47 protein-coding genes (2 of these 47 running past the window's edge) are annotated in these 57,671 nt (G+C 42.6%); 33 read left to right on the forward strand and 14 right to left on the reverse strand.

The features are described from left to right. The 3 genes from N483_RS16400 to gorA form a co-directional block, all read right to left on the reverse strand. A protein-coding gene (locus N483_RS16400) for a hypothetical protein (RefSeq protein ID WP_023399848.1) crosses the window boundary here: on the reverse strand, positions 1-931 show its 5' portion. The gene continues 773 nt to the left of window position 1, outside the view; 931 of the gene's 1,704 nt are visible here — the first part of the coding sequence; it begins with the start codon at positions 929-931; the stop codon falls past the left edge of the window. Further along, the gene (locus N483_RS16405) at positions 924-2,126 is read right to left on the reverse strand and encodes a site-specific integrase (RefSeq protein ID WP_023399849.1); all 1,203 of its coding nucleotides are present in this window, start codon (positions 2,124-2,126) and stop codon (positions 924-926) included. The genes N483_RS16400 and N483_RS16405 overlap by 8 nt, the downstream gene beginning before the upstream one ends. A gap of 91 nt (positions 2,127-2,217) precedes the next feature. Further along, positions 2,218-3,573 carry a glutathione-disulfide reductase gene (gorA, locus tag N483_RS16410; RefSeq protein ID WP_023399850.1) on the reverse strand — a complete coding sequence of 452 codons (1,356 nt, stop codon included), beginning with the start codon at positions 3,571-3,573 and terminating at the stop codon, positions 2,218-2,220. A 152-nt stretch (positions 3,574-3,725) separates the two neighbouring features. Here gorA and prlC point away from each other — a divergent pair, with 152 nt between their 5' ends. From prlC to N483_RS16430, 4 genes are all read left to right on the forward strand, one after another. Continuing rightward, the gene (gene prlC / locus N483_RS16415) at positions 3,726-5,771 is read left to right on the forward strand and encodes an oligopeptidase A (RefSeq protein WP_023399851.1); all 2,046 of its coding nucleotides are present in this window, start codon (positions 3,726-3,728) and stop codon (positions 5,769-5,771) included. Between the two features lie 122 nt (positions 5,772-5,893). Further along, positions 5,894-7,048 (forward strand): response regulator, encoded by a 1,155-nt coding sequence (locus N483_RS16420; protein ID WP_023399852.1) that lies wholly within the window; start codon positions 5,894-5,896, stop codon positions 7,046-7,048. 87 nt (positions 7,049-7,135) lie between these two features. Next, positions 7,136-7,903 carry a class I SAM-dependent methyltransferase gene (locus tag N483_RS16425; protein ID WP_023399853.1) on the forward strand — a complete coding sequence of 256 codons (768 nt, stop codon included), beginning with the start codon at positions 7,136-7,138 and terminating at the stop codon, positions 7,901-7,903. A gap of 169 nt (positions 7,904-8,072) precedes the next feature. After that, positions 8,073-9,995: a methyl-accepting chemotaxis protein gene (locus N483_RS16430; protein ID WP_036976428.1), complete on the forward strand. Its 1,923-nt coding sequence runs from the start codon at positions 8,073-8,075 to the stop codon at positions 9,993-9,995. Positions 9,996-10,437: 442 nt separating this feature from the next. On the opposite strand, the gene N483_RS16435 is transcribed toward N483_RS16430, so the two are convergent. Beyond that, entirely contained in the window at positions 10,438-12,570 is a 2,133-nt protein-coding gene (locus N483_RS16435) for a S8 family peptidase (protein WP_023399855.1), read from the reverse strand. A 366-nt stretch (positions 12,571-12,936) separates the two neighbouring features. Between N483_RS16435 and N483_RS16440 the strand changes: the two genes are divergently transcribed. The 8 genes from N483_RS16440 to N483_RS16480 all read left to right on the forward strand — a co-directional run bounded on the left by N483_RS16440 (position 12,937) and on the right by N483_RS16480 (position 21,268). Then, a complete protein-coding gene (locus N483_RS16440; protein ID WP_023399856.1) occupies positions 12,937-14,124 on the forward strand; it encodes an NAD(P)/FAD-dependent oxidoreductase in 1,188 nt (395 codons plus the stop codon). 831 nt (positions 14,125-14,955) lie between these two features. Further along, positions 14,956-16,122: an RNA ligase RtcB family protein gene (locus tag N483_RS16445; protein WP_023399857.1), complete on the forward strand. Its 1,167-nt coding sequence runs from the start codon at positions 14,956-14,958 to the stop codon at positions 16,120-16,122. Next, positions 16,119-16,745, forward strand: coding sequence for a peptide chain release factor H (prfH, locus tag N483_RS16450; protein ID WP_023399858.1), 627 nt, complete (start codon positions 16,119-16,121; stop codon positions 16,743-16,745). Before N483_RS16445 ends, prfH begins: the two co-directional genes overlap by 4 nt. Positions 16,746-16,865: 120 nt before the next feature. Next, positions 16,866-17,423, forward strand: a complete 558-nt coding sequence (locus N483_RS27520; protein ID WP_023399859.1) for a low molecular weight protein tyrosine phosphatase family protein — start codon at positions 16,866-16,868, stop codon at positions 17,421-17,423. Between the two features lie 160 nt (positions 17,424-17,583). Next, the gene (locus N483_RS16460; protein ID WP_023399860.1) at positions 17,584-18,222 is read left to right on the forward strand and encodes an RNA ligase family protein; all 639 of its coding nucleotides are present in this window, start codon (positions 17,584-17,586) and stop codon (positions 18,220-18,222) included. Beyond that, a complete protein-coding gene (locus N483_RS16465; protein WP_023399861.1) occupies positions 18,219-19,481 on the forward strand; it encodes an AAA family ATPase in 1,263 nt (420 codons plus the stop codon). The genes N483_RS16460 and N483_RS16465 overlap by 4 nt, the downstream gene beginning before the upstream one ends. 889 nt (positions 19,482-20,370) lie before the next feature. Next, a complete protein-coding gene (locus tag N483_RS16475; protein ID WP_023399862.1) occupies positions 20,371-20,928 on the forward strand; it encodes a hypothetical protein in 558 nt (185 codons plus the stop codon). Continuing rightward, positions 20,921-21,268 (forward strand): hypothetical protein, encoded by a 348-nt coding sequence (locus N483_RS16480; RefSeq protein ID WP_023399863.1) that lies wholly within the window; start codon positions 20,921-20,923, stop codon positions 21,266-21,268. Before N483_RS16475 ends, N483_RS16480 begins: the two co-directional genes overlap by 8 nt. Positions 21,269-21,801: 533 nt before the next feature. Here N483_RS16480 and N483_RS16485 read toward each other — a convergent pair. Then, on the reverse strand, positions 21,802-23,520 hold the full coding sequence (locus tag N483_RS16485) for an alkaline phosphatase D family protein (protein WP_063383360.1): 1,719 nt from the start codon (positions 23,518-23,520) through the stop codon (positions 21,802-21,804). A gap of 648 nt (positions 23,521-24,168) precedes the next feature. On the opposite strand from N483_RS16485, the gene N483_RS16490 reads away from it, so the two are divergent. The 7 genes from N483_RS16490 (at position 24,169) to N483_RS16520 (ending at position 34,645) form a co-directional block, all read left to right on the forward strand. Continuing rightward, positions 24,169-25,230, forward strand: a complete 1,062-nt coding sequence (locus tag N483_RS16490; RefSeq protein WP_023399866.1) for a hypothetical protein — start codon at positions 24,169-24,171, stop codon at positions 25,228-25,230. A gap of 480 nt (positions 25,231-25,710) precedes the next feature. After that, on the forward strand, positions 25,711-26,739 hold the full coding sequence (locus N483_RS16495) for a cytochrome-c peroxidase (protein ID WP_023399867.1): 1,029 nt from the start codon (positions 25,711-25,713) through the stop codon (positions 26,737-26,739). Next, complete coding sequence (locus N483_RS16500; protein ID WP_023399868.1) at positions 26,736-29,087, forward strand: response regulator; 2,352 nt, start codon at positions 26,736-26,738, stop codon at positions 29,085-29,087. Before N483_RS16495 ends, N483_RS16500 begins: the two co-directional genes overlap by 4 nt. A 223-nt stretch (positions 29,088-29,310) precedes the next feature. Beyond that, positions 29,311-29,865: a hypothetical protein gene (locus N483_RS16505; RefSeq protein ID WP_023399869.1), complete on the forward strand. Its 555-nt coding sequence runs from the start codon at positions 29,311-29,313 to the stop codon at positions 29,863-29,865. Between the two features lie 312 nt (positions 29,866-30,177). After that, entirely contained in the window at positions 30,178-32,598 is a 2,421-nt protein-coding gene (locus N483_RS16510) for an ATP-binding protein (protein ID WP_023399870.1), read from the forward strand. Positions 32,599-32,786: 188 nt separating this feature from the next. Next, complete coding sequence (locus N483_RS16515; RefSeq protein ID WP_023399871.1) at positions 32,787-33,926, forward strand: RNA polymerase sigma factor; 1,140 nt, start codon at positions 32,787-32,789, stop codon at positions 33,924-33,926. Positions 33,927-34,030: 104 nt separating this feature from the next. Beyond that, positions 34,031-34,645: a flavin reductase family protein gene (locus tag N483_RS16520; RefSeq protein ID WP_036976498.1), complete on the forward strand. Its 615-nt coding sequence runs from the start codon at positions 34,031-34,033 to the stop codon at positions 34,643-34,645. Positions 34,646-34,693: 48 nt separating this feature from the next. Here the strand turns inward: N483_RS16520 and N483_RS16525 are convergent, their stop codons facing one another. Further along, a complete protein-coding gene (locus N483_RS16525; protein ID WP_023399873.1) occupies positions 34,694-37,195 on the reverse strand; it encodes a S8 family serine peptidase in 2,502 nt (833 codons plus the stop codon). 716 nt (positions 37,196-37,911) lie between these two features. On the opposite strand from N483_RS16525, the gene N483_RS16530 reads away from it, so the two are divergent. Genes N483_RS16530 through N483_RS16545 form a run of 4 tightly spaced genes read left to right on the forward strand, consistent with a single transcriptional unit; the run spans position 37,912 to position 41,125 of the window. Further along, positions 37,912-39,444: a hypothetical protein gene (locus tag N483_RS16530; RefSeq protein ID WP_023399874.1), complete on the forward strand. Its 1,533-nt coding sequence runs from the start codon at positions 37,912-37,914 to the stop codon at positions 39,442-39,444. Positions 39,445-39,477: 33 nt separating this feature from the next. Next, complete coding sequence (locus N483_RS16535) at positions 39,478-39,876, forward strand: curli assembly protein CsgE (RefSeq protein ID WP_023399875.1); 399 nt, start codon at positions 39,478-39,480, stop codon at positions 39,874-39,876. Next, positions 39,870-40,292 carry a curli assembly protein CsgF gene (locus tag N483_RS16540; RefSeq protein WP_036976433.1) on the forward strand — a complete coding sequence of 141 codons (423 nt, stop codon included), beginning with the start codon at positions 39,870-39,872 and terminating at the stop codon, positions 40,290-40,292. The genes N483_RS16535 and N483_RS16540 overlap by 7 nt, the downstream gene beginning before the upstream one ends. Beyond that, complete coding sequence (locus tag N483_RS16545) at positions 40,292-41,125, forward strand: CsgG/HfaB family protein (RefSeq protein ID WP_023399877.1); 834 nt, start codon at positions 40,292-40,294, stop codon at positions 41,123-41,125. Before N483_RS16540 ends, N483_RS16545 begins: the two co-directional genes overlap by 1 nt. Here N483_RS16545 and N483_RS16550 read toward each other — a convergent pair. From N483_RS16550 to yegQ, 4 genes are all read right to left on the reverse strand, one after another. After that, positions 41,091-41,807, reverse strand: coding sequence for a helix-turn-helix transcriptional regulator (locus tag N483_RS16550; RefSeq protein WP_023399878.1), 717 nt, complete (start codon positions 41,805-41,807; stop codon positions 41,091-41,093). The genes N483_RS16545 and N483_RS16550 overlap by 35 nt on opposite strands. A 228-nt stretch (positions 41,808-42,035) precedes the next feature. Beyond that, the gene (locus N483_RS16555; RefSeq protein WP_023399879.1) at positions 42,036-43,187 is read right to left on the reverse strand and encodes a M23 family metallopeptidase; all 1,152 of its coding nucleotides are present in this window, start codon (positions 43,185-43,187) and stop codon (positions 42,036-42,038) included. 198 nt (positions 43,188-43,385) lie between these two features. Then, complete coding sequence (locus N483_RS16560) at positions 43,386-43,643, reverse strand: YfhL family 4Fe-4S dicluster ferredoxin (protein ID WP_036976504.1); 258 nt, start codon at positions 43,641-43,643, stop codon at positions 43,386-43,388. A gap of 3 nt (positions 43,644-43,646) precedes the next feature. Continuing rightward, positions 43,647-45,005 carry a tRNA 5-hydroxyuridine modification protein YegQ gene (gene yegQ, locus N483_RS16565; protein ID WP_023399881.1) on the reverse strand — a complete coding sequence of 453 codons (1,359 nt, stop codon included), beginning with the start codon at positions 45,003-45,005 and terminating at the stop codon, positions 43,647-43,649. A 216-nt stretch (positions 45,006-45,221) separates the two neighbouring features. Here yegQ and ndk point away from each other — a divergent pair, with 216 nt between their 5' ends. The 10 genes from ndk (at position 45,222) to N483_RS16615 (ending at position 56,172) form a co-directional block, all read left to right on the forward strand. After that, positions 45,222-45,653 carry a nucleoside-diphosphate kinase gene (ndk, locus tag N483_RS16570; protein WP_023399882.1) on the forward strand — a complete coding sequence of 144 codons (432 nt, stop codon included), beginning with the start codon at positions 45,222-45,224 and terminating at the stop codon, positions 45,651-45,653. 190 nt (positions 45,654-45,843) lie between these two features. Beyond that, positions 45,844-46,974: a bifunctional tRNA (adenosine(37)-C2)-methyltransferase TrmG/ribosomal RNA large subunit methyltransferase RlmN gene (locus N483_RS16575; protein ID WP_023399883.1), complete on the forward strand. Its 1,131-nt coding sequence runs from the start codon at positions 45,844-45,846 to the stop codon at positions 46,972-46,974. A 67-nt stretch (positions 46,975-47,041) separates the two neighbouring features. Then, the gene (gene pilW / locus N483_RS16580; protein ID WP_023399884.1) at positions 47,042-48,721 is read left to right on the forward strand and encodes a type IV pilus biogenesis/stability protein PilW; all 1,680 of its coding nucleotides are present in this window, start codon (positions 47,042-47,044) and stop codon (positions 48,719-48,721) included. Beyond that, complete coding sequence (locus N483_RS16585) at positions 48,718-49,716, forward strand: RodZ domain-containing protein (RefSeq protein ID WP_023399885.1); 999 nt, start codon at positions 48,718-48,720, stop codon at positions 49,714-49,716. Before pilW ends, N483_RS16585 begins: the two co-directional genes overlap by 4 nt. A gap of 5 nt (positions 49,717-49,721) precedes the next feature. Then, positions 49,722-50,843: a flavodoxin-dependent (E)-4-hydroxy-3-methylbut-2-enyl-diphosphate synthase gene (gene ispG, locus N483_RS16590; protein WP_023399886.1), complete on the forward strand. Its 1,122-nt coding sequence runs from the start codon at positions 49,722-49,724 to the stop codon at positions 50,841-50,843. Positions 50,844-50,986: 143 nt separating this feature from the next. Continuing rightward, positions 50,987-52,264 carry a histidine--tRNA ligase gene (gene hisS, locus N483_RS16595; protein ID WP_023399887.1) on the forward strand — a complete coding sequence of 426 codons (1,278 nt, stop codon included), beginning with the start codon at positions 50,987-50,989 and terminating at the stop codon, positions 52,262-52,264. Between the two features lie 9 nt (positions 52,265-52,273). Next, positions 52,274-52,888 (forward strand): YfgM family protein, encoded by a 615-nt coding sequence (locus tag N483_RS16600; protein WP_023399888.1) that lies wholly within the window; start codon positions 52,274-52,276, stop codon positions 52,886-52,888. A 9-nt stretch (positions 52,889-52,897) separates the two neighbouring features. Next, positions 52,898-54,073 carry an outer membrane protein assembly factor BamB gene (gene bamB / locus N483_RS16605; RefSeq protein WP_023399889.1) on the forward strand — a complete coding sequence of 392 codons (1,176 nt, stop codon included), beginning with the start codon at positions 52,898-52,900 and terminating at the stop codon, positions 54,071-54,073. 73 nt (positions 54,074-54,146) lie between these two features. Then, positions 54,147-55,619, forward strand: a complete 1,473-nt coding sequence (gene der, locus N483_RS16610) for a ribosome biogenesis GTPase Der (protein WP_023399890.1) — start codon at positions 54,147-54,149, stop codon at positions 55,617-55,619. Positions 55,620-55,782: 163 nt separating this feature from the next. After that, positions 55,783-56,172: a VOC family protein gene (locus N483_RS16615; protein ID WP_023399891.1), complete on the forward strand. Its 390-nt coding sequence runs from the start codon at positions 55,783-55,785 to the stop codon at positions 56,170-56,172. Here the strand turns inward: N483_RS16615 and N483_RS16620 are convergent. The 4 genes from N483_RS16620 to N483_RS16635 form a co-directional block, all read right to left on the reverse strand. Continuing rightward, positions 56,149-56,499 carry a DUF2750 domain-containing protein gene (locus N483_RS16620; protein WP_036976436.1) on the reverse strand — a complete coding sequence of 117 codons (351 nt, stop codon included), beginning with the start codon at positions 56,497-56,499 and terminating at the stop codon, positions 56,149-56,151. The genes N483_RS16615 and N483_RS16620 overlap by 24 nt on opposite strands. Before the next feature lie 19 nt (positions 56,500-56,518). After that, positions 56,519-57,097 (reverse strand): glutathione S-transferase family protein, encoded by a 579-nt coding sequence (locus N483_RS16625; RefSeq protein WP_023399893.1) that lies wholly within the window; start codon positions 57,095-57,097, stop codon positions 56,519-56,521. Between the two features lie 152 nt (positions 57,098-57,249). After that, positions 57,250-57,531, reverse strand: a complete 282-nt coding sequence (locus N483_RS16630) for a peptidylprolyl isomerase (protein WP_023399894.1) — start codon at positions 57,529-57,531, stop codon at positions 57,250-57,252. A gap of 71 nt (positions 57,532-57,602) precedes the next feature. Next, positions 57,603-57,671: the 3' end of a glutathione peroxidase gene (locus N483_RS16635; RefSeq protein WP_023399895.1), read on the reverse strand. The gene runs 465 nt beyond the window's last position; the window shows 69 of its 534 coding nt (coding positions 466-534); its start codon lies beyond the right edge, outside the window; the stop codon is at positions 57,603-57,605.

The following is a 57,671-nucleotide window of genomic DNA, read 5'->3' on the forward strand; positions in this document are numbered from 1 at the left end:
GAGAAGCTTTTCCTCTACTGACTTTGAAAAACAGATGTTCGCTATTCGGTGCGATTAGGTTACTTAGTTCGAGAAGCTTGTGAATAAACCTCAATGCATGTTTAGGCACATGCTGACTGTTGTTTTCACCAATCGAGATGGTCACGTACTTATTAGCTCTGGCTTTTAGTACGCTTTGAGAATATACGATATTCTGGCTCAGATCAGATTGCTTAAATTTCTTCATTTTCAGAATGGTAGTGCTATTTCCCCATGTGTAGTACGACATTAAGAAGTATCCCAGTGTAAAGCACTTGGTTATGGCCCCTGCGACTTGGCAATTGCGCCCTTTAAGCTGGATAGACGCACATTTATCTCTTGGCTGGGCATTTAGGTAGAGAGGGAAATCGGATGTAATCTGTTTAAAAAGTTGATTAAACAGTGGTTGGATAAGCCTCAGAAGAGTTTTTAGTTCTGCGTCTGAATAAGCTTCTGTCGGATTTGACTCTCGGCGAAATAGACCATGAGGTGAGAACCATTTCTCGACGGGGTAGCCTAAGAGCTTTAACAGGCAACGGATTGCACTGTTATGCTTTTGTGCTGTATTGACTTGCATGCTTCCTAGCCTAACTTTTTCAATGAGATGCTGTTCCCAAGCATTCGCAGCCTCCTCTGATTCGGGGTTGAGCATCCGGCTGTCAGTAAAACTTACATATCGAGTTAAATCATGGAAATAACCAAACTTCGTCTTGTCAGAGTATTCTTGGTTTCTTCCCAAGGTATCTACCCACTTGTGAACTAACTTGTCGCGGTTAGCGAGTTTTGACTTTTCAATTTGTTTTTTTGGGGGAACTCCAATGTAGCGAAATCGATTGAAGTCAAATGACTGATATTTAGATATACCAACTTTGAGGCTTACTACCAATTCTGGGTGGTGTGATATTTCATTCATATACTGCCTCTTCTAGTATCTGGTCTAAGAAACTAGTGGCATCCTGAACGCTCTTTTCTCTCTCAAGGTAATCTACGTATTTCCAGATAGTACTTTCGCTGTTGTGCCCCATCCATGCCATCATTTGGAGCACCGCATTCTTTTGCAGCCCATGTTCAAGCAATGATGACAGCCGGTAGGTACAATAGGTTGCTCTGAGATCATGAGTCCTATGCTTAAAAGCCATGGAATGTTTTACTTCTATGCTTTTTTTCAATCGTCGGAAGGATTGCTGTACGTTATTTGCGTTGAATGGAGTACCATTTTTTGTAACGAGTAGAAATGGGCTCTCCTTACCTTTTAGGCGCTTCTTTCGCCTAATAGATGTTGCGTAAGAGTGGAGTAAAACAGCTAACTTTGCTGGGATTTCTACTTTTCGCTCTTTACTATATTTCGTAGTAACGCCATTCGCAGGCCCTATCACAACTTCAGAGTATAAGCCTGTATTTAGCTCATTGAGGGCAAGAGATTGTGGAAAAGTACAAGCTTCATTAATTCTTAGCCCAGAGTGAATTTGCAGCAACTGATGTAATACAAACTCAATGCTAAAGTTTGTTAATTCAGAGGCATAAAGACGAGTATTCTCTTTACTTAATGGGTTTAATGACTGAATGTGGGCGCGTTTGGGAACCTTAATGCGTAGGTCTGTACTTGTTACAAGAAATTGTGGGTTTAGATGTCTCATTGTCCCCTGGTTTTGCACCTTAACTAACTCATACTCAAATGGTTTAGCATGCTCTGTCACATGCAAGAGTCGGTGGGCAATACACCATTCATAAAATTTGATGACATGAAGCATGTACAAAGATGCTGTAGAAAACTGAATTTCACCATTTCGAGCACTGCTGAGTAAATCATCATTTCTAAAGCGGTAAGTCGGGCGTAGGTACTTCATAGCAGGAAAATCATCCCACCTTAATTGTTTTGCTTCCAAAAACTGCCAGTACCTTTTGATTGCTCGTACTGCAGAGTTTAAGTCTTTTGATTTCCGAAGATTTACTAGGTAGTTCATCCATAGGTTAACAGGCATCAAGTATTGGTGGTCGGAACTATAAAAAGTAGGAAAGCCTTTCAGTGAAATAGGAGGAGTTTCTGTTGATACTTTTGGGTATATTCTTGGAACGTTTACTGGTGATGATTCAACTACGTAAACCATAAAAATACCCTCAAAAAAGATAAGTCTTTAATGAGGGTAGTTCAGTTTTCCAGACTATAAAAATCTAAGGTTTAGTTTTCCATAAAAAGATCTACATAGTAACAAACTCTTCCGAGCCTGTTGGGTGGATAGCCACGACCGAGTCAAAGTCTGCTTTGGTTGCGCCCATCTTCATGGCAACGCCAAAGCCTTGGATCATTTCGTCAACGGCAAAGCCGATGCCGTGTAGGCCGATGACCTTTTCTTCTGGTCCTGCGCAAACTAACTTCATGCGACATGGCTGGCGGTGTTGTGTAACCGCTGTATACATAGCTGCAAAGGTGGAGTTATAAACCTTGATGTTATCTTCACCGTACTGAGCGATTGCCTCAGGCTCTGTTAGGCCAATGGTGCCAATCGGTGGGTGGCTGAATACAACGGTAGGTACTAGGTTGTAGTCCATTTTAGCATTTGGTAATTCTGGGTTGAACAGGCGCTCTGCCAGCATTCGGCCAGCTTTAACAGCCACAGGCGTCAACTCAATACCACCTTCCATAATGTCACCCAGCGCATAAATGCCAGACACTGAGGTGTTTTGCCACTCATCGACTTTGACATACCCTTTCTCAGTGGTTTCTACATCAGTCGCGCCAAGGTTAATGAGATCTGTCACAGGCTCTCGGCCAATTGCCCAAATAACTTGATCAACAGTGTGAGACTCGCCGTTTTCAAGTTGCAGCGTGACTGAACCGTCTGCTTCTTTTACTAATGCTTTTGGTGTGGCATTGGTGTGCAATGTTGCGCCTTCTTTATCCATCACCTCGGTGAGGGTTTCAACAATCATGGGGTCAAAATTACGCAGCGGGGCATGTTTTCGGACAAATAAGTGGGTTTCAGTTCCCAAGCTATGCAACACACCAGCCAATTCAACTGCGATGTAACCTGCGCCTATGACGGCAACGCGACGAGGTTGTTCATTGAGTTCAAAGAAGCCATTTGAGTCGATGCCGTGCTCTGCGCCCGGAATATTTGGAATGCTTGGACGACCGCCTACTGCGATACAAATATGATCGGCGGTATACTGTTCACCGTTGACTTCTATGGTTTTGTTGTCGATAAACTTGGCGAAGCCGTTGATCACGGTCACGCCATTGCTGGCAAGGTACTTGTTGTAGCCTTGGTGAATACGGCCGATATATGCTTCACGGCTTTCGACCAATTTAGCCCAATCAAAGTTTTTTAGCTCAACGTCAAAGCCATAATCTGGTGCATACAGTTTAATGGCTTCGGCAACTTGTGCGCCATGCCACATTACTTTTTTAGGGACGCAGCCGACATTCACACAGGTGCCACCCATGTGTTTTGCTTCGACAAGGGCGACCTTTGCGCCACGCATTGCCGCTCGGTTTGCTGATGCAATACCACCGCTACCACCGCCAATAGCAATGTAGTCAAAATGTTGAGCCATAATCTTTCCTCTTCTGAATTCGCTGAACTAGTCTTGATATGACAGCTTATATACGTCATAACTTTCAACTAGATTAGTAAGTTTTACTTGTATTTGCGCTATTAGCCCTTATTTCAAGTTTATTCAGGAAATAAAAAATTAAGAGAGACACTATGAGCAACCCATTAATTGGCCTTGAAGGATTACCGCCATTTTCGAAAATAAAGCCTGAGCACGTTGTACCAGCCCTAAAAGCGGCGATTGAGCATTGTCGTGAAACCATAGATAAGGTGCTTGAACAACCACAATGTACTTGGCAAAACTTTGTTCAGCCTCTTGAAGACGCAGACGATAAGTTGTCTAAAATGTGGTCCCCTGTGTCTCACATGCACTCCGTTGTAAATAATGAAGAACTAAGAAAAGCATACGACGAGTGTTTGCCTCTAATCTCTGAGTACTCGACCTATGTTGGTCAGCACCAAGGTTTATACAAAGCTTATCTCTCGCTACAACAAAGCGATGACTTTGCAGACTTGAGCACTGCGCAGCAAAAAACCATTACCAACGCACTGCGTGATTTTAAATTGTCGGGTATTGCACTCGATGATGCAGGTCAAAAACGTTACGGTGAAATTAGCGCGAAGCTTTCAGAGCTAGGCGCTAAATTTGGTAACAACGTGATGGATGCAACTCAAGCATGGCACCTACATGTTACTGACGAGGCAGAGTTAGGTGGTTTACCTGAGTCGGCACTGGCACTTGCCGCGCACACCGCACAAGCCAAAGAGCTAGAAGGCTGGGTATTCACGTTAGATATTCCATCTTATTTACCAATTATGACCTATGCGGATAACCGCTCGCTGAGAGAGCAAATGTATCGCGCATTTGTGACGCGTGCATCTGATCAAGGCCCTAACGCCAATGAATTTGATAACTCTGAGATCATGAGTGAGGCGCTTGCACTGCGTCATGAACTGGCACAACTTCTCGGCTTTGAGAGCTATGCCAATAAATCACTGGCGACTAAAATGGCTGAAACGCCAGCGCAAGTATTTGAGTTTTTAAATGATCTAGCTAAAAAATCTAAACCTCAAGCACAACAAGAAGTGGATGAGCTAAGAGCATTTGCGCAAAAAGAGCATCAAGTTGAGCAATTAGAAGCGTGGGATTATGGCTACTATGGCGAGAAGTTAAAACAAGCTAAGTACGCAATTTCAGATGAGCTACTGCGCCCATACTTCCCTGCGGACCGTGTTTTAAGTGGTTTATTTGAAACCGTCAATCGTCTATTTGGCATCAAAGTTTCAGAAGTAAACGACTTTGATAGCTACCATGAGGACGTACGCTTCTTTGCCATTCATGATAAATCGGGTGAGCTGCGCGGTCACTTTTATTTAGACCTATATGCGCGCGAGCATAAGCGTGGCGGTGCTTGGATGGATGATTGTATGGGGCGTCGCACATTGACTGACGGTACTTTACAAACTCCTGTTGCTTATTTGGTCTGTAATTTCAACAAAGCGGTAGGTGATAAACCTGCATTATTCACCCACAATGAAGTCACCACTTTGTTCCACGAATTTGGTCATGGTATTCACCACATGCTTACGCAAATTGATGCGCCAGCGGTTGCTGGTATTAACGGTGTTGCGTGGGATGCCGTCGAGTTGCCAAGTCAATTCCTCGAAAACTGGTGTTATGAAGAAGAGGCACTGAGCTTTATTTCTGGGCATTACGAAACTGGCGAGCCGCTACCTAAAGAGCTACTAGATAAGTTACTGGCGGCAAAAAATTATCAGTCAGCCATGCAAATGTTAAGACAAATTGAGTTTTCGCTATTTGATTTCCATATCCATGCTGATTACCAGCAGGGGGAAGCATGTCAAATCCAAGCGAGACTGGATCAAGTAAGAGCGCAAATCGCGATCATTAAAGCGCCTGAGTTTAATCGTTTTCAGCACAGCTTTAGCCACATATTTGCTGGTGGATACAGTGCGGGTTACTACTCCTACAAATGGGCTGAAGTGTTGTCAGCGGATGCTTACTCACGTTTTGAAGAAGAAGGGATCTTTAACTCGCAAACGGGCAGAGAGTTTATGGAAAACATCCTCGAAATGGGAGGCTCTGAAGAGCCAATGGTGTTATTCCAACGTTTTAGAGGCCGAGCACCACAGGTCGACGCACTGTTACGCCACAGTGGTATAGGTCAAGCAGCCTAAGCCTTTGCATTTCAGTTAATCACCACAAAGCGCCTGTTTAGGCGCTTTGTTGTTTTTGCACTCGCAAAATAAGCAGTTCCGTCTATGCTTTGGTAAAGACCTGATCTTGTAGGGAAAGCCATATGACAAATTTAGTGCTTGCCATTGACGATGACAAGCTCATTCACCATGTTATCGAGCAGTCACTGTCGCAACACTGCAAATTGATCCACGCTAAAAATGGCGAGCAAGGCTTAAGGTTAGCAATAAAATATCAACCAGATATTATTCTGCTTGATGTGGAAATGCCGGGAATGTCGGGATTTGAAGTGTGCGAACGCTTAAAAACGGGTGAGCACACCGCGGATATCCCTGTCATGTTCTTATCTTCCAAGTCTGATATCAGTGAGCGCATGCGAGGGTACAATGCAGGGGCTGCTGATTATATTGTGAAACCGTTTGAAGGCTCCGAGCTACTTGCGCGGATCAAAGTCCTTGATGATTACCGCCGACAATCCGTGGCGTTAAAGCAAGACATGCAGCGCGCGCAGATCACCGCAGAAATTGCCATGACTGACTCTGGTGATATGGGGCGTATTATGCGGTATGTCGGCCAGTCATATCATGCTCACGATCTCAATACGTTATCCGAATATTTTTTAGAGTTTTTTACCCCTTTGCATTTAGAGGTAGCGCTGGCGTTTTGGTATCACAATCAAGCGGTGTTTTTCTCGCAAGAGGGGGCTATTCAGCCTATTGAGCAAGAATTATTAGAAACCAATAAAGATGGCAGCCGATTTGTTGATTTTGGCAGGCGTACCATCATCAATTATCCAAAAGTCTCTTTGTTAATTAAAAATATGCCCACTGATGACCCTGCGCTTTATGGCCGATTTAAAGATTTACTGCCACATATTTTAGAGGCGACAAATGCCAAGATTAAAGATATGGAAGTCAGTGAAGTGGCCCTTAATAAAGTAGAGGAGATTGGTCTGGCATTTTCACAGCTCAGCGAGCAGCTCAGTGGGATAGGTGAGGTATACGGCGGCAAAATTACGGAGCTGGAAGCATTTGTAAAAGATGAAGCTGTAAAATCGGCATTGAGCGAAGAGCACCGCAACTCCCTTGAGCATTTATGTGAGCACTTTTTATTTGTGAATGATGAGTTTTCTATTATTCGTTACAAGCTTGGAGAGATCACGCAAGTGCGGCAAGAGTTGATCCAAAGCTTAAATCAAATGGCTAAACCCTGGGGCGAAGATGACGTGCCCGCACAAACTGATATTGAGTTGTTTTAAGTAGATGACAACACAGAGTGTCTCTCGCATTCTTTTTTACTTAATTAAACGATATAATCTGCAGGCTTAAACGACAGGAGCCTGCAGTTGCATATTCACACGCCATTTATCGAAAACCGTCCTTATTTAGATGATCTAACAAAACGCTTTGAGCTAGATGAACATAAAGCACTCGAAGAGGAGTTTCGATTGGTTTATGACGAAGAAGGCCTGGCGTTGTTTAAAAAAGACGAGCCCAAACTAGGTGCTATCCGAGTTGACTTTGTCACCGGGGCCAGTGCCCATAGGCGTAAATTCGGTGGTGGTAAAGGACAGGCGATTGCAAAAGCGGTGGGGCTGAATAAAGGGGTTACACCCAAAGTGCTAGATGCCACAGCTGGCCTTGGCCGAGATGCCTTTGTGTTGGCATCACTGGGCTGCAAAGTGTTGATGCATGAAAGGCACCCTGTGGTTGCTGCGTTGCTATATGACGGTTTACAGCGTGCGTATCAAGACTCGGAGATAGGCACATGGATGCAGGAAAATATGCACATTGCATATGGATCAAGTCATGAATTGCTAGAGCAAGCAATGCAAAATGAAGAAAGTAAGCCGGATGTGGTGTATTTGGACCCGATGTTTCCACATCGCGAAAAGTCAGCACAGGTAAAAAAAGAAATGCGCGTGTTTCAGTCATTGGTTGGGGCTGACAACGATGCTGACGCGCTACTGCCTTTTGCGATGCAGCTAGCGACCAAGCGAGTGGTCGTCAAGCGTCCTGATTATGCGCCGTTTTTAAATACGCATACGCCTAGCATGCAAATTACCACCAAGAAAAACCGCTTTGATGTTTATGTGAATGCGGCAATGAAATAACCTCTTCCAATTAGTTCAAAACTTAAGCATGAAATTTTGTACACAAAAAGCATACTAAAAAAGTATGCTTTTACGTTCGATTGAGTGATTAGTATACAAGTTACATCAAACTGTCATAAAAGGTTAATACTCTGAGCCCGAAATTCACTTTTTGGGGTTTGTAGTACATATGCGTGTTTCATCTTTTACCCGGCTGCTGGCGGTTTTGCTGGCTATTGCCAGTATTATTCTTGCGGCGACCTTATTTTGGGCGAGTCAGGTTTTTAGTAAGCTAGATCAGCAAGATAGCGCATATACTCAGCTTAAAAATACGGTTTTGATTGATTTGGCAGGGACCATCGAGGACTACCTGAGCTCAGGTGACAGCCTGTATTTAAATCAAGCCAGTGAACATATCAGCACGATTAAAAACCAGCACTTGGCAACCATGTCCAGTGATGTGATGACGGATATGGAAGAGCAGCTCGATGCGCTCAATGGCGACATTCAGGGTAAATATCGTGCACTTGGTAAACTATCAGGCAATGAACTGGCGCTATTAGATAATGCGCTGAGACAAATGGCTGGCTCTGCGTCGTCATTGATGAATTATGTTGCACAGGCTCAAGGTCATTCGCTTGGTGAGCAATATTACTCGCTGGCGTCTGACTATTATTTTGAGACCACCAATTTAAGCATTTATACCTATCAGTTGGTTTTACATTACGATAAGGCCACTCAACAAAGCTTGCATCAATCTCTCAATCGATTGCAAAATTTAGCCGCTAAGATAGAGCGTTTAGATGATCTCGGCGTAATGGCTGAAGTAGACGAGGACGAATTATTTTTGGGCGAAGAGCCTGAGGACCTTGGTCAAGAGATCAAATCCGAGCTGACCAGTTGGCCGAATCGATTTAGCCGAGACTTAGAAAACACCTTGCGCCAAGCACAGCAGAGACAGCAGGGAATATCTGCTTTACGAGATGACATCAAACGTCTGTCTACTCTAATGCTTGCGGCTGGTGAGCAGCTAAAACACCGCCAGACAGAACTCAAGTCACAAGTCTTTACCATCTTTGGTGCAGCGATAGGTTTATTGGTGCTTTTAGCGGTAGGTGTTTACTGGGTACAGTTTAGCCAAGTGCTTACGCCACTGCGTAATTTACGAGATGGGTTTGCGTTTTTGATTGAGAGTAATGAGCTTAAGCAGATCAAGTGCAAGCGTGCTAATACCGAAGTGGGTGAAATTGCACAGTACTTTAATCAGTTGATTGAAAGGCAACGTATTGAGGCCCAAGAGCGTGAGCAAATGCTGCAAGTGATCAACGACTTTATGCAAGACATGAACAGCAATTTGGCCAGCATTAGTCAGCAATCAGAACATACTTATGAGCAGGTTGAACACAACCAGTTGCAACTTGATGAAATCAAATCGATAGGTTTTGAGGCCAGCAATATCAACCAGCAAGTTGCTGATAATGCCAGTGACACCTATAACGCGATGACCCAAAGTGTGGGTTTTGCTGAGTCGATGCTTAAAGCCAGTTCAAGTACTCAAGATCGTGTTGACCAAGGTTTGATCAGTCTAAATGAACTCTTAGTTGGGGTTGAAGATGTGGGTAAAGTCATCGAAATGATCCACACCATTGCGGAGCAAACAAACCTACTAGCGCTCAATGCTGCGATTGAGTCGGCACGTGCTGGTGAACATGGTCGAGGGTTTGCTGTGGTCGCCGATGAGGTGAGAAAGCTTGCCAGACAAACACAAGATTCACTGACGGATATCAATGCACAACTGAATATATTAAGTGATAACTCCAGCAAGGTATCTAACCAGATAAGCGCGCTGGCATCAGAGGCGCAGCAACAAACCAATCATGCTCAAGAGTTAAAACGCAATTCTGAAGGGGTCGCTGAGCGTGCACAGGGGGCAAGCCAAGTTGCGGCAGATGCCATGGCATTGACCAATCAACAAACTGAGCTGGTCGATAGCTTTAGCAGTTCAATGGCATCAATGAAGCAGCAAGTAAGTGGCTCAAACCAACAAATAAACCAAATACAACAAAGCCTGGAACAGCAAATGGCACAGATAAGAGCAAGCTTGGGTTTATAGCAAGGTTAGTTTGACTATTAACGTGAGAGTAAGCAAAAAGCCAAACATATGTTTGGCTTTTTTATGCCGAGCTTTGGAATCATAGTGCGGATATAAAAAGACGACGTGAAGCCCGGATTTGTGCTGTTAGTTAAGCACTAAGAATGATTTGTACAGTGTCTCTGGTAGAATAAGTCGGGTAAGTACGAATAAATGTGGTAGAGATAGCTTTGGTTGATAAACAGGATCAATAAAGCTGTATGTAAGTAAATTGGCAATTGTTTGGAACACACAAATGGGACTGGCTATAGCCTGCTTAGTTTGATAACTGAATCGATCTAACTATTAAAGCAAAAAGCCAAACGGATGTTTGGCTTTTTTATGCCTCAGTATTGAGGCATAACGCGGATATATAAAAAGCCGGTGCGAGTCCGGCTTTGTGTTGTTACTTAAGTACTAGGGATTATTTGTACTGTGCGTCTAGTGTTACACCAGAGAAAGTACGGTAAGCGCGAATACCAAAGTGCCAAACACCAGCTGCTGGGTTTGTAATAGTACAAGTTTCTACGTTACCACTTTCGTAAGGACGACACTGATAAGTTGAAGTAGAAGGAGCGCTGCCTGGATTTACATAAAGGTCAGCATCACCTGAACCACCTGAGATTTTAACCGTTAGGCTTGACATGCCAGCAGGAACAGTCACTTGGTGACGACTCCAGTTGCCAGTTGAAGCAGATAGGTTAGTCTCTGTGATACCGCCAGGTTGAGTACCTGAACTTTCAGTATTTGCCACTAAGCTTACACCGTTGTATGCAGCATAACCGCGCATCATCACATGATATGTGCCAGATGGATTGTCAATTGTACATACTTCGTTGTTACCACTTTCGTAAGGACGACAGTCATAAGTGCTTGTTGTAGGCTTAGAACCAGCTCTTACATATAGGTCAGCATCACCTGTGCCACCACTCATTGTGAAAGTCACTTTGCTTGCGCCAGCTGGTGTTTCGAAAGTGAAGAAAGCTTCAGCATTCTTCGCACCACTTAGGCCTGTTTTAGCTTCACCGTCTACAAGTACGTTGTCACCTGGGTTTGTGTTGTCATTGCCAAGCGCTTTATCAACAGCTGCGTTTGCATCAACGATACCTGTACCACAGTTTGTGCACGTTGCAGGGAAGCTACGCGTTGTATCTTTTAGGATAGACTCGATTTCATCTGGTGTAGCAGTAGGCTTAGCTTGTTTGATTAGTGCCGCAATACCTGCAACGTGAGGTGCAGCCATTGAAGTACCTTGTGAGTAGCTGTAGCTATCGCTCACAGGTGTGTTGCTACCAGAGTTATAAGTTGAAAGGATACCTTCTGGGTCGTTTGCGAAACTTTGTGCGCCACCTGGTGCTGCAACATCAATAGAAGTACCGTAGTTAGAGTAGTAAGCACGACCACCGTTACGGCCAACTGATGCAACGTTTACTACGCCAGAACAGTTACCTGGGTTGTAGTTGTTTGCATTGTCGTTGTCGTTACCTGCTGCGATTACAACCACAGTGCCGTTTGCACGAGCTTGGTTGATTGCACTTTGTGTTGTAGAGCTACATGCACCGCTGCCACCTAAACTCATGTTGATAACATCAGCAGGGTTTGCGTTTGCAGGCACGCCAGAAACAGAACCACCTGATGCCCAGATGATACCGTCAGCAATATCAGATGTTAAACCACCACACTTACCAAGTACACGAACAGGAACAACTTTTGAATCGTAAGCAACACCAGCAACGCCTTCGCCGTTGTTAGTCACTGCTGCAACAGTACCTGCAACGTGAGTACCGTGCCAGCTTGAGTTACGTGCGCTGTGTGTGTAACCACATTCGTTTGCAGTAACTGCATCACCCGGGTCACGTGCATCGCTATCACGACCGCCACCATCGTTTGCAACTGACAGGTTAGAGATCATGTCATAACCTTGCAGGATATTTGGGTTTAAGTCAGCGTGTGGACGGTAACCAGTATCTAGTACTGCTACTACTACACCGCTACCTGTTGCTTTATCCCAAGCTGCCGGAGCATTGATACCGCCCGCTGCTTCGAAGTAGTGCCATTGTGAACTGTAGCTAGGATCATTTGGAACAGCGAATGGCTGTAGCATTTGGTCAACTTCGATGTGCTCAACGTTACCAGATGCAATCATGTCCTGCATGAATTTTTGTGTTTCTGCTGCACTTAGCTTTTTGTCTGCACGCATTACGTGGTGGTTAGACAGTGCCATAGGACGAACGTATTGTGCTTTAGCAGCTGCACGCTTGCTGTTGAAGCCTGATACGAAACTGCGAGCGCGAGTGTTCATCATTGCTGGTGATGCATCAGCACTTGATAGTGACATGATGTCATTGTTGTTGTTTTTATATTTGATGATGAACTGAGTACCGAAACCGCTTTGTGATTCTAATTTTTGTGCGATTTGAGCTTGACTTGGCACTGCTGGTCCGAATGACTCAACTTGTGTGTTAACACCTTCTGGCATAGCCATTGCTGCGTTTGCTGAAAGTAATCCCGTCACAGCCATTGAAAGTGCTGCTAATTTAAAATTTCCTGTTGTCATTTTTTTACCCTTGTTTTACTTGTTGTTTTTCTCGGCAACTTCTCCATGCCAAGTGGTTAACAAACGTAAACTTGTTGTGATTTGTGTGAAAGTATTGTTTTGTTATTTACACTATTAATTTGGTTATAAGCGGATGGATAAAAGGCTTCTTTATTACAGTATCATTATGTTTTTATTAAAATTTTTCAAAATATTCTCGGTTAAAGAATAATCTATTTTTCTATGTAAAAAAATGTAAATGATTTATCTCATATTCTAAAAAGTGATAAAAATATGTCTTTTTGGTTGTGTTTTGAACTATAAACTCCCATCTAAGCTTAAAAAAAGTTATAATTGCGACATAAGTTTTTCGTTTCAGAGTATACAATGTTGCAATTTGACGTGGTGATTATTGGTGCGGGCGCCGCAGGATTAATGTGTGCGGCACAATCTGGTTACAGAGGCCGCAAGGTCGCTATTGTTGATATGGGTAAAAAAGTGGGAAGAAAAATTCTCATAAGTGGCGGTGGCCGTTGCAATTTTACCAATGAAAATGCCGCGCCAGAAAACTACCTCTGTGCCAATCCTCACTTTGTAAAATCCAGTTTGAGCCGTTATAGCCAGCATGATTTTATTGAGCTGGTGGACCGTCATGGCTTAAATTATCACCATAAAACATTGGGCCAACTCTTTTGTGATAATAGTGCACAAGATATTGTTGATATTTTGAAGACTGAGTGCGAATGGGCCGGCGTTGAAATCTTTTTGCGCAATGAAGTGCTTAATGTTGAGCGCGATGAACAAGGCTTATATATAGTAACAACATCAGAGCAAACATTTAGTTGTACATCTTTAGTCGTCGCATCGGGTGGATTAACTATGCCTAAGCTTGGTGCAACCCCCATTGGTTACAAAATTGCAGAACAGTTTGGTTTAAAGCTACTGCCAACAACTGCGGCTTTGGTGCCATTTACTTTACATGATCACGACAAAGCGCGTTTTGAAGGCTTGTCCGGGATCAGTGTCGACAGTTTAGTCACCAGTGAAGATGGCACCCAATTTAGAGAAAATATTCTCTTTACTCACCGAGGGTTATCCGGCCCAGCAATATTACAGATATCGTCATTTTGGCAAGCAGGGCAGGCCGTCAGTATCAACTTATTACCAGATACAAACGTGACCGATCTGCTCCATGATTGGCGTCAAAACCAAGGTCAAAAGTCGGTAAAAAACCTACTAGGACAGCTTTTACCTAAGCGTTTTGTTGAAGCGCTGATCAATGAAAACAGCGTGCCAGATAAACCTGCAAACCAACTAACTCACGGTGAGATTGATACCATTGCCGCCACATTAAGCGCTTGGCAAATAAAACCAAACGGTACAGAAGGTTACCGCACCGCTGAGGTGACCTTAGGTGGCGTAGACAGTAATGAATTGAGCTCTAAAACGTTTGAAGCGAAAAAAGCCAAAGGCCTGTACTTTATCGGCGAAGTGACCGAAGTCACCGGCTGGCTCGGCGGCTATAACTTCCAATACGCATGGTCAAGTGGCTGGGCGTGCGGGCAGGTGTGTTAGTTGATTTTAGCTAATTAAAATCAAGGTTTTTCACCTGAGAACTAAGAAAATCTACCTATGATTTCATTTTCATATCAATGAATCTGATTTCTAAACTTGGCGTTTTAAATTCAGCTTGAGCCTTACCCTTGTCATCCTGACGAAGGTCAGAAACCATTTTGCAGTGTTGGCGACGACAACTAAAGAGGAGCTAGCTCCTCTTTGGGCTCTCCCAGCACCCTAACTCTTCACGCTGCTACTTCAAAAAATCACTTGATGAAGGTGCAAAGTATATGTTGCGAAGCAAAGTTACTTTTGCGCAAGGAGAAATGTGAAACTTACACAAATATTAAAAAGTACCGATAAAACTTCCTTGGCGAAGTCGTGGCGTTGTACGCATCCATGCGTGCACATTACTCTTCAACTGCTTATTTTCAGCGGTGATAGAAGGGGAAGCGGTATTGTCTGAGGGTTGTTTTGATCGGAGTATCAATGACTCTGACCCTTTTGATTAGGAGATGTTTTAACTTAGCCCATTTCATCGTGGTTATTTTCGCAGGGGGATAAATTTTATTAAATAGTTATTGCCTTGTGATTATTGTTTGATTACTATGCGGCCTCTTAATCAATTATCAACTAACTGTAAAGGAGTAAAAATCATGAAAAATACATCAATATCCTTTGCAGGTCTTATCCGATAAGTAGCAGAAAGCTATTCAATAAACCCCTTTTTTGAGGTATTAGCTTTTTGATAAAGCTACGCCCGGTTTCTTACCCGTGTAAAAAGATCTGCCAATACGTTTATTCGTTTTAAATCCTTATTTTCAAAGCAAAGATAAAGGAATTGGTATTATGGGCAAATCCGTCCAAAAGATTACTGAAAGCGTTAGCCTAATTGCGTCTGCAGATACGTGGATCGAAGGACTAGCAGTACAACAACTAATTAAGACATCAGAATTAACGGGTATGCAGCGAGTAGCTGGCATGCCTGATCTACACCCTGGAAGAGGTTATCCAATTGGTGCCGCATTTTTTACAACCAACAGAATTTACCCAGCGTTAGTGGGTAATGATATTGGTTGCGGTATGTCGCTTTGGCAAACTTCAGCAAAAGTATCCAAGGTGAACTTAGATAAATTAACTAAGAAGTTTGAGCATGTAGAGCTGCCGCTTGACGACAGCTGGACTGAGAGTGTTGCAGCAAGAAAATCTGAAAATGGTGTTACAACTAATGCTTATGATCATGCATTAGGCACAATCGGTGGTGGCAATCATTTTGCAGAGTTTCAGGCGATTGATGAAGTGTACGATCAAGCGGCCTTGGATGAACTGGGCTTAAACAAAAAGCATCTGCAGCTACTTGTGCACTCAGGTTCGAGAGGTTTAGGCCAATCGATTTTGGTAAATCATGTGACGATACATAACCATGACGGTTTATCTATTGAAAGTGCAGATTTTAATGATTACATGAAAAAGCATGACGAAGCAGTCCGCTGGGCCGAGCTAAATCGAGAATTCATTGCTAAGCGGTTTCTTGAAGCAATTCGGGCTAAAGGTGAGTGCGCTTTGGATGTGAATCACAACTTGGTTTCACCGAAAGAGATAGACGGTCAGCAAGGCTGGTTACACAGAAAAGGTGCAACACCGAGTGACCAAGGTTACGTGGTTATCCCGGGTTCTCGAGGTGACTACAGTTATTTAGTTAAGCCGATTGAGGAGGCTGATAAGAGCGCTACTACTAGCCTTTATTCGTTGGCACACGGCGCAGGTAGAAAATGGAAGCGCGGCGAGTGTCATGGCCGATTAGGACATAAATATAAGCGAGAGGACTTATATCGTACGGCACTTGGCAGCCGTGTGGTATGTGGTAATAAGGAGCTTCTGTATGACGAAGCGCCACAAGCTTATAAAAAGTGCGAAACTGTAATAAGCGATATGGTTGATGCTGGGTTGATCGAGGTCGTGGCTAAATTGCGACCAGTATTAACATTTAAAACCAATGGAGATTGTTCATCATGATATTACTGCAATTATCATCAGGACAAGGTCCGATTGAGTGCTGTAAGGCCATTGGTTTAGCTGTCAATGCTATTGAAAAGGAATGTCGAGCTGAAAACATTGAGTTTGATGTTGTTGATGCAGTTGCTGCCAATGAAAAGGGTTGTTTTAAGTCAGCTCTATTAAAACTGGATTCATCGTTTGAAGAGAAAGCCAAGCAATTGGCCCTTTCTTGGCAAGGGGCTATGTTGTGGGTCTGTCAAAGTAGCTTTCGACCTAAGCATAAGCGTAAAAATTGGTTTTTCAGTGGGCAAATGTTCGAGGTCAATGAAGCAAAACTAGATATAGGCGTGATGTTTCAAACGTGCAGAGCATCGGGAGCTGGTGGTCAGCATGTAAATACAACTGACTCGGCTGTACGTGCTATTCACACTGAAACTGGTATTTCAGTTCGTGTTGAAAGTGAACGTAGCCAGCATGCTAACAAGCGCTTAGCTAAAGTGCTGCTCTTTCAGAAGTTGGAAATGCTAAAACAAGAGCAAATGACTTCTCAAGAAAAAGCGCGCTGGCAGCAGCATTGGGAACTCGAACGAGGTAATCCGGTAAGAACATTTAAAGGAGAAAAGTTTGCCCTAGTTCGCTAGGGCAACACTTAAAGAACTAGACACAAACAAATTATGAAGTCGTTGAAGGCTTTCATATTGATTTTAAACCTCTTCGTATTATCGCGGCTGCTGATCCCGATTAAATGATGAGAGTTTAGTATGGAAAACATTAGAAATAAGGCTTGGAGACAAGCAAAACGCAAAAATAAAGAAACTAAAAAGAAGCAAGCGTGCTACAAAAAATTCGTTTCGGAAAAGAACTGGAAGTTGATGTACCTCCGTTCAGAAAAATTGAAGCGGGCTAAACAACTGGGTATTGATTACCCAAGTAAAACATTGAGGCAAACATTGGATAGTGAATTGCCGCTTGAGGTAAGGAAAGTGACGAACATTTTATTTATATGCAGCCGAAACCAATGGCGCAGTCCAACTGGAGAGCAGGTGTGGAGAAACCATCCTGAAGTATCCGTAAGATCGGCTGGTACGAGTCCTAAAGCACGCAGGACTGTAACAGCCAAAGACATTCAATGGGCTGACGTCATTTTTGTTATGGAAGAAAAACATAAAAGTCGCTTAAAGGCTCAGTTTACTCGACTTTTAGATTACAAGGATATTCATGTGCTCGATATTCCAGACGAATATCAGTATATGGATGAAGAATTAATTGAAATTATGAAGCAATCAGTTGGTGGCTATTTAGGAATAGCAGAACTATAAAACCAACAATTTATTAGAGGGTAGAACGATGTAATTCCATCAAAGCATAGCGTATTAGCAATCTCGCAATATAAAAAGTGTGAGAGGGCTTGCTGTGCCTATTTCAATGACTGCTAAGCAAGTTACTTAGCGTTTTATAAAATAGATATGGATTTATATTATGAGAGTTAAATACCCTCGCACCCCTCACTTACCTTGGTCACCGGGTGCAACAAATGATGATATTCGCCAAGGTGACTTAAGTCATTTTGAAGGCAAGATAGTCGTTGTTACGGAAAAAATGGACGGCGAGAACACCACTTTGTATCCAGATTACATGCATGCCCGCTCTATCGATAGTCGCTTCCATCCATCGAGAGCTTGGGTAAAAGCATTGCAAGCTGAAATCGGATATCAAATCCCAACAGGGTGGCGAATTTGTGGCGAAAACCTCTATGCAAGACACTCAATTGCCTATGACGCGCTGACTAGTTACTTCATGGCTTTTTCAGCATGGAATGACAGAAATGAATGCTTAAGTTGGGAAGATAGTAAACAGCTTTTTAATCAGCTAGGTCTGGTGACACCAAAAGAACTTTTTGTGGGCCTGTGGTGTGAACAGACAATTCGCAATATCACTTTAGATGTTGAGCATCAGGAAGGTTATGTTGTTCGAATGGCTGATAGCTTTCATTTTAATGAATTTGCTCAATGCGTTTCGAAATGGGTGAGAACCAATCACGTGGCAACGGATCAACACTGGATGCATGCTGAAGTGATACCTAATGGGCTGAAAGACGTAAAAAGGAGGTTAAGGTGAAAAAGTTGAGTACATGGTTAGAAAGCTTAGCCTTAGAGCATACCCCTAATTTCGAAGAGTGTAGTTCATTTTTAGCTAGCTACTTTCCGTTATTAGATGAGTTCAAAAATACAGAGCAGGATGAGGAATGGCACGCGGAAGGCAATGTCGCTATTCATACACAGATGGTGTTACAGGAGTTATATGCATTGCTATCTTCAGAGGCAACCCATATTCAAGGGGCCCAAAGGCAAGTACTAATTTTGTCAGCCTTACTTCATGATATTGCTAAACCGCTTACTACTCGTCGGAAAGAAATTTCAGGTGTTGAACGGGTTGTGGCGTCTAAGCATGAAGAAATAGGTGCTAGCTATTTGGCAACGCGTTTAGTTGCATTGCCACTTGCGCACAAGTCCATAATGCAAATTATGGGATTGGTAGGCTTTCATCAAATACCTAAACTTTTGGTGGTAAAAAATCAAGACTACAGCGATTACTTTCGATTATCTTTAAATGCTGATTTGGAACTTTTATATTGGCTCGAATTAGCCGATATGAGAGGCCGAATATGCACTGATTTGGATACGCAAATTGATTTGCTTGAGCAGTTTAGGTTGTTTGCTGAGGACTATGAACTTTGGGGGAGAAAGAAACCATCTAAGCCTCATCTAGACAAAATACAGCTTAAACCTTGTCAATCTGAGCAAGTATTTTTAGATGGTTATGCAATTAAACAGCTTTCACATGGGCAGATTAATACGGTTGAAGAAGCTATTGCGAAAAACTATGAACCATGTCAGAAGTACAGCAACTTATTCGTTATGTGCGGGATTAGCGGCAGCGGTAAATCGACATGGATTGAGATGAACTTAAATGGTTTTGAAGTAATCTCTCTCGATGAAATTCGAAAGGAGCTTAATGGAAAGCGTGAATGTCAAAAGAATCGAGGGCAAGTTTTACAAATGGCCAAAACTCGATTGAAAAAAGCATTGGCAGGAAAACGCAACGTGGTTTGGGACGCAACAAATATTCGCAAAGATTTTAGAAACGTTATTTGTGAATTAGGTGAAAACTACGGCGCGTTAGTCACTATTGTCGCTTTTCAACTGACCGAAAACAGCTTGCGTGCGAATAACCAAAATCGTCGATACGCTGTTAGTGATGATGTTATATCTAGCCAGTTGAGTAGATTTGAATGGCCATGGCCCACTGAAAGTCATCGATTTTTGGTCATTGGAGACAATGGCTTAGAGTTATACAAAAAGGGTACCTTCAACTAATTACCTCCTTCAAAGTCAATATTACTAAATTCAAAGTTACCTAAGGTATCGTTTAGGTAACTTTGCTTCGTTTAGAACAATGTATCTCCTGCTAATTTTTTTAAGGCAAATTTGCCTAGCAGGGCGACAGCTGCTGCTAAGTTTAAACAGGTAGCTTTTCGTTCTTTGCCATTACTGCTATGAATCGTAAATGTCGTGATTCAAATTGAGCATTTCGACCCTAGCATTGTACACCGCTGAAATAACCCGCAATAATATTGTTTTTCACCTTATATTAGGGCTTTCATATCAATCGGTAAGTGAGCTTTTAAAGAATATAAGTCAATTTAATACCTTTTTGGCAAAGTTAAGAGTTATTTTTATCTGGCCTAATAAGGTTTATATATTGGTGTTTAAAAAACATAAAAATGTCAGTGTGTAAATTATTTCATTTTTATGACTTTGTGGTTTTTGTATTTCTGATTGGAATCTTATATTTGTTTAAAAAATAAAAATTAAGAATCTAATGGTTTTTATTTATGTTTCTGTTTTGTATGGGGCTGTTTGTTTTTTTTATTTTGGTTTGTTTTATTGTTTTTTAATTTATCATGTTTTTATTGTTTTGTTTTTTGAAACTGCGTGGGTTCTTTGGTTTGTATATTTTGTCATAAAATGTTCTTTTTTTGATCTTTTTGTATTTACATTGGGTATTTTGTGTGCGATTAATAATTTACCGCATGTGGTGCACTGATATTTTTATTTCTTTATTTGCACTAATTTGCGGTGTGGTTTTGTTAAAATATATAGCGGATATAACGTCAAAATTGTATGCAAAACTGCGTTTAATTAATATCTAAAAAAAGGACCTGATGAAATTTGGATACACCAAATTTCAAGGAATGAAAAGATTATGAAATTAATAAAACATATGATACCAGTGCTTGTATGTGTGCCTTTGTTGGCAAGTGCAAGTGATACAAGAGTGAATGTTTCGATAGAAAACCCTGACAGCTCGATTGCTTCTGTAGAGCAAATGAGTGATGCGCATGCTCGCTTCACTTTCAGAGTGATTAAATCGATGTCGAAAGATGCAAAGTTTGCCAGCTATAGTGAAATTCAAGATGTAGCAGCAGTTGCAATCGAAAAGGCTGAGCAAGATGTCGCACAAAGAGAAGCCAAAGTTTGTATGGATTTGGTGAATTATGATATCAGCGATGTTGCCGCTTCAGTTAAGTACTTTTTCAATGCCTTGAATGGCTTAGACAGTTATGAAGAGCAAAAGCAGCGTGAAGCATTAATCGGTTTGCCTGTTAGCTTGCTGAATGTAGTAAGTGAAGCAAATATAACGCAAGTTACAACAACAACAGCAGAATCGATTTTGAAAAATGGCGGCACGGAATGGCTTCTAGACCAAAAGGGTCTTTGCGTAAATAAACTGATTGAGAAAGGAGTGCAGAACAATGATTAAAAGAACTTTAGCGATAGCAGCATTGTTTTTGGCAAGCGGAGCTACCATTGCCGCTGAGTCGGGTGGATCATCTGGTAGCTATTACGGTGAGCCTGTTGGTTATCATTTCACTTCTTTGTCTCGTACTGAGCAAGGGCGTAACAGCGCTGCAATTTTGAGGGCGGAAGCAAAAAGAGGAAGTTGCTTCAATAAATCTAGTGGTGGCCTAGCGAATGCTGAGGCTGTCCTTTGGATTTACACTATGTGTAGTGGCCGAAATACTAGTGTTGGTGCGCATGCTGCTATTATTCACGGCAGAAACTACAGTCTAGCTGGCAGCCTTGTCAATCGGACTCTCTAGTTTTTTAATAAAATAGTAGCTTAAGCCACGATTCATTCGTGGCTTTTTGGGTTCTAAGTGCCTAATCAATGGGGTCAGAGACGCTAATCAATGGGGTCAGAGACGCTGATTTTAGCAACAACTGCTTATGCACTATGCGAGACTACCAGATCTTGTCTAGACACATTCAATCAAAGCTGACATAGCAAGTTATAGCAATATTTTTTAGTCTTTAGCTCTATATTTCGGGTATTGCTCTGAGCACACCGATTAAATATTTGAGATTGAGTCTCCTCATAAAATAACTTTAAGTGATAAGACATTATCATTTTTATACAAAACAAAGTCTTAAAATTGTCTTCGTTACCATTACAATTTTTGGTTCAAAGTAGCTTTTATTGTATATGGCCTCATCAAGCTACTTTGCCTTCGTTAAAGTTAGAAGGATACTCAGCCCTAGCCTGTTAATATTTATAAATTTGTAGATAGTACAACTCAATAAAGGTATTTTCGGCAATGCGATTGCTCAGCAATACATGTCGAAAACACTCCCATCACACAATCTTTATCTCTTTCTTCTGCAACTCATCATCATTGGGCTTGCCATAGTAGATATTCGCTTTGATGGACAAGTTATTGTTTTCGCTCTCAACATCAACCACGAGGAAGTTGTTTTTCCCGGCCATTTCAAACACATTTTCTACCTCTATATGGGTCGAACGGTACATACTTTTGCTGCCTTCAATAGCGACTGAGGCCATCGCAGGAGGTGGTTTGCGTGAAATTGCACTTGAGGTGATGTTCATTACTTTGGCGTATTTGTAGTTAGTTGACTTCAATTTGAAAGCTGATGAACAGTGTACATCACCACTTAAGAAAGTAATGGGGATCTGATTGGCGTGTGAGGCTTTAAATATCTGCTCTAACAGGTTGTTTCGCTCTGTGATATTGGTTTCGTTACCCCACTCATCAATGGCATCATCCATCGCGCCAAAAATCTTTAATAGCAGATCCATGTTGTTCATAACAGTGTCATTCCAATGCACAACTGGCACGGCGGTGACAATAAACAGGGCTTTTACGCCACTCGCTGCGGTGGTGTTAAGCCATTGTAAAAAGCGCGTCATTTGCTCAGGCCCTAACAAACGTGCACCGTCTGCTTGGTGTTCAACATCATGATGAGAACGTGTATCAAGCATATAAACGCCAATGGGACCCTTTGTAAAGCCATAATCCCACTGTTGCTGTTTGTCTACGATATCGTATTGTCTATTCGATACATTGGTATCTGGGTTATGTAAATGCTGGTAGTCCAAATACGCTCTTTTAGCGGCTTGATAAGCTAATCTAGCGATTTTTGAATTAATGTGATCTTCATCGTCTTGCCAGAAGTTGCTTAATTTATCTATTCTCTGATCCCTTGTCAGCGACCCCCAGCCATCCATAATCTCATGGTCGTCCCACATCATGTATTGCGGATAAGAACAGTAAACGGTTCTGAGCGAATCGAAATTCCAATACACTCGATAATAAATACGATAGAGCTTCGCAAGGTAGTCGATCACGCCTTCGGTATTGAGTTCCTCACCTTCCATATAGGCGTTGTATAAGTCATTTTTATGCTTGCTTAACCAAACCCAGAGATCTTCTATGATTGGTTTTTGTTTTTTAGCCTGCCGACGTGAGCGTTTACCGTGGGTATCGCAATATACTTGGTCGCCTCCGCCAATGACAAAGCGGGTGTTTTTATCTTCTAGTATTTCCCCAAAGTCTGGCCAAAGCCCATCTGATACAGAGCGGTGGCCAAAAGGATCGTGACAGCTATAAAAGCCAAAACTAAAGTTCTGCCAATGTGGGCTTGCTTCATCGGTGCAAAATGCGTGCTCGATGGCCATACCACGCTCTATTTTTCGCGGCAGTTGGTCATATGTATCCCCATAGGCGAACAGGTAATAATAGTAACGGGTATTTGGCGTTAGGTTTTCGATTGTCACACACTCACAGTTATCATATTTTTCATCTGTGTTTAATGTGGCTTTGACAATGCCTGATGCAGAAAAGCAAGCGTCATCTGGATGAGAAGTAAATGCATTCAGCGTGCCTTTGACTTGCTGAATATTTGCTTCATTCACCAGTACTAAGCACCACTGACCAGGTTGAAATGTCCTCACCCAAATTTTGGTGGTGGTGTCTGTTGTGTGCCCAACTATACACATTGACTTGAGTTTGGGCAGGGATGATTCGTATTGATTGGGAGATGGTAGATGAGTCATAGTTATTCCTTTGTTGTTATGCAAAGTAATCTGATACTTTGCAAAAAAACCTACATTACCGAGTGACTTAATTTGATAGCGCTGCTGTATCGTTGATGGCACTGCTTTGAAGTACAGTGTGTTGTTTTTGAGACGGCTCTAGAACGCTACGTATTACTTACATAAAAATTATAGTCACTTTTTCCCATACATGGATGCAAGCAGGTATTCAGACTGTGTCATTGGCAAGCGTTCAGGATTTAAGCTTCTCCCCTGAAAAGCTAAGAGTTAAGTTAATGGCCGGGTAAGCATCTGTAATACATTTTTCACGCCAATTATAGATATAGTCATAAGCCTATTCACAGGAGCCTTGATACACCGTTATCTACTTTGTGAGGCAAATTGAACTTGGCAAAACTTAGTAAGTTAAGCAGAGTATAATTCGCTTTTTTGATAAAAAATGGCCTGTCAGCGTCGTCTTTGGTTGTATATTTGCAACTTTTCAATCAATGATGGCGTGTTGCTGCTTTTCGTTTAATTTTTTGATCGAGAATAGAGTAACCTAAGTTATTAAAGTATTTATAGTTAATTGTGGTTATATGAACTATATGGCATCCAATTGTAGGTATGTTATGATCTTCCAACGCAATAAAAATAGTTTGAGATACGATGTTTAGTAGTAGAGATGACCTGATTTTAGCCACTTTGAGTAATAGCCAAAAACTTCACAGTGAGAGTTTTGAGTATAAATCTCTATTTTTAAATTTAATTACCCCAGACGAAACCAATGCGCGCTTTTTACCATGCGTGTTTATCGAGAATGAGCACGCAAGGTTATTCGTCGAAAGAAGGTTGTCTAAAAACCAGTTGGTCGAAATTTACGAAGCAGATGGTAAGGTGATCATAGGGAAAGACTGCATCATCAACTGTTTAAAATATGGAACGAGTGATTGGCGCAAAGCGAACCAATCTATTGAGTCGATTATAGAGCTTGGCGAAAACATTTCCGTATCTGAAATTATCCAAGTCCCTACCGTTTATCCTCTTGAAGACAACCAGTACCAAATTTTAACAGGGCACAGACGCTTCTTTGCTTTGATTTACACATATGGCCTTGACCATGCCGCGCAGTTCAAAGTGTATGACTCCAAGCCTTTGCTTTATAAAGTTAAGCAATTTCAAGAAAACGCCAGTCGTGAAGATTTGCCACAATACGGTAAGTTGCAAGCTTTCTTGTCTGCAATGTTAGAAATTGAAGGTATTGATCAGGCAAGGTTAAAAATTGGCGAAAAGAAGTTAACCGTCAGAGAGAAAGCGAAAAACTTGGGCGTTTCTATGGGCGCGTTTGACAACTACAATGTACTGACTCGCTACCCTGAAGTAATTCAAGCTTATGAGGATGGCTTAAGCGCTTCATTTGTCAAAGTTAAAAAGATTATTTTGGAGTGTGAGCAAGAATATAAAACACTGCACGATAAAAAAATGTTGGGTGTTGGTGACAAGCGAGAAATTGGTGAGCAAATAGCTGCCCGGTTATTTGGTAAAAAGCCTGCTAGCGCAAAAGTGAAGTCATATAACGTTAAAAAGATTACACAAGTAGATGTGCTGAAAAAGCTGCTCTTTGTGGATGTATCTACGCTCGATACCAACATTGATTGGGGAGCATTGGATTGGGACGATCACGAGCAAGTGAATAAAGCACTTGAAGGCTTGCTGGAAAAGCTCAGCTGATTTAACCCTTTTACTCAAGATGAAAAAGCGGCAGTCATCATCTGCTGCTTTTTTAATTGCAATTGTTTAGTTAGACAACTATTACCTTCCTCTTGTGGTTGTTTATCAAAAATAAAAACATAACATAGTGTGGAACACTTATGTTTTGGGCACCTGAATGCGCCTCACTCTTTGTATTTCAGACCATATAGGGAGAATTTTAAAGCGCTGGGTACTTTAGGTGTTCTTTGATTTTCTATGAGTAAAGTGTATCTGTCGTTAATTAAGCACTATTGGAAGCTTTGCAACTAACTTGTTTGCATTACTTTTTCTGTGTACCCGGTCTCATGCGTGAGTGTAAAAATACGATCTATTCAATGCTCTAGGCCAATCTAAATTCTTCCTTCGCGCTTTACATAAAAATTCCAGTTAAAATGGTGGCGACTGTCTATACTTTGATCAATGGTCTAACTGAATAGGGTGTTTATCAAGGATGCATTTATGAGTAGTAGGTATGTGGTTCTTGTAACTGTGTGTTTACTTGCCATAGTGCTGGTACTTGCCATGCAGTTAAAAGCATCCCAGCAGCAACACCAGTGGCAAAAAGAAGTCGAAATACAGTCAACTGGCGTCACTTATTTAGAGCGCAAAGTTGAGGCGCCGATCCAGCCGCTCCCTGTGGTTGAGCAATACGATATTGCTTGGGCAAGATTGGGCAAGGCGCTGTTTAAAAGCCCGCTATTATCAGCCGATAACACAGTGTCTTGTGCATCTTGTCATGATCTATATAACGGCGGAGATGACGGATTTTCTGTTTCTGTTGGTATAAAGCAGCAATTGGGCGAGCGAAACTCTCCAACAGTATTCAATTCGGTTTTGAATTTCCGCCAATTTTGGGATGGTCGTAGTCCCAACTTAGAAGCGCAAACCCCTGAACCTATTCACAACCCGATAGAGATGGGCAGCAATTGGCAAGACATAATAAAAAAGCTCAAAGCACAGCCGGGTTTTGTCAAAAGTTTCAACGCGGTCTCAAAAGAGGGGGTAACGACCGAAAATATCATCAAAGCCATTGTGGCATTTGAAGCCTCACTCATTTCACAAAATAGCCCTATTGATGCTTTTTTGCTTGGCAATACCAGTGCCTTGTCCACTCAGCAGCAACGCGGTTACGAGAAATTTGTTAGCTATGGTTGTGTGACTTGTCATCAAGGGCGAAATATAGGCGGCAATTTGTATCAAAAAGTTGGCCGCTTGGACAGAGTTCCCAGTCACTTGTTAGATGATGTTGGCCGTTTTGCGCTGACTCAAAACCCACAGGACAAGTTTGTATTTAAAGTTCCTAGTCTGCGCAATGTCGCACTGACTGCACCCTATTTTCACAATGGCTCTGTGGATAATTTATCTGATGCCATCCGGATCATGGCAAAAGGGCAATTGGGTTTGGATCTCAGTGACGAAGATGTGGCAGATATTGAAGCCTTATTACAGGCCTTTACTGGAGAATTGCCGAGGTCATTAGCGGAGTGAAATATTTAATCGAAGGGTGCCTTTTACTGTTAATTTGGTTTTTTGGCTCTCAAGCCATAGATGCTTATTTCCTATCAAAAAACCTGCAACAAGAACTACTGCTCAAAAGACAACTTCAGGGAATGGCGACAGAGTTGTCACTAGAGACTTTATCTGCGATGGACCGAAATGTATACCACTTTGATAGGCATGCCCAAAAGCAGTTGGAGTTTGAACGTTTGATCAATGAGTTGGAATTGAATGCACGTTTAAACCCTGAGATGAATCAATCTTTAGATGAGTTCAAAAACACCATTGATACCTATATGCAGTTGGCGTCTATGCTCAAAACATCTTATCGCTATATTGCCAAATTAGAGTTGTCTAAGACAGAATTTAATCAACAAGCGCAAGTGTTGATCAGTCGCAGTATTGCACTTGTCTCCAATTTACATGTTACCAATTCAATTCCCGTTATTGAGACGGTTAATAACCAATTGGCTTTGTTGGTACCTGAGCTCAAGCAGCTTGAATCACAAGCGCCCAGATTGAGAGTATTGCGCTTGCATATCGAATTTGTTTTGGACAATGCATTGAAGGCGTCGAATCTACTAGTGCCCATCCAAGAAAGTGAGGTGGTGAAAACGATTTTGCACACTGTTCACGATGTCTCAGAGTCAATTGAAGCGGCAAAATGGCTGATGGTGCGTGCTGTTTTTATGCTGATCTGCGCGATATTCTTACTGATTATTATCGCGCTATCTAGGTTGTTAGTGGACCTGAAAAAAGCCAATATACTGGCTAACCAAGCGGCTGAAACTAAATCTCTATTTGTTTCAAATATGTCCCATGAAATAAGAACACCGATGAATGGAATCTTGGGGTTAACGGATATTTTACTCTCTACGGAATTAACTAGCGTTCAGCGTAACTACTTAGAAAAAGTAAGGTTTTCAGCCAATGCCTTGACCACCATTATCAATGATATTCTAGACTTCTCAAAGATCGAATCGAAGAAATTACATATAGAACATATTCCATTTCAGTTTGAAGATCTGCTTGATAATTTGCGTTCTTTGATCACACCTCTAGCCAATACTAAGGACGTTAAGCTGATTTTTGACTTGGCCCCGAATATAAGCAAACAGTATATTGGTGATCCAGTCAGAATTAATCAAATTATGCTGAATTTTGCCTCAAACGCAGTCAAGTTTACAGAACATGGCTCGATTACTTTGAGTGTGAAACAAGAGGAGTATGAAGATGACAAAGTATGGGTGGTAATTTCCATCGCTGATACTGGGATCGGAATTGCCCAAGAGAGTGTCGATCAGTTATTTGAGCGTTTTACTCAAGCAGAGTCATCGACAACGCGAAAGTATGGCGGAACTGGATTAGGACTGACAATTTGTAAATTGCTTACTGAATTGATGAGTGGTGAAATACAGGTTGAAAGTGAGTTGGGCAAAGGGTCAAAGTTTACTGTACGACTGCCTCTGGCGTTAGTCACTGAAAAAGAGGTGGTCAAACCCAAATCAATCTCTGGTTCAATGCTGATCGTGGAAGATGACCCCATTTATTTGGAGATCAGTCAAAATATATCTCGCTCTATCGGATTACAAGTATCGGGTGTGACCAATGGCCGCGATGCACAAACCATACTCGCTAATCAAACGTTTGATATCCTATTGGTTGACTGGGTATTACCAGACTGTCAAGCGAATGAACTCCTCAAAACACTGCAAGCTCAAGGAAATTTACCACAACGCGTAGTCATATATACCGCTCACACGCAAGAGAGTATCGACACCGAATCCGGCTTCCCTATTTTATACAAGCCGTTATTGAAACGAGATTTAATAGACGCTTTAAGCTCAAAGAAACCGCCCCAGTTATCAACTACAGTAGCGCAAGATGGGACTATTAATATACCAGCAGATAATAACACCCCAGCGCAGCAAAGCGAAAATATCTTAGGAGGAATTGATTTACGCGTATTGTTGGTTGAAGACAATGATATCAATCGAATTGTTGCCTTGAAGTTGCTTGATAGGATCCCTGGAATAGATGTGCAAGTGGCTGAAAATGGCAAGATTGCAGTAGATAAAATCAATCAGGCGGATGGCAAGTTTGATATTGTATTTATGGATATTCAAATGCCGGTGATGGACGGCGTTGAAGCCACAAAGTTGATCCGGGAAGAGTTCTCTCCTGAGCAATTGAAAATAGTGGCACTTACAGCGAATGTTATGCAAAGTGAAGTAGACAAATACCTAGAAGTTGGCATGAACGGGCATCTAGGCAAACCTTTTAAAATGGATGAGCTCGAGGCGGTTTTCAAGCAACATATGACAGAGCTTAATTTGTAAAATTAACCAGCCCTCCAATAATCTGTCCGAATCGAGACTCGCCGATTTTGTCTTATATTAGGCTTTGTGAATGAGCTAGGTAGCCAGATTCTAATACCCCTCTATAGTTGGGGGCTGCTACTTTTTGTCATTAATCGATTCGATTTATTAACTAAACGCAATTGCCTGTTAAAACGAGGCGGTTGAATTATCATCACCGCAGAAAATGAATAAGGAGAGCTTAATGCGTGTAGTTTCTTTTTTAAGTGGGTTGCTATTGGTAGGGTGCACAAGTACGCAGTCCCCAGTAAAATTTGATCAGGGTGACTGGCGATATGCAACCGACCCGCACGGTAGCCAAGTGTTACTCGACGAACCTCTGGTACAAAATAACCGCGTTAAAATAGGCTTTGATCGTGTGCCGAGGGTAGATAAGCAAAATAACTCTTGGGTAGAATTAATTTATGATATTCCCAGTGGAAACTTGAATGGCTTAGATAGTATCGAATTGACCTATCAAAGTGATCAACCGCTTGTGATTAAATTATCGCAGCAAGAATATGGCGGTCAGGGAGACAAAAGTTATGCGCACTATCAAGTGGTGTTACCGCGCGCACTCACACCTCAAACTCAGCGAGTAACCTTACAGCAATTTACTCGACCTGACTGGACACCTGTGTGGTCTAAGGATAGAGGGATCATCAAATCTTCGGTTTCTGCGTTATATTTTGTTCCTGACTTAACAGACAAAGCTGGTGGTCGAGCATCCATGACAATTCACCAATTAAACTTGCAATAACGTCAGAGTAAAGACGACTGTCTACAAGCACACTCCCGGGTGTGCTAACGTTCACACGCCAGCGTTTATAAAACTTACCATTACCCCAATCCGTATCGTCGCGCATAATGCGTTTGATCACTGCACTATACAATTTTTAGATGTCATCAATTTCCTCTACTCATAGCAATGCTAAGACGGAGTTGCAGGATTAATTTGAAAAATTAGCGTTTTTGACAATGATTAAGTAAATGCATAAGTGGTTAGATGAAATATGAATTCTAGTCAATTAAAGCGTGCCGAGTTATTGGGTTGGGCACCACAAGAGCGCATATGGGCGTAAAGTATCGTACAACCCCGTGGTTTGTCCCGGCTATTTCGGCAATACTGGTATTGTCAGTATTGCTTTATTTCAGCATGTCAGAACAGTCAAAATTGATCAACAAAGAACTTAATGAGATCAAAGAGCAACGGGCCTGGCAAGCGGGGTTTATCGCTGAGCAAATTGAGCAAAGGTTACAGTATGCATCTGAATCATCGGGGCGCTTAGCAAGGGCTTTGCAATTACGCTTAGAACAAGGTTATCCAACTTTAGGTAAGCAGTTATCGGAACTTATCCAACCGTACCCTGATGGCTCACAGCGGACGCGCAAAAGTGGGTTTGATGGTTTTCACCAAGCTGGTATTTATTTACCACCGGGTAGCGAGCTGTCAGCAAAACAGTCTCAAAGGTTATTAACGGCAAAACAAATTGTTGAGACCTTTGGTCAGGGGGCTTTGTCGAATCAATTTTCTGATACTTGGTTTATGAATCAAACCGGTGGCATTGTTATTTATTGGCCCGAAGTGCCTGATTTCGTTTTCAAAGCGCAAGCTGGGTTTAGCTATAAGGGCACACCGTGGTTAGTGCCAAACGCCCCACCGGGTACCTACTGGACCCCTTTGGTGGAGGACCCAATTCCTAAGCTATTGATGTTGTCTGCTGTAACGCCAGTTTATATCGAAGATAAATGGTATGGCACTGTTGGGCATGACATTACCTTACAGAGCTTGCTGGATAACGCAAAGTTGCTAAAAGGGGAGCAATATAGTGCTTTTATTTTGTTAAACGAAAAAAGTGAAATTGTTGCATCTGATATTGAAAGCTTGATGCAAGCCGGGGACGCGGAAGACTTTAAAACATTTGAGCGCGGCGTGTGGTATGAGGCGTATCAAAAACTTTGGGCGCACAGTGATTCGTATCTAGCCTATAAATCGCGACTGTTCACTATGTCGGTTATTGATTCTCAAGGGTGGGTTTTACTCACCTCAATGCCACTTGAACCCGCCACAGATAAAATTGAACAAGCTTTTACCGCGCTGCAAACAATGGCGTTTATTAGTATTGCAGTTGAGGTCATCATTTTGACTGTGTTGTTTGCGTTTTTCCATCGTCGCAACAAAGCATATGTCAGACATCTTAAAGATATTTCGCAAACCCTTGCACAGGAAAAGCAACGTTATCAGGCGCTGGTAGATAAAATCCCCTCAATCGTTTATCGCTGCAAAAATGACAAATATTGGACAATGTTGTACTTAAACGGTGCGATAGAAGCTGTCACAGGTTACCTCGCTGAAGACTTTATCGACAATAAAGCGCTGGCATTTGCCGATATTATTTATCCAGATGATCAAGGTATGGTGTGGCAGGTGATCCAAGATGAGCTAGAGACCACAGGAAAATTTAAGGTAATTTACAGAGTCATCCATCGCGCCGGAGGTGTACGATGGATGATTGAGCGTGGTGGTTATAGTGATAATCAGCAGAGCATTGAGGGCGTGATCACCGATATTACTGAGCTCAAAGAAGCTGAGCAAAAGTTAAAAATCTCAAACATGACTTTAGATGAAAAGGTGGCATTAAAAACAGCAGAATTGCAAGTTGCCAATCAAGAACTGACCGAGCAAACAACTAAATTGCAGGCCTCTTTATTAGCACTGCAACAAACCCAGAGTGAGCTGGTTGAAGCGGAAAAAATGGCGTCTATGACCAATATGGTGGTGGGCATGGCTCATGAGATCAATACGCCGATTGGCAATATTGCAATTGCAGAGTCGGTTATGAAATCAAAAATAGAGGCTTTGTTGTATGCTATTAATCATGACCAGCTGAAAAAGACCAGCTTGCTTGAAACACTTGATGTGATTCAAATGAGCTTACAGTCAAATAGTGCGAGCGTAGACAAGTTGGTGGCGTTGAGTGAGAAGTTTCAAGGTCTAGGTTATCGGCATGAAACAGATACGCAGCGCAATGTCTTTTCATTATCTCAACTTGGCACACAAGTACTAGAAAAATTTGCAGTGCGCTTTGCAGACAACAAGGTGACCTATACGTTGAATATCGATCCAAATATATCTTTACATGGCTCTGCAGAAGCGATGGATGAGGTACTGAGTAAGTTGATAGACAACTCGATTAAGCATGGCTTTACCGCAGCGCAAACAGGGCATATTGAAATAAGTGCAAATATCATAGATGCGGGGCACATGGTCCAACTTATTTATTGTGATAATGGCTGTGGGATAGAGCAAACAATGGCGAAGAACATTTTTGTTCCTTTTGCAGCACATGCATTGGGCAAGGGCAGTGGTGGCTTAGGGCTTGGCCGTTTATACAATATCATCAAAAATGAATTCAATGGCAAAATTGAATTACAGTCGCAAAGCGGGCACTCTGGCACATGCTTTACTATATTGTGCCCCATTGACCAATAGCATATAAGCGCTGTGACGGGCTGCACAGTGTTATGCCACTTCAACCCTCCATTCATGAATTAATAAAAAATGTCACAGTTTGTTTATCCACCGGGACTTTATCTATAGCAACCATTAAAAAGGAAAACATATGTTAAAGTCGGTAAATCACTATGCGGTTTCACTGTGGCTAGCAAGGAGGTAAGGGAATGAACGTAGATACACAACTGGAAAAATTAGTTGAGGCTGCAAAGTCAGGGGATCAAAAAGCGTTTTCCACACTGATTGATCAGCTCTCGAACGTGGTCAGTAGCATTGCATTGGCGATCACTAAAGATGTGAATCACAGTGAGGACGTCAGCCAAAAAGTATTTATTAAGGTTTGGCAAAAGCTAGGGGAGCTCAAGAATAATGCCAGTATACTGCCTTGGATCAGGCAGCTTACACGCTATACGGCGATAAACCATCTAAGAGATTTGGGGGCAGTAGAGAAACACCAAGTGAGTTCAGCTTGTGCAGAGGTACAATTAAATCAGCTCTTTGATGGCAGTATGCCACTGGACTCATTACTTGTTCAGCAACAACAAAACCATGTCCTCTACCACTTTGTAGATTCGTTGCCCGATGAAAGCCGGGAAGTGGTTTTACTGTACTATCGAGAAGAGCAAAGCACGCATGCTGTCAGCGTATTACTTGGGCTTAATGAAGCGGTTGTAAGAAAGCGCCTTGAGCGGGGACGTCGGCAACTCAAGAGTCAAATTTTGGCAAAATATGGCAAAGTGATTTTGGCAACGGCACCGGTAGGGTTGTCATCCATGGTGATGTCTCTTGCAGTGACAGCCCCACCGGCAGCTGCAATGACGGTAAGTACAATGATGTCAGGCTATCAGACATCGTGGTTTTGGCAGTTTATTAGTCTATTAGGAGGTGCCGTCACTGGGGGAATATTGGCATTACTGGCCAACGACCTAAGTGCAAAACGTGCCCTCAAGCATTTTGATGATATAGCGGTCGTCGCACAATTACATCGCGCGAGAAAAATCACCAACCTGTGGATCATCGCAAGTGTCGCTATCATGATGGTGTGTTACGAATTTAGTTCAGGCTGGCTGTTGCCATCGTTGAGTTTTGTATTTTTGTTGATTGGCGTGACGCGCTTCACGTTATTGATGGCCGTCGCCAATAAGCGTCGTTTATTACAGCAAGCTGAGCTTGATAAAAGCGCTTATCAGCGTCTCGAAAAACAACAAAAATATGGCATGCTTGGTTGGTGTTTAGGCGTAATAGGTGGCTCAGCTGGGTTAATAGGTGGATTTGTGCAAACGGGGCGATTAGCGCAATTACTTTAGTTCGAACGCTTGTGCCTGCGATGAAGACCGCCATAGCCTGTTATTTTCTATGTACAAAAATAGCAGGCTAACATATGCTGCTTTATTTCTTTGAGGCAATTGGGATGATATTAAATTTCAAGGAACTATCACCAAATCGTGTTTACCACACTCTGACTCAAACAGTGGTCCCTAGACCCATTGCTTGGGTACTATCGAAAAACACGCAAGGGGTATTAAATTTAGCGCCTTTTTCTTACTTCACTGCGATCAGCTCTGATCCGGCCATTTTAATGTATGCAGTGGGACAAAAACCAACAGGAGAGTACAAAGACTCTGTGGTAAATGTTGAAGCGACAGAAGAGTTAATTATTCACATTGCCGACAGCGCCTTGGCTCATGAGGTTACTCAATCGGCGGCATCACTGCCAAATGATGAGTCAGAGTTAGATCTACTTGATTTGGCATTGGTTGATTTTCCCGACTCACCTCTGCCCAGACTAGAAAAAGCAAAAGTAGCGTTCGCGTGCAAACTACATAAAGTGGTTGAAATGGGGGAGCTGCCCATGAAGTTAGTGTTTGTAGAAGTAACACAGGCTTATATTGATGATGAAATTGTTCAACTGGATGAAAAAGCGCGCAGCAAAGTTGATGCATTGAAATTAGACCCGTTGGCGAGGTTGGGTGGTGCTGAATTTGCTAGTTTAGGTGAGGTATTTAAGTCTGCACGGCCACAATAGCCGTGCAGATAACGAGCGCTAGGTTACCTAGCGTTCCACTCGCTTATGTTATTGAAAGTTAACAGTCACTTCCGGTGAACAAATGTCACCATCTTGACACAACTGATAGGTATAACTTGTTGCAGCTGCATTGCGAGAGAAGTCACGGAATTTACCTGTGTTATTGACTGTACGGATCAATTGTCCATCACGGTAAATTGAAACTTGCTCGGCAGTTGAGCCACTCCACTTTAGTTCAACCCGGATTGAGCCCAAACGTGTTTTGTTCGCTCGGACGATTTCAAGCTGTGGATTATCTGAGCTTACTATCACAGATTGTGTGCTTGTATGGGTATTTCCTTTACTGTCAGTTACAGTCAAGGCAACGTCATATGTACCAGAGGCAGCGAAAGTATGGATAGGGTTTTGTTGATCACTGACGTTTCCATCGCCAAAGTCCCATGCTCGACTGACAATGTCATCGTTGACATCTGTACTGGTGTCAGTAAAGGTGACGTTTAGTCCTTCACGAACAAAATTGAAACCAGAGACAGGTGGTTGATCAGCGATCTCACCAATACCTGTAAGAGTCACAGACCAGTTATTCAAAGTACCTGTGTCTAAAGTCGCATTGTCCACGACTTTTAATGTCCACTCACCTGTTGCCACTTCTCCATTAAACGCATCTGAAGCAAAGTTACCGACGATGTCATCAGCGCCGCCACCGGTACGATTGTGCAAAGTTGCAACAGTGCCCGCTGGTGATGTGAGCGTTACCAATAGGTCACTAATGTATGTATGGCTGATGTTTAATGCCACGCTAGAGCCAAAAATAGTGATTGGGTCCACGATGTTGATCTTTGACTCTACACCAGCTTGATTGTTATCAGGTATGTCTACACTGGTCGTATTGTCATAGGTGAAATCACGCAACCCTTGAGGTAGTACAGTTAGAGACACCTGTTTTTGTTGACTGAGCTGACCAGAAGTCGCACCAACTGTGAAGCTATAATCGCCCCATGCAGTTTCCGCTGTGGTTGGTACACTAAGCACTGCGGTATCACCAGGCTTTACTGTTGTCTTTGACAGTGTGACACCATTTAAGTCGCCGCTTGCTGTCAATGCGATGTCACCATCCCAGTTTGCAATTGAACTAAACGTCAACTGGTAATCAGCATTTTCCCCAGCTGTTACTTCTTGTGCTACTGGTGTAGCTATCACTCTAAAGCCAGGCTCCGGATCTGCGTCTATCAGTGCTTGGTGTGCGTCAAGTCGTTTACCTGACACTGTTTTACCATCTAATGCGGCGATTGGCTTGCCTGAATCCATTAGGAGATTTTTTAGTTCAAGGGTTGTCAGGCTTGGGTTCACTGCCAGTGCCAATGCAGCCGCACCAGCTACATGAGGTGTTGCCATTGAAGTACCAGAAAAAGACGAATAGCCACCACCGGGTACTGTTGATAACACATTGCTACCAGGTGCACCTAAATCGACAGACGTAAGTCCCCACTGTGAGAACGAAGACATGCTGTCTGTGTGGGTTGTTGATGCGACGGCAAGGACACTATCGTGATCATAGCTTGACGGGTAACCGGGTGAAACATCATTGTCTCTTGCACTGTTACCTGCCGCTGCGACGAATAAAATGCCAGCTTGTTCGCTCGCTGAGATTGAATCGTAAAGCGCTTGGTTGAAGCCACCACCGCCCCAGCTGTTGTTCAGAACACTGACATTATGACCTGCATTTTTTAGCCCTACCATATAGTCAATACACTTAATCGCATCGCCAGTAGAACCACTACCTGAAGAGTTTAAGAACTTACAACCGACGATGGAAACTTCGTGGTTAACACCGACAACACCTAGTGCATTGTTTCCGGTAGCACCAATGGTACCAGACACGTGAGTACCATGGCCTTGGTCATCCATCGGGTCACCGCTATCGGTGATTGCGTTGATACCATATACATCATCGACATAGCCATTACCATCGTTGTCAACACCATCGCCAGCAATTTCACCAGGGTTGAGCCACATGTTTGCTGCCAGATCTGGGTGGTTGTAATCTACACCGGTATCGATAACACCGACAATGACGTCGCGAGAACCGATACTGATGTCCCATGCTTCTGGGGCATTAATATCAGCATCATTAGTGCCGCCAGTTTGTCCGGTATTGTGTAAACCCCAAAGTTCATCAAAGCGGCTGTCGTCAGGAATAGCCAGAGCCGTGACGATATAGTTTGGTTCAACATATGAAACAGCAGGGTGTTTTTCTAGTAGTTTGATAGCTTGCTTGGGCGTCATGCCATCTAAGTCAAACTTGGCTAATCGGCCGTTCAAAACATTCTTATAGTTGTCATCTTTTTCATCGGCATTGCTATCGGAAATACGAGCTTTGACGAGTTGTCGAGCTTGAGCACGCATGGCAACACTGGCATTGTCTTTAAATACTACGAGTACACTGTCATCAATAGTTTGTGTTGTAGATTGAATTTGCACTGCTGCGTGTGAATTAAAGGCAAGCAATGGCGTGAGTGCCAGAGTTAAAGCTGTAAGTTTAGTTTTCATCATTCTTCCAATATTAGTTGTTCTAAGTGGTTAGAAGTTGTGCATGTGAGCACGACTACTTTTTTGTGACTTCTTCTAAGAACTGATGACGACATCATTTTGGGCAACGTCTTAAAACCTAATATAGAGAATTAGTGGACATCAAATTGAAATTAGTTCAATAGTTAAATTTCATGTTTTTTTGTGGCTTTTATGTATGCTTTTTAGCTATGACTCATGCTTTTTTGGTATTTGCAGTCACTTAGGGCACAGTTTTTTTGTCCTTTTTTCGCTCATACTTTTTTGGTATTGGGAGAGGGAGTTACTTACATAAAATTGATAATTTAATATAAGTTTATGATTATATTAGAGTAATTTATTCAATAAAATTTCTCATTTATCTTCATCAAATAGCAAATTAGAGTGAATACGTGACTTGCTTTCCAGTCTACTCAGTTTCAACAGAATAAATACTGAATTAGATCAAAAAGTGACAAACCAATAATTAAAGAACTTCTAAATAAGAACAGGACGCATCATGATTTATTCTCAAGTTGTTATGAACTGGAATAGATCAACTTTAATTAGCAGTACTTTGTATAGCGAATGCACTTTATTTTAGTTTGAGTTTTTTTGTCCCGGCAACGACGAATTTTCGCGCAGTTAATTTCAATAAATGTGAAGCATATCAGGTACTAAAACCAAAATTAAAACTCTAAAACACTAAGGAGAAAAGTGTGAAGTTTTCTAAATCATTAATTAGCTGCGCGTTGGCCGTTGCATTTACTCAATCAGTTGCAGCTCAAACGGTACAAGAGACAGGCAAAACACAATCTATTTCTAACTTGAGTCAAATAGAAAGAGGCCTGACATCAGGAAATTCGTTAACGCTCACACAAAACTCATCATTGGGCGGTAATTCACAGGTGAGTTTCCAAGAGGGGACAAGTAACCAGGCGAACGTAACTACAACTGGTAACTTCAATGAAACCACGACGAACCAAACGGGCACAAGCCACGCAATACTTGTAACAACAACGGGTGATAGCAATATTCAAAGCTATACCCAAGACGGTGACTCTCACGGCGTTGAAACAACGTTGACAGGTAACAGCAACCAACTTGCGGTGGCACAAACAGGTGAAGGTTACTTTGGTATCAACAATGAAGTTATCAATGTCATCAATGGTGATGAAAACGATGTACGCGTGTCGCAAAGCACTGGCGGTCATTGGATGTATAACAAAAACATGCAAGGCAACCAGAATACTGTCACAAGTACTCAATCAGGCAGTTGGCATGAAGTGCATTTGAATAATGTAACGGGTGACCAAAACGCCTTTACAATTGATCAAAATGGCGTATTCAATAAGGTAGAAATTGAAACACTCGTTGGTGATGATAATGATATTGAAGTGTCGCAAATAGGCGAGGATCACCGCATAGAAATTGGTCAAGTAACTGGCAATGACAATGACATTGAATTTGAACAAAGTGAAGGTAATGACAACACCATCAATGTTGCTGGCATTGTAGGTAGCGACAATGACTTACAGGTAGATCAAGAAGGCAACAAAATTAAGTTTGAAAGTGGCCTGTTCCAAGGAAGTGACAATGATGTCACTGTGACTCAACGAGGCGATGACTCCTCTGTCGGTGTAGATATTCAAGGTGATAACAACACTGTTACGAGTGCACAGCAAGCGCTTAATCAAGATGCGGGTCTGAACACGCTTTATGTCGGTCTAGCGGGCGACAATAACGAGATCACAACCATGCAAATTGGTGAGCAAAATGATGCCCACATTGCGCTCTTTAATGGTGATGACAACGACGTAGACCTTGTTCAAAACGGTAGTCAAAATGAGTTTTTACTACAATCCTCAGAGCCTGATCCAAGTATTGAAGCTAACAACAATGATGTAACTGTTGTACAAAATGACATTGGTAATAGCACTGCAATTACCATGGGATACGCGGTAGCAAGCTCAAACAACCAAATTGATATTGCACAAGCTGGTGAGCTCAACGTGATCGATTTATTGCTTGAAGGTGGCAATAACTCAATTGACTTAGCGCAAGATGGCAGCAATAACTTTGTTGCGGGTATTGAATCTGGCGGCTTTGTGGTAGCTGGCAATGACAATATTGTGTCTATCAGCCAAACAGGTAATGGTAACTTGGTTGAAGGTGGTGTTACTGGTAATGCGCAAACTTTGCGTATTACACAAATTGGTGACAATAACGTCGCGACAGTGACACAACAGTAATAATACAAGAGGGGGCTTTGCCCCCTGACTATTATGAAACACTTATTATGCATGTTGATACTGTTTGGCCTGTGTAGCACCTCAATTGCACAAACATCCAAACAGACTGAAGAAGTTGAATTAGGCGGCTTGGTTATGGACCAAAGTATTAGTCGCTTTGGTTATCAATTTTATTATGACTTCTCACAACTTTGGCGAGAACTGCCTAATACTTCTGGTGTAAATATCACGATAAAAGAAACTGTATTACCTCGTGCTGGTACTCGATTAGATGTGCGCATGAATCGTCGTTTAGTTTACAGTACGGCAATGGGACGTCGCGGGGGCCCTATGGATGAGCGAGTTGAAGCTGCGCTATTTGCGGTTATGGATGCCATGGCCAGTGATCGCTATCAACAAGGTTCTCCTGATTTAGCGGAAAGTGGATGGTAGTAATGAAAACAACAATATTGGTCTATTTATCTTTTTTCACTCTGAGTGCATCAGCAACGGAGATTGTTTACAAACCCATTAACCCTTCATTTGGTGGTAATCCACTAAATGCAAATATGCTACTCAATAAAGCCAATGCACAAAATAAACATCGTGCGCCAATTATCGAAAAGTCTTACGGAGAGCGATTTCAAGAATCGTTAGAGCGGACATACCTCAACCGTATGGTGCGAGAGATTTCTGACATGGCATTTGGCGACGATGTAGAAGACAGCATTTTTAATGAAGACTCAACATTTACAAGTGGCGACTATGAAATACAAGTAATCACGAGTACACCTGATTCAATAACGGTGCAGATCAAACATATCGATAATGGAGATACCACTATCATTGAAGTGCCGAGGTTTGGCTAATGTATAAAGTAGTTGCAGTATGTTGTTTAGTGTTCCTCGCTGGGTGTAGCAGTATTGGGGCTGTGTTACCGCCGGATCAAAGCTTGCCTGAAGCATTAGAGCAAAGCCATGAGTTTCAGTCGCTTAAAGCACTCCCCGAGCCGCGAGGTAGGATCCCTGTCGCAGTGTATTCATTTCGAGATCAAACTGGTCAATACAAACCAAAGGATAATGTCAGTTCATTCTCAACGGCAGTAACTCAAGGGGCCAACTCTATTCTGATGCAAGCATTACATGAAACAGAGTGGTTTATTCCGGTAGAGCGTGAAGGGTTGCAGAATTTACTAACGGAGCGAAAAATTACTCGTGCAGCAATGACAGATGAGCAAAAAAAATCAGCGCAGCTACCCCCTTTAACGATGGCAAAAATCATTTTTGAAGGCGGGATCATTAGCTATGACTCAAATGTAAAAACGGGCGGCTTAGGCATGGAGTATTTTGGTATTGGTGCTTCGGAGTTATACCGTGAAGACGTGATCTCAATTTATTTACGAGCTGTGGATGTGCGGACCGGTCAGGTATTATTGTCGGTTGCGACAACGAAAAAGGTGCTCTCAATGGAGGTGCGCGCTGGTTTTTTCCGCTATGTGAGTTACAAGCGACTGGCTGAAGCTGAAGCGGGTTTTAGTGAAAATGAGCCTATGCATATTTGTGTGACACAAGCTATTGAAAAGGCGTTAACTATGCTGGTGGAGCAGGGAATAGATAGGGGAGTTTGGGCAGCAAAAGAGCAAGCTATTGCTGCCTTACCAAGGGTAGTTAATGACGCTGTATTGAGACCGGAGCAGAGTTAAGAGGAATATGTTTTTGTGCCCAGTTTGCCAACTCTATACGATTGCGAGAGTTGGTTTTTTTAAAGGCGCTGTAAATATGGGTTTTGACGGTGTGGCTACTGATATTGAGCGAATCTGCTATATCGTCATTTTTCGCACCGCTGGCCAATAATTTAATGACTGATTTTTCCCGAGCAGTCAGCAACTCGAGTTCAGAGTCTTGAATATCCAGAGATTGTGGACGAGGGATATTGGGTATTTGTTGGATCAGTTCGTTAAAGGCCTGAGAGATAGAGGTGCGGCAAAACCACAATTCGCCATTAAGCACGCGTTGGATCCCTTTGAAAATATTTTCTGCTGACGTGTTTTGGTAAATAACGCCTTTAATTCGTGCAAGAAGCGCAGTTTGCTCATTAACTAAGCTCGGCTGAGCGTTAAATAACAATACATTTTGTTGTGCCGCCAAGGCACTGACTTCTGCACTAAGTAAATCTTGGCATTCTCGGTGGCTAATATCTACCAAGTATAAATGATGTTGTGCCCGTAGCGGTGTGTCAGGCAGGCGAGTATCTATTTTAATTTGATTACTGGTTGCTTCCAGTATTTTCACGAAACGGATAAATTCAAAGTCTTGAGTATCCGTTTTGTTGTGGGTTAAAACAAATAGACTAACTTCCTTGTTGCTAGTTTGAATCGCTTTCATGTTTTTAGACGACCTTTTATTGTTCCTATTACTTTAAATATACATATTTTTCACAATAAGTTTAGCTTTAATTTTCAATTTGCTGTGGCTGTATCATTATTTAGTTATAAAGTATGATTAAATGCTCTGAAGGAATTGGAAGGCATGTCAATTCAATTGGGCGGTTTACAATAAATGTTAGGCCGTTTGAGAATGCGGCCTAACAAGACAACTTAAAGTTTGTTTATCCTAGTGATAGAGTCTTGACCAAGCACATGTTTTATAACCGTTTTTCTCGAAGTAAAAACGGTAACAATTACCGTCATAGTTATAATTACCTACATCGATACGGTAGCCACTGATATAGGCGTTGTGTAAGGAGATAAAACGACCATTGTATAGGAGTGAAAAGTGGACATGTGGTCCGCTCGATTGTCCCCCTTGGCAAAGAGCCATATTGCGATTGTTTGCATATCTACCTAACCAATCACCCGCTGAAATATAGTCTCCAGTACTATATTGTAAGTTGTCCATATGGTAATACTGAGTCGAGTATCCGCTTGAGTGGGTGACTCTGATATTACATGCTGAATAACGTGTCACTTTTCCGCCATGGGCCGCCTGTACCCAAGGAGTGTTTGATCCCCAGCCACCAGAACCATTATTAAAATCAAGAGAAGAGTACGGGTAACCAGAGCCGGTATTGGAATGGGCACCGCCACTGTACCAAGCATAACCTGAAGGCCAAGGTAAGTTCATTGAAAAGTTTACTTTAGGCGCAACAGATTTAGCTTCAAACCGAACTTGTTGAGGTGATAATAAATGTGTTGCAAAGGCGGTGCTGTAAAGCTGTGCTAAGGGAGCCAGAGCATTTGCGTCTCCCAATAGGCTTGATAGTGCCGCTGTCGCAGAGTTGCTGGTTACAGATTTATGCTTAGTTGCATACATTTCAAATGCGTAAAAACGTTGACTCAGTTTCAGTGCTACGTCTTCAAGTTGCGCTTCAAACCCGGTTTTATCGGACCAATTAGCGAAAGGTTTTGTTATAGCGGCCTTATTTGGTTGGCTAAGTACCTGACTGGCTTGCTCCATCAGCGCGAGAAGTAGTTTAGGGTTGATACTGGTGTACCCAGCCCAATGCAATAGGGCCTCTTGATGGTCGATGAGGTGTGGTGCGGTGCTGTATAACAGAGATTGCCAATCTTCATTGAGTAGTTCATCAGTAAAGATAAATTGTGACTCATCCACTTGGATCAGAGGGTTGATGGCCAATTGTTGGATCTGAGACTTTTCAAATTGAAAATCGGGAATATCTAGGTGCTGACCTTGTGCCTTAGTTTCTGAAGCTGTGAGTAAGAGTACCCCAAAGGTCGTGCCCAAGGTGATTATGTGTCGTTTCATGTTGTATCCTCTTGATTGTTTTTTGTACTGCTTTAACTTGTATATCGAGAAGTAATAAAATTGTAAAATAAGAGCTTTGACACTAAATCAGGTGGGCTGTAAAAAAATGAGTACAAATTGAACGAATAATCAATGAGGCTGCAATAATTGCGATGTAAAGACAAACACCTTCTAGATTGAAGGTGCTCGCCTCGTAATTTAAGTGTCTAGTTGCCCTGTCAAGCGTAAGTACTTTTCAGCTAGTGTGTCGAGGCTTTCTCGGTGATTAGGGTCTGGCTTTATGCAATCGATAGGGCAGACACTGACACAGGTAGGTTGGTCATAGTGACCAACACATTCAGTGCACTTATGGGGATCAATTTCATATATTTTATTGCCCATATAAATGGCCTGATTTGGACATTCAGGGTCGCACATATCACAATTGATGCATTTATTTGTGATGAGTAACGCCATCATTTAAGCCTTTTTAAATGGGTTTCTGGTATCTTCCTGAGTGCCCAGATTTCGCATCAAAATTGCATGGTCTAAATTAATGTTTTCTGGCAGCGGGATTTGCACGATATGCCCAGAGCCTTTGGCGTCATTGATGGTTTCGCCTTTTTTATTCTCCATGTGTTCAAGATTAAAGGCAATATTCCCCTGCGGTGTCATCAGCTCCAAGCTGTGGCCTGTGCAAAATTTATTTTTTACATCTATTTCGACCAATCCATTTTGATTGCGTCCGAGCACTTCGCCAACAAATTGTTGTTTGTCTGACACCGAGTGGCCGTATTCATAATTTTGATAGTCTTGATGGGCATGGCGTTTTAAAAAGCCTTCCGTATAACCTCGGTGTGCGAGGTTTTCTAAAGTCCGCATCAAATTAGGATCAAAAGGTTTTCCAGCCACCGCATCATCAATGGCTTTGCGATAAACTTGAGCCGTGCGTGCAACATAATAAAAAGACTTTGTTCGACCTTCTATTTTTAGGCTGTGGACGCCCATTTTCGTCAACTGATCAACGTACTGCACGGCACGCAAGTCTTTTGAGTTCATAATGTAGGTGCCGTGTTCGTCTTCGAAAGCTGGCATAAATTCACCGGGCCTGCCTTGCTCTTCTAACATAAAGACTTGCTCAGTTGGCTGTCCCTCGCCGAGCGTCGGGATCACATCTTGAGGGTTTACTTTGTGGACAACATCGCCAAGTTCGGATTCTTGACCTGGTTTAACGTCATAACTCCAACGGCAAGCATTTGTGCAGGTGCCCTGATTAGGGTCGCGTTTATTGATGTATCCAGAAAGTAAGCAGCGTCCAGAATATGCCATGCATAGTGCGCCATGGACAAACACTTCAAGCTCAGTATTTGGGCAAAGCGAGCGGATCTCAGCGATTTCTTCCAGTGATAACTCCCGTGACAAAATAACACGCTCAATCCCTTGACTTGCCCAAAAATTCACGGAGGCATAATTGACTGCATTGGCTTGTACAGATAAATGAATGGGCATGTCAGGCCACTTATCTCTCACCAGCATGATCAAGCCAGGATCGGACATGATCAGTGCATCTGGTTTCATTGCGATAACAGGTTCTATATCCCTTAAGTATGTTTTAACCTTGCTATTGTGAGGAGCGATATTGGAAACCACATAAAGTTTTTTGTTTTGCTGGCGGGCTTCATTTATACCTATCTCTAGGTTTGCCAAGTCAAATTCATTATTGCGAACACGCAAACTATATCTGGGTTGTCCCGCATACACGGCATCGGCGCCATACGCAAAAGCGTAACGCATATTCTTTAAACTGCCTGCGGGTGAAAGTAGCTCTGGTACAAACATATCTAAACCTCATACATTGAACTGGGTACAAACCAGCTGCTGGGGATATTAAAAAGCGGCGCAGTATAAGTGAGTTTTGCACGGTAGATTTTGACGTAGATCAGGTTTATCTCAGGGCTATAAACACGGTATTTCAACAAGGGTGTGGGCTTTTACGCATAAAGCGCGTATAATTCGCGCCCGTAAATATCAACAATTATTATTGGAGCTAAAAAGATGGCTTTAGAGCGTACTTTTTCAATCGTTAAGCCTGATGCGGTAGCTAAAAACCACATCGGTGCAATCTACAACCGTTTTGAGTCTGCTGGTCTTAAGATCGTTGCTTCTAAAATGGTTCACCTTTCTCAAGAGAAAGCTGAAGGTTTCTACGCAGAGCACAAAGAGCGTCCTTTCTTTGGTGCACTAGTTGAGTTCATGACTTCTGGTCCAGTAATGGTTCAGGTTCTTGAAGGTGAAGACGCTGTTCGTAAAAACCGTGAAATCATGGGTGCTACTAACCCTGCTGAAGCACTAGCTGGTACTTTACGTGCTGACTACGCTGATAGCATCGACGAGAACGCAGTACACGGTTCAGATGCAACTGAGTCTGCAGCTCGCGAAATCGCTTACTTCTTCAGCGACGAAGAAATCTGCCCACGTACTCGTTAATTTCGAGTTGAGCAGATGAAAAAGGGCTCTCGGGCCCTTTTTTAATCCCTTTAATAAACGTTGATCGTTTTGAAAAGCAATTGGGGTGTTTTTGAAAGCGATTACATCATTGCGATGTTTGATTGATTTTTGTACAATTGCGCGCTTTTATTTATGTTGTTCAATCCGTCACCTGAACTGAGGTTGTTTCATGGCCACGACTGAGAAAAAAATTAACCTATTAGATTTAAACCGCGAGGGGATGCGCGAGTTATTTGCTTCATTTGGCGAAAAGCCATTCCGCGCCGATCAGGTGATGAAGTGGATGTATCACTTTGGTATCGACAACTTTGATGATATGAGCAATATCAACAAAAAGTTGCGAGCAAAGTTACAAAGCCAATGTGAGATCAAGGCTCCCGAAATCTCAGTAAAACAAGTGGCCAGTGATGGCACGATAAAATATGCGATGATTTTGGAAGGTGGTCAGGAAGTTGAAACGGTCTGGATCCCTGAAAAGGATCGCGCGACTTTATGTGTGTCTTCTCAAGTTGGTTGTGCACTGGAATGTACTTTTTGTTCAACGGCGCAACAGGGGTTTAACCGTAACCTCAAAGTATCTGAAATTATTGGTCAGGTATGGCGTGTTGCCACAGACATCGGTTTGCACAATGGCGACAGCACCAAGCGACCTATCACCAATGTGGTAATGATGGGCATGGGTGAACCTCTGCTCAACATCAACAATGTGGTGCCCGCGATGGAACTTATGATGGATGACTGGGCATTTGGCCTGTCGAAGCGTCGCGTTACACTGAGCACATCAGGTGTTGTTCCTGCACTGGATATTTTAAAAGAGAAAATTGATGTTGCTTTGGCTATTTCATTACATGCGCCAAACAACCCATTGCGTGATGTACTAGTACCGATCAATAAGAAATATCCAATTGAAGAGTTCTTAGCGGCATGTCGTCGATATATCGATGGTTCAAAAGCAAATAAAGATGTCACGATCGAGTACGTGATGCTTCAGGGTGTCAATGATAGTACCGATCATGCTCATGAATTAGTACAAGTGCTCAAAGGCACACCGTCTAAAATTAACTTAATTCCATTTAACCCATTCCCGGGTAATGAATATGGCCGTTCAAGTAATAGCCGTATTGATCGCTTCTCGAAAGTACTACAAGCTGCTGGTCTGACATGCATTGTACGTCGTACCCGTGGAGATGACATTGATGCTGCTTGTGGGCAGTTAGTAGGGGATGTTGTTGACAGAACCAAACGCGTGGTCAGAAAGCAACAAAATCAAGATAATGCAATAGCAGTAAAAGTAGGGTAAAAAATAGATGAAACACAGTGGCTTTCAGGTAAGATAGAGTCACTGTGTCTTAGCAAAAAGGTGGTCAATGCCTGCTTTAACGGATGGTTTACTCACTCAATTCGCGTGTAGTGTGCGTCGGCGTTTGCTGCTCGGTGCAAGCTGTGCTGTCATTTTGACCAGCCTGAGTGGCTGTGTAACCGAAACACGATATGCCAACAGTAACAAACCCGTAGTGCAAAAAAAGACCAGTGGCCAAGATGCGGCAAAAACCCGTATTGCACTGGCGCTTCAATATCTTAATGCGGGTAATAACACACAGGCAAAATATAACCTTGACCGGGCTTTAAATCTTGCGCCCAAGCTACCAGAAAGTCACTACGCGCTGGCTTATTACTTTGAACAAGTTGGCGAAAACGAGAAAGCGCAAAAAGCGTACATTGCGGCGTTGGAGTACGGGCCAAATGATCCTAATACACGTAACAACTATGGTACATTTTTGTGTCGTATTGGAGAGTTTGACGCTGCGACTGAACAATTCTTTAAAGCGATAGATATTCCAAGTTACTTGCGCGTAGCGGAAAGTTACGAAAATCTTGCTTTGTGTTCGCTGCGTCAAGACAACTTTGAGTTAGCACTTGAGTATTTAAAACGCGCCCTTGATCACAATTCTCAGCGCCAGTCGGTATTAATTTTAATGGCGAGTGTTTTTTATGCCAAGAGTGAACTACACCGAGCTGAAGATGTTTTAAAAGTTTATGCTGATAAAGGGTTTGTGTCACCAAGAGGCATGTTGTTAGAGCACCTGCTGTCAGCCCGAATGGGGCGTTTACAGTATGCACAAGAGTTAGAGACGTTGTTATTACAAACTTATCCAAACTCTCTTGAGGCCAGACTTGTCCTTAATAACACCTTGCAACTCAGCGAATTTGAGCAACTCAAAGAACAATACAGAACAGCCCAGTTAGATAAAATAACCCAAGCAGACGAAAACAGAGTCGTTGCAAATCCGCAAATCAAGATCAAGCGCAAAGTTCCTAGCTCGAATAAAGTTGCCAACACGACAAAAGAAAATACCAGTAGGGCAGAGCGCAATCGTTCGTTATTGCGCGATGGGCAAAGCAAGAACTTACACACTGTAAAGGCTTCGGATATTGAAGCTAAGAGCAGTGCGCAACGAGAGCCACAGCAGAAAACGTTCACGAATGGTTCACCTGTGGTGCGTACATTACCCACTCTTGATGAAACAACGTTAGAAGAGGTAGTTGTTACCAATCCAACAGAAGAGTCCAAAGTACGTTTTACAACCAGTCAGAAGCCAGATACTCCTGAGCAAGTTGTGTTCCATCGTATTGACCCCAGTGAGATTCGGTTTACTGAACAAACACCTAGTGTAGATTTAAGGAACGATGAAAATTTGGGTAAAATGTTGAATGAAGAAGTGTTGATTCCTCAAGTGCCTACCCATCGTATGGAAATGGGGGAAAACCTGTTCAGCTTGTCAGTTAAATATAATATTAAGCTAGAAAAGTTGCTAAAATGGAATGCGTTGAAAAAGTCAGATCGACTGGCGATTGGACAAGTTGTGTTTTTAAATAATCCTAATACAACTCATGCGATTGCTAAAGGGGAGTCATTATTTGATATTGCTATGAAGCATAAGTTATTAATTGATGATTTGATGCGCTGGAACAGATTAACGCCTGATGTTGCCCTGACGCCCGGGCGACATATTTTAATAGTAGATCCCAATAACTATATTTTATGAATCAAGAAGAGAATGAAACAACGACTGAGTCATTGTCACTCGGTCAGACCCTTGCACATGCCAGAGCTGAGCAAAATCTCAGCTTTGATGATATTGCTGCACGGCTAAAATTAAACCACAGTCAAATCACTAAACTTGAAAATGATGAGTACCAAAGTTTAGGGCCCGAAACATTTGTACGTGGATATGTTAAAAGTTACAGCGCACTACTTGGTTTAGATAGTGAGCAAGTACTTGCTTTGTATGAAACCCCAGAGGTTCCAGAACAAAAGCGAAATATGAAAAGCTTTTCAAGGCGCACTGAAAAAGAGGCTAACGACAACCGCTTGATGGTTGTCAGTTACTTAGTGCTGCTAGTATTTGTTGGCCTGTCAGCATTTTGGTGGTGGCAAACAGCAAGTAATTCTGAAGGCTCCGAAGAGATCAGCGGATTAAATGAAGCGATCACCGCACCAGAGACGACACCGTCGCCTTTGGCGACTAATGGTGATGCGTCACACGCCTTAGAATCAAATATAGCGAAAACTGATGTTTCGGTTCAAACGGCCAGTGATGAATTTCGAGAGCAGCAGCCAAAAGATGAATCTGTGTTGGCTCAAAACACAGAAGTTACATCCGATAAACTCGCAGTGGAGCCCGCAACAAACGATGTGAGTAAAGCAGTTGAAGCATCACCTACAGCATCAGCTCAACAAAGCGAGCCTGTCGCGGAGCAACCCGAGGCTGCAATATCGTCAGAAGTGCCTGAAACAAGCACTGTTGTGATGTATTTCGAGCAAGATAGCTGGGTAGAAATTTTTGATGCAACGCAGGAACGTGTTGCATTTGGTGTAAAAAAAGCAGGGTATACCATGACAGTTACTGGCCTTGCGCCGTTTTCTGTCGTTTTGGGTAAGCATCAAGTGGTGAGTATTGAATTGGATGGTCAGCCAATTGATATCTCGGGGTTGCCTCGAAACCGCTTAGCAAAGTTTAAATTACCGTTAGCAGAGTAGTCGTCATGTTTTCAGAATCTCCTATAAAACGCAGAAAATCCACACGTATTAACGTTGGTAATGTCCCGATTGGTGATGGCGCTCCAATTGCTGTTCAGTCAATGACAAATACCGACACATTAGATGTAGATGCAACCGTCGCACAAATTCAGGCTATTCAAGATGCCGGTGCAGACATTGTTCGTGTATCCGTTCCGACAATGGATGCAGCTGAAGCATTTAAGAGTATTAAAGAGCAAGTTGATATTCCGCTGGTTGCGGATATCCATTTTGACTACCGTATCGCCTTAAAAGTGGCGCAATATGGTGTTGACTGTCTACGCATAAACCCGGGTAATATCGGCAGCGAAGATAGGATCAGAGCCGTTGTTGATGCTGCTCAGGAGCGTGATATCCCGATTCGAATCGGTGTAAATGGAGGCTCATTGGAGCGCGATTTACAAGAAAAGTATGGCGAACCGACACCGGAAGCATTACTTGAATCAGCCATGCGTCACGTAGAGATTTTGCAAAGATTAAACTTCGACAAGTTTAAAGTATCTGTAAAAGCATCAGATGTATTTTTAGCTGTTGGTGCGTACCGTTTACTTGCCAAAGAGATTGATCAGCCACTGCATTTAGGTATCACAGAGGCCGGTGGTTTTAGAGCTGGCTCTGTAAAATCAGCAGTTGGTCTGGGTATGCTACTGGCTGAAGGTATCGGCGATACATTGCGTGTGTCACTGGCGGCTGATCCTGTTCAGGAAATTAAAGTCGGTTTTGATATCTTAAAGTCGTTACGGATCCGCTCTCGTGGTATTAATTTTATTGCTTGCCCAAGCTGTTCAAGGCAAGAGTTTGACGTAGTCAACACCATGAACCAGCTAGAAGAAAGACTGGAAGACATCATTTCACCTGTCACAGTATCGGTGATAGGCTGTGTGGTTAATGGTCCGGGTGAAGCTCTGGTGAGTGATCTCGGTTTAGCTGGGGCAAATCGCCGTTCAGGCCTGTATATCAATGGTGAGCGTCAAAAGACCCGAATAGATAATGACAACATTGTTGAGCAGTTAGAAGAGCAAGTACGCGAGTATGTTGCTAAAAAAGAAGCTCAGCCGAGTATTGATGTCAAAATTATCGAAGAGTAAGCCTTTTAGAGGCTGAATTTATTTCGTTTACGTTTTAATCGAGCAGGGTATAATAGACGCATTTTATCGTACCGTATTCAGGGTTTTGTTATATCCTGCACTCGTAATTTAATGAAAAGAATAGTTTAAAGTTAGGAATTTCAGTGGCAAAGCAAATTAAGGCAATTCGTGGCATGAAAGATTGCCTGCCGGGCACGACTCAAATCTGGCAAAAAATTGAAGGGACTTTAAGAGACACAATGGGTGCGTTCGGCTATCAGGAAATTCGTTTTCCGGTTGTTGAATCAACAGATCTGTTTAAGCGCTCAATCGGTGAAGTAACCGATATTGTTGAAAAAGAAATGTACACTTTTGAAGATCGTAATGGCGAAACTTTAACTCTGCGTCCAGAAGGAACAGCAGTATGCGTAAGAGCTGGCGTTGAAGGTGGCTTGCTTTACAACCAAGAGCAAAGACTTTGGTATATGGGCCCTATGTTTCGTCGTGAACGCCCGCAAAAAGGCCGTTATCGCCAATTTCACCAATTTGGTGTAGAGACTTTCGGTATCGCGACTGCTGATATTGACGCTGAAGTAATCATTTTGACAGCACGTCTTTGGAAGTCGTTTGGGATTTCAGATCATGTGCGATTAGAACTTAACTCTTTGGGCTCTAATGAAGCGCGCGCAGCCTATAAAGAGGTGTTGGTTGCTTATTTAGAGCAGCATAAAGATAAATTAGACGAAGACTCTTTACGCCGCATGTACACCAACCCACTGCGTGTTTTAGATAGCAAAAACCCAGATGTACAGGCTGTTGTTGCGGATGCGCCGAAGCTTTCTGAACACCTAGATGAAGAGTCTGTACAACATTTTGCAAATTTATGTGAACGTTTGGACGCGGCTGGCGTCGAATATCAGGTAAATGAGAACTTGGTACGTGGTTTAGATTATTATAACCGCACTGTATTTGAGTGGGTTACTGATAGTCTAGGTGCGCAAGGCACCGTATGTGCAGGTGGGCGCTACGATGGGTTGGTAGAACAACTAGGTGGCAAAGGCACACCTGCGGTCGGCTTTGCAATGGGTATGGAGCGTTTAGTATTACTACTAGAAGAGCTCAATAGCGTTGGTGACATTCGTCGCAATGTAGATGTGTATGTTGCAGCGATGGGTGATGTTGCTAGTATCAAAGCGCCAGCGATTGCAGAGCAGTTGCGTGACGCGGTACCAGGGCTACGTGTTCAAGTACACGCAGGTGGCGGCAACTTTAAAAAACAACTGAAACGTGCTGATAACAGCGGTGCGGTTGTTGCGCTGATTTTTGGTGAAGATGAAATCACGAATGATACTGTAACAATTAAGTATTTACGTGAACAAAAAGAACAATTGACCTTACCTATGGCTGAAGCTCACACTACTTTAGCCGAGTTGGTAGGGTAAGAGGTTAGAATGGAAATTTATTCAACAGAAGAACAACAAGCTGAAGCAATAAAGAATTTTTTTAGAGAAAACGGGACTTCATTAATTATTGGTGCTGTTTTAGGTCTAGGTGGTTTGTATGGCTGGAAAGCGTATAACCAAAATCAAATTTCAACAGCTGAAGCAAGTTCAGAAGCATATAATACACTGATTGAAAGTGGTGAAGTGTTGTCAAAAAGCGATGCCTTTATGGCAGACAATGCGGATTCTAATTACTCAGTGTTGGCAGCATTTGTTGCGGCTAGAGAAGCAGTTGAAGCCGGTGAATTAGAACAAGCAGCAACTAAGTTAACCTTTGTTGCTGATACAGTAAAAAGCCCAGAGTTAAAAGCAACTGCACTGTTACGTTTAGCGCGTGTACAGGCTTCTCAGGGTAATTATGATCAAGCTTTGAGCACTTTGTCGCAACCAATGCCAGCAGGATTTACTGCACAAGTGGCAGAAGTGAAAGGGGATATTTATTTATCTCAAGGCGAAAAAAGTAAAGCTCGAGAGCAATATCAAGCTGCAATAGATGCAGATGGCGCAAAAAATAATGCGTTGCTGCAGATTAAATTGGATGACTTGGCAATCGCATCGAACTAAGGAGTAGCCATGAAGAAGTTGGCAATGGCCTCACTGGCATTGTGTATGGCGTCGTTAATGGGTTGTTCATCAAGTGACGATGAAGAGGAGTTAGTGCTCCCTGAAATCGTCAATCAATTTGAACCACAAACAGTTTGGCAAGAGTCGCTAGGTGATGGTGTCGAACACTATTTCTCGCGCTTGACACCGACTGCACACGATAATCGAATTTTTGCAGCGGAGCGAAAAGGCTTGGTTGCTGCATACAGTGCGGAAGATGGCGAGCAACTGTGGGAAATTGACACCCGAAAAGATACCTCAATCTGGCCGTGGGCAGACGATGACTCGGCAAAGTTATCCGGGGGTATTTTGCAGGCGTATGGCAAGATATATATCGGTTCTGAACATGGTGAAGTTATCGCACTGGATCGTGAAAGCGGCGACGTTGTATGGCGCAAGTCTGTACCCGGTGAAGCTTTGTCTTCTCCCAGTGCTGGTGACGGTTTAGTTTATGTCAACTTAGGTTCTGGCAAATTACTTGCGTTGCACCCTGATACAGGTGAAGAGCGTTGGAGTTATGAGCAAGAAGTTCCGGCTTTAACACTTCGAGGGTTAAGCTCACCAACGTCTGCAAATGGCGGCGTTTTGATCGGTGAAGAAAGTGGCAAGCTTAGTGTGCTTATCGCTGAAAGTGGATTTACAGCTTGGAGCGCCGATGTTGCACTTGCAGAAGGTGCCTCTGAGTTTGAGCGCTTGGTCGATGTTGATACAAAACCTGTGGTATCCGGTGCGTACGTTTACACGATAGCGTATAATGGCAAACTTGCAGCCATTGATGTGCGTAATGGTAGCGTTGTATGGGATCGTGAATATAGCAGTTATCGCGATTTGGCCATTGAACTAAATACGATTTACTTGGTAGATAGTGATGGCGTGCTCTATGCTCTAGATAAAGACTCTGGAACAGAGCGCTGGAGCCAAGCTGGCCTAAGAGGTTGGTACTTAACGGCACCTACTGTTGCTGGTAATTATGTTGTTGTTGGTGATCAGGAAGGTAACCTGCACTGGCTTGATAAACAAACTGGTGATTTAGTTTCTCGTCAAGAGTTTGATAGTTCGGGCTTTTTTGTTGAACCCATCGTAGTCGATGATAAGTTGATCGTATACACCCGTGATGGTGAGATCAGTGCGATAAGAATCCCTTAATCATCACTGACGTAAAGGTTTTTGTAAGGCTTCGCACTGCGAAGCCTTTTGTTGTTTAAAGAAGAGGTAGTCTATGCTTCCTGTGATCGCTCTGGTAGGGCGACCAAATGTGGGGAAATCCACATTATTTAATCGTTTAACGCGTACACGAGACGCACTTGTCGCCGATTTTCCGGGTCTAACTCGCGACCGTAAATATGGTCAGGCTGACTATGATGGCTATGAGTTCATTGTTGTAGATACAGGTGGTATCGACGGCAGTGAAGAGGGCATCGAAACGGAAATGGCTGAGCAGTCGCTACTGGCGATTGAAGAAGCGGACATTGTATTGTTCTTGGTGGATGCGCGCGCAGGTATGACAGCTGCGGATCAAGCCATTGCGCAGCACTTAAGGAAGCAAGAAAAAAAGAGTTTCATTGTTGCAAATAAGACTGACGGCATAGACGCTGATTCAAGCTGCGCGGAGTTTTACCAATTAGCACTGGGTGATATTCATCAAATCGCAGCAGCGCATGGCCGTGGTGTGACTCAATTACTTGATGCAACACTGAGCCCCATCATTTCTGAACTTGCTCAGCAAGATGACGAAATTGCACAAGATGATGACAGTATTGCCGAGCTTTACCTTGAAGGTGAGGAAGCACCTGAAGAAGGAAAAACAGGATTTGAAGACAAGCCTGTTAAGCTGGCAATTATTGGTCGCCCTAATGTAGGAAAGTCAACGCTAACAAACCGCATTTTAGGCGAAGAGCGTGTGATTGTTTATGATATGCCTGGCACGACGCGCGATTCAATTTATATTCCGATGACCCGCAATGAGCGAGAGTACGTTTTAATTGATACGGCAGGTGTACGTAAGCGTAAAAAAGTCAGTGATGTGGTTGAGAAGTTCTCGGTTATTAAGACCTTAAAAGCGATTGAAGATGCCAACGTTATCTTGTTAGTTGTTGATGCGCGTGAGGGGATTTCTGACCAAGACTTAAGCCTGCTGGGCTTTGCTTTGAACTCTGGCCGTTCACTGGTTATAGCTGTGAATAAGTGGGATGGGTTGGATAATTACGTGAAAGAGAGGATTAAGTCTGAGCTGGATCGTCGTTTAGGCTTTATTGACTTTGCCCGTTTACACTTTATTTCTGCGCTGCACGGTACAGGTGTTGGCCATTTGTTTGAGTCAGTTGATGAAGCATATGAATCTGCAACGAAGCGTGTCAGCACCGCAATGCTGAGACGTATCATGGATATGGCACAAGCAGATCACCAGCCGCCACTAGTGCGTGGTAGACGTGTGAAACTAAAATATGCGCATGCCGGTGGTTACAATCCCCCAAGGATTGTTATTCATGGCAACCAAGTGCATGACTTACCGGATAGCTACAAACGCTACCTGATGAACTATTATCGTAAGGCGCTCAATATTATGGGGACGCCGATAAAAATTGAGTTCAGAGAGGGTGATAACCCGTATTCAGGCCGAACTAATAAAATGACGTTGTCACAAAAACGCAAACTCAGAGCGTTTACTAAAGAGCAACGGAACAAAACATAAAAAATGGCGCGTAAAGCGCCATTTTTTTGCTATTTGCCTTATTAAATTTTGTAAAATATATTTTTTACATGCAACAGGCGGTAGGTATTGATTTGTGAGCTAGCCTTTACGCTGCTCATTAATTATGCTTTATTAGTATAAATTTGTTTAACTTATTGTTGTGATGCATTTTCTTAAAACAGTCATTTATGTAGATGATGTCGAAGAAGTCTTAGATTTTTATTTTCAAGCTTTTGGGTTGAGTGCTCACTCAGTAACAGAGAATGGTGATTATGGTGAGTTAGACACCGGAACAGTCCTGCTGGCTTTTGCAACACACCCAGTTGCGCAATCCCAATTCAAACAAAATTATATTCGCTCTCAGCCAAAGCAGCCTGCTTTGGGATTTGAATTGACACTTGGTTGTGAGAATGTGTCTAGCAGTTATGATAAAGCCGTTGCAGCGGGGGCTGAGCCTCTGTGTGCTCCATGCCAAAAAGGCGTACATATACAGGCATATGTACGCGCGATAGAGGGGACGCTAATTGCGTTAGTCAGCGAGAGCACGAGCTAGACTGACAGGCTCGATTTCAATACACACGTTATCGTTATTCCAGTTGATACCAACCAGTGCACTGTCATCCCTTAAGTCTTCTACCCACTCATCTAGGAAAGTATCTAGACCAATTTCAATAGGTTTAAACTCTTCCCACTCGTCTTTGCACTGCTCTTGCGCTGCGGATTCGTCGCTCCAGAGTAGTAACACGTCTGATTCTTCAAACTGATTGGATTCCACAATCACAAAACCGCCATCTTCCGCACCCAGTGCCCATAACTGTTCACTTTGTTTCACAACGGTGACAAAGTTGACTACTTCTGACTCTAATTCAAGATCATTCATATTATTTACCAGTATAAAATTAACTGCGCGGATCCGTTGCTTGAGCATGTTTGTTGTCTTGCCAGTTCTCTAGATGATTTAACAGCCCTTCGTGATTGTTAATATCGGCTAGATTTCTGAATCGGATCCAGTCTAACAGGCAGTATAAACTGATCTGCAAATACTCGCAGTTCAAAAATACATCTGTTGTGCATTGTCTATCTAAATAGGTCAATGTTTCAGTTATACGTTCGCGTTGTAAATTAAAAAACAACACATCTGCTTTTGTATCAAACCCTGAACGCTCGCCTAGTAGTATCTCGACCAGTGAATCGTTGCAGGCATTGATGGTTGTTAGTAAGTTTTCCTGCTGCCAGTTTAAATGGGGTAATGAGTACTTTGTTTGCAAGTATCTGGCTATGACATTGGAATCACATACAGTGTTTTCCCCACAGATTAAAAAGGGAATTTTACGCGCGGGATTGTGCTTGATAAGAGTTTCACGCTCTTCAGGGTTAAATATATCAATGGCCTTATAATCTACTGTAAGATTATGCATTGCGCAGTATATTCTTAATCTTCTGACATAGGGTGATGTATTGGAGCCATATAAAATCAAAGTGTGTTCCCTCATTGGTTTTAGTGACTATGAGTGTAGCATGTCATCAGCTGAATTTAAGAGTGTAATGTTTGGATGTACTAGAAGCGTATTAGACTTGAAAGGGTTGGAAATTAGGGTAGTAGACAATATAACTCCTACCCTAGGTGATGTTAATCTTGTCGACTTGTGACTTCTAACAGATGATAGCCAAACTGTGTTTGTACAGGCCCTTGAACTTCGTTTAGTGGTGCAGAAAATACAACCTTATCGAATTCAGGTACCATCATGCCAGGTCCAAATTCTCCAAGTGCACCACCGTCTTGTCCTGAAGGACAATTGGAAAACTCTTTGGCTAGATCCGCAAAGTCTTCTCCACTTGCGATACGTTGCTTGAGCTCCAAGCATTGCGCCTCGCTGTCTACTAAAATATGTCTTGCACTTGCTAATGTCATCTTCTCTCCATGCCTTGCCTGATTTTTATTCATACCTTATTCTAATGCAAAAGTGGTAAAAGCGCATGCTTTTACCTGATTTGCTTTTCAATTGCTTTCGCGAGCTCTTCTGACAATGGTTTTGTGCGGCTGCCAAAACG

Origin of the sequence: Pseudoalteromonas luteoviolacea NCIMB 1944, from assembly GCF_001625565.1 — a bacterium.
GTDB classification, from domain to species: domain Bacteria; phylum Pseudomonadota; class Gammaproteobacteria; order Enterobacterales; family Alteromonadaceae; genus Pseudoalteromonas; species Pseudoalteromonas luteoviolacea_F.

Coding starts and splice junctions, on each gene's coding strand:
- N483_RS16585 (WP_023399885.1), top strand. CDS start 48,718: ATGAATCAAGAAGAGAATGAAACAACGACTGAGTCATTGTCACTCGGT.
- yegQ (WP_023399881.1), bottom strand. CDS start 45,005: ATGTTTGTACCAGAGCTACTTTCACCCGCAGGCAGTTTAAAGAATATG.
- N483_RS16435 (WP_023399855.1), bottom strand. CDS start 12,570: ATGACAACAGGAAATTTTAAATTAGCAGCACTTTCAATGGCTGTGACG.
- ispG (WP_023399886.1), top strand. CDS start 49,722: ATGTTTTCAGAATCTCCTATAAAACGCAGAAAATCCACACGTATTAAC.
- N483_RS16445 (WP_023399857.1), top strand. CDS start 14,956: ATGGGCAAATCCGTCCAAAAGATTACTGAAAGCGTTAGCCTAATTGCG.
- prlC (WP_023399851.1), top strand. CDS start 3,726: ATGAGCAACCCATTAATTGGCCTTGAAGGATTACCGCCATTTTCGAAA.
- der (WP_023399890.1), top strand. CDS start 54,147: ATGCTTCCTGTGATCGCTCTGGTAGGGCGACCAAATGTGGGGAAATCC.
- N483_RS16615 (WP_023399891.1), top strand. CDS start 55,783: ATGCATTTTCTTAAAACAGTCATTTATGTAGATGATGTCGAAGAAGTC.
- N483_RS16545 (WP_023399877.1), top strand. CDS start 40,292: ATGTATAAAGTAGTTGCAGTATGTTGTTTAGTGTTCCTCGCTGGGTGT.
- N483_RS16430 (WP_036976428.1), top strand. CDS start 8,073: ATGCGTGTTTCATCTTTTACCCGGCTGCTGGCGGTTTTGCTGGCTATT.
- N483_RS16480 (WP_023399863.1), top strand. CDS start 20,921: ATGATTAAAAGAACTTTAGCGATAGCAGCATTGTTTTTGGCAAGCGGA.
- N483_RS16620 (WP_036976436.1), bottom strand. CDS start 56,499: ATGAATGATCTTGAATTAGAGTCAGAAGTAGTCAACTTTGTCACCGTT.
- N483_RS27520 (WP_023399859.1), top strand. CDS start 16,866: ATGGAAAACATTAGAAATAAGGCTTGGAGACAAGCAAAACGCAAAAAT.
- N483_RS16495 (WP_023399867.1), top strand. CDS start 25,711: ATGAGTAGTAGGTATGTGGTTCTTGTAACTGTGTGTTTACTTGCCATA.
- N483_RS16490 (WP_023399866.1), top strand. CDS start 24,169: ATGTTTAGTAGTAGAGATGACCTGATTTTAGCCACTTTGAGTAATAGC.
- N483_RS16535 (WP_023399875.1), top strand. CDS start 39,478: ATGAAACACTTATTATGCATGTTGATACTGTTTGGCCTGTGTAGCACC.
- N483_RS16555 (WP_023399879.1), bottom strand. CDS start 43,187: ATGAAACGACACATAATCACCTTGGGCACGACCTTTGGGGTACTCTTA.
- N483_RS16560 (WP_036976504.1), bottom strand. CDS start 43,643: ATGGCGTTACTCATCACAAATAAATGCATCAATTGTGATATGTGCGAC.
- pilW (WP_023399884.1), top strand. CDS start 47,042: ATGCCTGCTTTAACGGATGGTTTACTCACTCAATTCGCGTGTAGTGTG.
- N483_RS16540 (WP_036976433.1), top strand. CDS start 39,870: ATGGTAGTAATGAAAACAACAATATTGGTCTATTTATCTTTTTTCACT.
- N483_RS16420 (WP_023399852.1), top strand. CDS start 5,894: ATGACAAATTTAGTGCTTGCCATTGACGATGACAAGCTCATTCACCAT.
- N483_RS16630 (WP_023399894.1), bottom strand. CDS start 57,531: ATGACATTAGCAAGTGCAAGACATATTTTAGTAGACAGCGAGGCGCAA.
- prfH (WP_023399858.1), top strand. CDS start 16,119: ATGATATTACTGCAATTATCATCAGGACAAGGTCCGATTGAGTGCTGT.
- N483_RS16505 (WP_023399869.1), top strand. CDS start 29,311: ATGCGTGTAGTTTCTTTTTTAAGTGGGTTGCTATTGGTAGGGTGCACA.
- N483_RS16515 (WP_023399871.1), top strand. CDS start 32,787: ATGAACGTAGATACACAACTGGAAAAATTAGTTGAGGCTGCAAAGTCA.
- N483_RS16525 (WP_023399873.1), bottom strand. CDS start 37,195: ATGAAAACTAAACTTACAGCTTTAACTCTGGCACTCACGCCATTGCTT.
- N483_RS16510 (WP_023399870.1), top strand. CDS start 30,178: ATGGGCGTAAAGTATCGTACAACCCCGTGGTTTGTCCCGGCTATTTCG.
- N483_RS16520 (WP_036976498.1), top strand. CDS start 34,031: ATGATATTAAATTTCAAGGAACTATCACCAAATCGTGTTTACCACACT.
- N483_RS16460 (WP_023399860.1), top strand. CDS start 17,584: ATGAGAGTTAAATACCCTCGCACCCCTCACTTACCTTGGTCACCGGGT.
- N483_RS16550 (WP_023399878.1), bottom strand. CDS start 41,807: ATGAAAGCGATTCAAACTAGCAACAAGGAAGTTAGTCTATTTGTTTTA.
- ndk (WP_023399882.1), top strand. CDS start 45,222: ATGGCTTTAGAGCGTACTTTTTCAATCGTTAAGCCTGATGCGGTAGCT.
- N483_RS16485 (WP_063383360.1), bottom strand. CDS start 23,520: ATGACTCATCTACCATCTCCCAATCAATACGAATCATCCCTGCCCAAA.
- bamB (WP_023399889.1), top strand. CDS start 52,898: ATGAAGAAGTTGGCAATGGCCTCACTGGCATTGTGTATGGCGTCGTTA.
- N483_RS16440 (WP_023399856.1), top strand. CDS start 12,937: ATGTTGCAATTTGACGTGGTGATTATTGGTGCGGGCGCCGCAGGATTA.
- N483_RS16600 (WP_023399888.1), top strand. CDS start 52,274: ATGGAAATTTATTCAACAGAAGAACAACAAGCTGAAGCAATAAAGAAT.
- N483_RS16575 (WP_023399883.1), top strand. CDS start 45,844: ATGGCCACGACTGAGAAAAAAATTAACCTATTAGATTTAAACCGCGAG.
- gorA (WP_023399850.1), bottom strand. CDS start 3,573: ATGGCTCAACATTTTGACTACATTGCTATTGGCGGTGGTAGCGGTGGT.
- N483_RS16475 (WP_023399862.1), top strand. CDS start 20,371: ATGAAATTAATAAAACATATGATACCAGTGCTTGTATGTGTGCCTTTG.
- N483_RS16405 (WP_023399849.1), bottom strand. CDS start 2,126: ATGGTTTACGTAGTTGAATCATCACCAGTAAACGTTCCAAGAATATAC.